The sequence below is a fragment of the Curvivirga aplysinae genome (genome assembly GCF_009711445.1).
Taxonomy (GTDB): domain Bacteria; phylum Pseudomonadota; class Alphaproteobacteria; order UBA8366; family Aestuariispiraceae; genus Curvivirga; species Curvivirga aplysinae.
Map to the genome: position 1 here is coordinate 1 of NZ_SMMC01000211.1, position 57,671 is coordinate 57,671.

Here is a 57,671-nt window from a genome sequence, read left to right on the forward strand (position 1 = left end):
CATCATCAATGATTGGTTGCGTAATTGCCTGTGCCCGTTCTGCACCATCTTTCAAGACGGAATCAATATAGGCTTCATCATTCAACAAGCGTTGCATTTCTTCGCCAATTGGACCCAAGACTTCTACCGCCAGTTCGGTCAGAATTTCCTTGAAATCCTTAAAGGATTTACCACCAACTTCTGCCAATGCCTGTTCAGATGTCATATCTTGAAGGGCCGCATAGATACCCACCAGGTTACGAGCCTCAGCGCGATCTTCCAAGCCATCCATTTCTGTCGGCAATGGTTCTGGATCAGTTTTGGCTTTACGTAATTTCAAGGCAATCGCATCACGATCATCTGTCAAGTTGATACGGCTGTAATCAGATTGATCCGATTTAGACATTTTTTTAGACCCATCACGCAACGACATCACACGTGCAGCTTGACCCAAAATCACAGGTTCCGGTTCCGGGAAGAAATTCGACACATCCCAGTCATTATTAAACTTATTTGCAATATCACGGGTCAGTTCAAGATGCTGTTTCTGATCTTCACCAACCGGCACATGGGTCGCCTTATAAGCCAGGATATCAGCCGCCATCAGATTTGGATAAGAAAACAAACCTGTAGAGGCATTTTCACGGTTCTTGCCTGCTTTTTCCTTAAACTGGGTCATACGGTTCAACCACCCCATACGCGCAACACAGTTAAACACCCACGCCAATTCTGCATGGTTCGGATTGCGGGATTGATTAAACAATGCGGATTTTTTCACATCAATGCCAGATGCAATAAAGCTTGCTGTCACTTCACGGATAGATTTACGCAAAGCCGATGGATCTTGCCATGTGGTTATCGCGTGCATATCAACGACACAGAAAACACATTCGTAATCCTGTTGCATACGCACCCAGTTACGAATAGCCCCTAGATAGTTTCCTAAATGCAGGTTACCTGTCGGTTGCACACCAGAAAAAATACGGTTTGTTGGTAATTTATCAGAATAATCTTTTGTCATTTATAAAACTGCCGCATTGCTGCAAACAGCCCCACTCAAAGGTTTTGGACGCCCGAAGGGTTTCACAGAAAAAGGAACAGAATGTTCCCGATTAAAATTTGCTTACAAGAAAGCAACGCCCACGGTTATGACGACCTGCCCCCTATCGGTCAAGGGGAATTCCAAATAACTATATTTTCCAACAAATTGTGGTATATATGTAACATTAAAACCGAAATGAATTGGCGAAATAGATGACATGGTTACAGCTTAAATTCCCGCCTCCATTGGTGGCTTTGGTCTTTCTGATACATCTGGGACTAGTCGCCTATATGTATCCAGACACTATTTTTAGCTTTCCTTATCAATCCTATATTGCCGTGATTATTGGTTTAATTGGATTAGCCTTGGGAATTACGGCTTCTATCGAATTTCGTAAAATCAAAACTGCTGTAAATCCAAGGAAGCCGGAACTGGCACAAAGCCTAGTCACAAATGGTGTTTTTAAATATAGCCGAAACCCCATGTATCTTGGATTGGTGATTATTATCTGTGCGGCTGTGATTTTTGCCGGGAATTTTATTACCTTAATGCATCCAATCCTGCTTGTAATGTATTTACATTTTTTCCAAATACGGCCTGAAGAGCGTATTTTACTAGATAAATTCGGGGAAGATTATCTTGTTTACATGACACATACGCGTCGTTGGATTTAAAACAGAAAAGGGCCGCTAGAACGCGACCCTTTTCAAATTCGTAAGCTTCAAAAGCTAAACACAATCATATGCGATGCATATTATTTGTTAGAGTTAATCCACTCTTCCAATTGTGTTTTTGGCAATGCGCCAACTTTTGTAGCAACAACTTCACCGTCTTTGAACATCATCAATGTTGGAATACCACGCACACCGAATTTGGATGGTGTATCTGGGTTTTCATCAATGTTGATCTTTGCAATCTTAACTTCGCCTTTCATGTCAGAAGCAATTTCTTCCAAAGCCGGGCCAATCATCTTACAAGGGCCACACCATTCAGCCCAGTAATCAACTACAACTGGTTGGTCAGCATCAAGAACAGCACTTTCGAATTCGTCGTCTGTTACATTTACAGTGGACATTTCTTTGCTCCTTAAAATGTCTTCAATCATCCGACATGTAGACGGATTATGGTTTCTACTTTTTCCTAATGTAGGGAGTGGGTGAAAACAGGTCAAGTTGTCCTTTGTCCAATTCCATAATTCTTGGCCCATCTGTCCATAAAAGTGCACATCGAATATCATGGTCTGGATAGATTTTATCCAACACCGCACGATAACTAGCCATTTGTTTTAAATAGGCTTCTGGCACATCTGCTGGGTCCATCGGACTTGGTCGCAGGGTTTTGTAATCTACGATAAAAACTTCTGTGCCTGAAACGATCAAACGGTCAATCTGGCCCGAAACCAGTTGTGTTTTATCCCCTTCAATCAATCCCACCACAGGGACTTCCGCACGACTATCAGGCCCGAAAAGAGAGGCGAATTCAGGCTTTTCCATCACCGCCATTACCTCATCTGCCAGCTCAATTTGATAGGCCTCATCAATGCCATGGGCAGGTTGAGCCAAGAATTTCAACGTAGCATCCCGCCGTTTTGCCAAAGGTAAATCCGGCACGCTTTGAAGCAGGCGATGCACCAATCGACCACGTTTATAATATTTCTGCGCCTTCACTTGTCGCGGTGAACGCACAGGCGGATTTGCAACTTCCACAGTTGCCGCAGATGGAATCAAAGGACGCGGAGGCATAGGTTCTGCCCCCGGTGCCACACGCATCCAAAACGGCATTTCTTCTTGCACCGTTTCGGCAACGATCTCTTCTTCTTTTTGAATGATTTCAGCAGTATGCGCTTCCTCATATATCCAGGCTTTCCCAGTCCAGCTATCCATACTGTCAATAGGGGCAGCAAAATCTACCTCTGTTCCAATCTTTCTCAGGCCCTGTTCAATCAATTCATGCCAACAATCCGCCGATGCCCCATTGGTCCCAGCCGATCCACAAACCAACAATCGATCTTCCGCACGGGTCAAAGCCACATAAAGCAATCGACGATATTCCTGATTTTGGGCTTTCTTTAAATCTGCCTTTGCCTTTTCCCCAACGGCTTCCTGATAATGCCCGCTTGGGGTCCAGATAGGGAATTGTTTATCCCCCTCTTTTACCCAGTACATTTTATCACGCATCATAGGAACAGAGGTTGTATCCGGCATAATCACGATCGGCGCCTGAAGACCTTTTGATCCATGCACCGTCATAATTTTTACTTCATCTCGAACACCTGCTTCCAAGTCACGTTTCACTTCGGATTGACCTGCATGGAACCAGTGTAAAAAGCCTTGTAAGGACGGCGCATTGCCTTGTTCGTAACTCAAAGCCATGGCAAGAAATTCTTCTAGCGGATCTTCGACTTCCCGACCTAATCTCGCCACCATCGCTTCACGTCCAGTTAAACTACGATCTTCTTTTTTATCCAATGCAGGACAAGAACGGGCCAGAATACTTGAGAATAACTCAAAAGGACGAATAAAATCCGTGCGGGCCAATAAATCAGAAAGCCAATTTACCACAGGCCCGAAACGTGGATGATCTCGTCCGGTTTCCCGTAAATTAAACCACAAGGATCGACTTCCTCGTTTATGGGCCAATTTAAACAAATCATCATCATTAAGACCCAAAAGAGGTGTCTTTAACAAAGTTGCAAGCGATAAATCATCATCCGGCATAATCAGGAATTGCGCCAATACCATCAAATCCATCACCACAATCTGTTCTGACAGGATCATCCGGTCCACACCCGCCACGGGGATATTTTTACGTTTTAGGGCACGCACCAATAAATCCACAAAGGCATCACGGCGACGCACCAAAACCATAATATCCCCAGCGCGCACTTTTCGAGCCTTGGCTGGTAAATCTTCTTGTCCAATCCAATTCGCCACTTGATTTGCCAATGCATCCGCCAATCTTTGTTTTGGACTGGCATCGCGTTCGGTTTCCGTTGGTAGCAACCACGGATCAGGATCAACTGTACGATCTGCTTGCACCACCGGCCATATTTCCACACGCCCCCCATGTCCTTGACGGAAGGCATTGTGATGGATTTCACGTTCTAACGGCACCACCCCATCTCGTGCGACCGGATTTTCAAAGATAGCATCCACCGTTTTTAGAACCGCATTGGTGGATCGGAAACTGGTATCCATCGGAACCATATCCCAATCCTGCCCAACCTCTTTTACAAGATCAGCAAACACGCCTTGCATACGATTAAATTCACGTGGATCAGCCCGCTGGAAACTAAAAATGGATTGTTTCTCATCCCCAACGGCAAAGATGGTTCTAAATACATCACGCTCAAATTTTTCAGGACGGGTATTATATTGTCCTTCGCCTGTAAAAAATTCACGGGTTAAGGTTTCCACCACTTGCCATTGTTCCGGGTTGGTATCTTGCGCCTCATCAATCAAGACATGATCAAGACCGCCATCCAGTTTGAACATGACCCAAGCAGCTGCCCCATCTTCTTTAGTCAGCAGGTTTACAGATTTCAAAATCAGATCGTCAAAATCCAGAAGATCACGTGCCTGTTTTTCTGTCTCATAAGCCCGTAGCATAGCTTCGCCCAAACGCAACACACCCGCCGACGCCGTTGCCGTTACTTGGCGTGCGATGCGATCTTGCACACGAATGATACGATCTTGCTCATTTAACATCACATCTAAAAGGTCAGGACGATCTTCACCCCGTTTCTTAGTCATGACATTCGCTTTAGGATCAAGCTTCTGAGTCAAAAAGACGGATCGATAAGTTTCATATCCAACCACACGTCCAGCTTCGTCAGTCTCAAGCCACGATGCCAATTTTTCTGCGGAAGACTGATCCGTTTTTGTGCCCCCTTGCAGATGTATCATGGCATCACGTAATGCATTGCGATCAAAGGCCCCTTCTTTACTAGCCTCCTTAATTACGTCTTCTTCACTCACCCCACGCACGGCATCTAGCAAATTAAAAAGCTCACCTTCAACTCTATTCAGGCAATCTAGGGGACTTTCATCAGGACGTTGATCTAATAACCGTTTGAGGCGCCCCCGTTCATAGATCAAGCCACGCATCAATTGGGCAAAGCTCTCTTCATTACTATGGCGGGTAACAACTTTGAGCGCAGATTGTAAAACACCGGCCTGGTCCGCCGCCCGCAAGATGGTATCTTGGGCGCGCATCAACATTTCATTGGCAGACCGATCATCCAGAATTTGGAAATTAGGTGATACACCCGCTTCTAAGGGGAAGCGTCCAAGCAAAGACTGGCAGAAACTATGGACCGTTAATATCTTGAGGCCCCCCGGTGTATCCAAAACACGGGCGAATAGCTGTCGGGCAAGCTGCATATCATCCTGATTGGGCGCAATCCCCATCAGTTGATGCAATTCCTGAAACAGCTTCTCTTCTTCCATCGTCGCCCATTCACCAAGTTTTTCATTCACTCGGTTGGACATCTCCGCCGCCGCGGCCTTGGTAAAGGTGATACATAGGATTTTTTCAGGCCAAGCGCGCATTAACAACAAAGACAATACACGATCTGTAAGAACCTTGGTTTTACCACTTCCCGCACTTGCCGACACCCAAACCGAATTAAACGGATTAGACGCACGACGTTGCAAAATATTTGGATCAATGGGGGTGTGAGATACAGTATCAGACATGATTTAATCTTCCCCCTCTTCTGCAATACGCCATTCACCTTCCCGCGCCAGATGTTCGAAATCATTATAGCGGCTGGCATAGCGCATCTTTGGGGTGGCTAGATAAGGTGTCTTTTCATCAGCAAATTTATGCACAAGTTTCTGCACACCTTCTTCGGCTTCTTCTACTAATTCAGCTAAAGATTTATCTTTGATACGAACTGGATGTTCTTTACCTGCCGGATCACCACCGGATAACTTCCAGAAAGAAAGTTCCGCCACATCAAGATCTTCTCCATTTGGTATTTCTTTAAAACCTGCCTTGGCGGCAATGACTGCTTCCAATGGCAATTGAGGCGCATAACCAGCGGCCACCATCTTACTACTTGGCGGAGAACCTGTTTTATAGTCCACAATAGACAAAGCCGATTGGTCTCTTGTTTTATCCAATCGATCTGCCTTAGCTGTGAGTATGAATTCGCCCGCAGGGGAATTAAATGTCCAAGCACCTTGAATCTCACTCAAACTATTAAGCATGACTTTGCGACGATCTTTTTCCTTTTCGACAAACCATGCGGCAATACGTTCAAATCGTGGCCACCAAAACGCCCTCACAGCAGGGTGCGCCATATGTTGTTGGAAATGTTTCTCCCCAAATTCTAACAATTTATCCAAGGCTGTTTCGGGCAAATTTTGGTTATAGGGAAAAGCTTCCATAAAATCTTCTAGGGCAGCATGGATAAAGTTACCCCGATCAGCCGCTCCTGGTTCTTGTTCCAAGGGGTCGAGCGGACGAAGGCCTAAAATCTTTTCCGCATAAATACCATAAGGATTACGCATCCATGCCTCAATCCGGGTGACGGATAGCTTGTTTGGGCGCGCGTCAATTGGCGGTGTTGGTGCGGGAGGATTAATGGTTTCACCCTCTGCTTGTCCCAATTCAATGGCCCAATCCAACCAAGGTCGGTCCGCTTTCATCAGTTGGGTCATTTCTAGTTTGTCCAAAACCACATCTAAACGACTTAACCAACGACTTGGCACCGTTGGTGATCCATCGGTCTTTTCCGCACGTGTAATCACCACTTCCCCTGCGCAGAAACATTGAGCGAAATCATGGGCACTTAACCCGATCCGTCTTTCTGGCAAAGGGAGGCCAAATTTCTGGCGCATAGGCCGAGACATCCAAGGGTCTGACTGACTTTCCGGCGGCCATATGCCTTCATTTAATCCCCCAAGGATCACAAGATCGGTATGCTGCAGACGGGCTTCCATAGGCCCCCAAATAAAGGCGCGAGGATGTCGACCATGGGCGGCACGCACGGCTTGCCCCACCAACAAAGATTCAAACAAACTAGGATATTCTCTTGGCGGCATGGCTTTTACCAAGCTGGCATCTTCCCCCAAATCCGCAAGGAAATTCGCCAAAGTCTCGCCTGCATCCCCCGCCCAAAGACGGTCCGATCCGCTTTCTTCGTAAGACGCAGCCAAAGCCTCTGCAGCTTCCATATGGGCTTCCAAAATTACAGGTAAATCGACAGTTTCTTGATCAATCACTTCCAAAAGAGGCTTAAGGGCTGCTTCCAATCGATCCAGAAACGCAGTAAGACGCGTTACATTTTCATCACGTTTTTCTGGTTTTCGATGATCTGCCTTGGCGTAATCCTCCACTAAAGCGCGCAATCCCTTCATACCCGGTGCAGGTTTTGGTCCACGCAAACATTCAGTTTCCAATAATCGAACATCACGGCGAAATTGTGCAATATGATCGCCACAAGCCGACATTGGATGTTTTAACAAGGATAACAAAGAAACAGGTGATAGGGATAAGGAAACCGCATCTGCCAAAAGACGCATATAGGTTGCAGGTGCTGTAGTTGAAAGTGGTTGCCCCGCTGAATCATCCACCTGAATGCCCCAACGTTGTAATTCACTTGCCACACGACGCGCCAACATTCGATCTGGCGATACCAGCGCGACAGTCTGTTCCGGTTCTTGTAACCTTGCCCGCATTAAAAGGGCAATGGTTGCCGCTTCCGTCCCTGATGTAGGACAATCAATCTGGCAAATACCATCCAGCGCTTTTTCAGGCCAATCACTTAAGCCCCGCCATTTATCTGTGGTGCGGGCAGATCGCAACGTTTCTGTCATCAATTCTACGCGCGAAATATCACTTGCTTGATGATCTTCAATGCCGTTAAAAGTCCAAGGCTTCACATCTTCACGTGTTATGCCCATATCCTTTAACACATGGGCAAAACCATATTGCGGATGGGTTTCATCTTCTTCGACTGCAGCCCAATCTTCATCTGACAAAGACAAATCCACACCCGGCAAGATCACTTGCCCTTCGGGCAGATGAGCGATGACCCGCAATAAATTCGCCGCCGCCGGAATACTACCCGTCATCCCTGCTGCCAGAATACGTTGAGTTGGTGGTGAGGCTTCCCATGCCATAGCCTGTGCATTCAAAATGCGATTTCGGCGATCCGCCGGATCAAGCGCCCCATTTTCTTCTAAAATTGCAGGCCAGAATTTCCGCAAAATATCTAGAAATTCAATAATCTCTCGCCAGTGATCAGAAAACTCATGAGACCCTTCAATCAGGTTTTCCAAACCATCCAATGTTAATTGTTCCGTTTGCACCTGATCTAAAAGACGGGCAAGTTCTTGCGCCAAACGCGCGGCCTGTTCCACAGAGGGCGTATGATCCCCAATAGGACGCATACGGATTAAACTGGTCAGCAATAATTGGCGATGCAGATTGGAAATCGCTGGCGGCAGTTCAATTTCTTCCATCAGGCCCAGATCGGTATGCCCTTCTGCACCCAATAAAAGCTCATCCTCATCCACATCTCCGATCGGACGCATCACAGGTAACAAGATAGGCTTGCCTTTGCCCAATCGTAAAAAAGCATCTCGTAAGGCACGACAAGCACGACGGGTTGGCAATAAAATCACCATATCGCTGATCGCAAGAGGATCTTCTTCGATATCCTTTAAAAGCTTTGCCGCCAGTGCATCTACAAAGGTTATATTCGGAGCGATGGTATAAACGCTTACCTCGCCCGCAACTACCGGTACCGGATGGATCGGTTGGGGCGCTTCATCAAAGGCTGTAAAAAGATCGGCTTGTTCAATAGTCATCAAATGATCTTACCATCAACCAAACGTGAACCATAATGAGATTCAGCTTCTTCCAAAGATTTCACAGATGAAATGTCTAACCATTCTCCATCATGCACGACCCCAAATAAACGACCCGCAGCTTGTGCTTTATCAAAACTGTCACGTAAAGAGAATGCCCCTTCCGGCGTATCGTCTAACAAGCGGGGGTGCATAATTCGATAACTGGAAAAGATATATGGTGCACTATCTTCGTCGATCCGGCGTGTCAAACCACCCATATCATCCATAAAATAATCACCTGCGCCTCCGTGACCGAATGCTTCTTCTTTGGGGATTAATAGCATCAGACAATCCATCTTTTCATCATCCCAATGGTTTATAAGATTATGAAGAGATTTTTCTGCATCCCCAATCAAGACCACATCCGCATTAGCCACAAACACGGCATCCTGTCCTAACAACGGCAATGCCTTTTTCATACCGCCACCCGTTTCAAGAATTTCGTCTTCATGAGAAAGTTGAACAGAGGGGTCATTTTCAAAATGTGAATGAATTTTTGCCGCTAAATAATGACTATTCACCACAAAATCCTTGGTCCCAACAGATCGCAGTAGATCCATACACCAGTCAATTAAAGGTTTACCGAGAAAAGGAACTAATGGTTTAGGAACAGTATTAGTCAAAGGGCGCATACGGGTGCCAAACCCCGCTGCCATCACCATTGCTTTTGTGATTTTTGCCACTTTAAAATCCCTTCACCCATATCGAAAATGCGAATTGATAATGTGCAGGGATTTGTCTTTTCCCGCAAGAGGTGAAGGTCAGGAAGAAATACCTAGAAACTTTTAATCAGTAAGACCAACAAGCTTATCCGCCCAGCGGGCATGAGTCGTGTGAATTTCAATTTGTCGAACATCCCCCCCTTGTTCTGCATGATTAAGTAATATGTCCAAGCGATCCCATGGCAGATAACTACCAAGTCGGTCCGGCCATTCAATCAAGGAAATACCTTCGCTAAAAGCTTCATCAATGCCCAATTCCAGAACTTCGTTTTCATCTTCTAAACGATAAAGGTCATAATGATAAATATCTTCACGATCTGTTTCATACGTTTGCACTAAAGTAAACGTTGGGCTTGGTGCCTGTCCTGCCTGTTTTTGGCGCGATTGAATTAAAGCCCGGGCAAAGGTGGATTTTCCGGCACCCAAATCACCCCACAAACAAACGACGTCCCCGGCAACCAAAACATTACCAAGGCGTTCTGCGATATGTTTTGTCGCAGCCTCATCTTCCAAGGTCAGGCTGTATAATGGACGTGTAGCATCATCAAGATTTTCATTCATCTTTCAGGGCTTTCTTTATTCAATCTATGAAAACTTATATTGGCGCTGTATGTGCGACTTTTCTAGACCTTTTTCAAGACTATTGTCACCGCAAACCCTTTTTCAGAAGTGACATCCAATTGAATCTCACCCCCATGAAGTTCGACCATATTTCGCGCAATTGATAGGTTTAATCCAACACCGGACCGCAAGGCTTGTGGATCATTTCCCATAAATCTGTTTTGGATATAATTTTGGTCTTCCTTATGATCCAACACCCAATCCGTTTGATATCGAATACATAAATGATCCGGAAAATCGGAAAGTTGAATATCAACATGATCCCCATCTGAAAGCTTAAGGATGCTTCCCAATAAGTTGGATAAAGCACGCTCCAAACGCACTTCATCGCATTTATATCGATATACACCAGGCTCACAGAAACAGGTAAGCTGCTGCTTTTCGTCTATCACAAGTGATTGATTGTCTTCGATTGACTTATCAATAAGCTGTTTGATATCACTTTCTTCCAACTCAAGTTCCATCAAATCCGCCTGGATAATCGCAAGATCAAGGATATCTTTTACCAATTGGGTTAATGTTTCTCCAGCATCTAAAATATTCTGCACATGGTTGATTTGACGTTCATTTAAAGTACCGAAATATTCTTCTTTCAAAATGGACGCAAACCCTTGAATGGCATTAATTGGCGTACGAAGTTCATAAGATACATTGGATAGAAATTGTGTTTTTAATAAATCAGCACGCTCAAAAGCCACATTTCGTTCTTCCAAAGCCCGCTCTACCCTTTTGGTATCTGTCACATCTGAGTGGATCACTAAAACCTGTGCATCCGGCAATGGTACTAAAGCAACCTCAATAACACGGTCATCGACAAGCGCAAGGGTATAACTTTTCGCAACCCGTTCCGTAATTTGTAAAACCATATCAGATTTTGATTTCTTAATCGTGATGTCATCTTCTTTTGGCAACCATTTTTCATGATAAAAATCTACAATCTCAGTGATATGCGGGTTAGTATCCAAAAGTTCTTTTGGAAATTGCCAGAATTCCTCGAACATGCGGTTCCAAATATTTAACTTACCATCACTGCCCCAAACCGATACGGCATCAAATAGATTATTTAATGTCTCCTGCTGTACCTCGATCTGCGTATTATAGTTACTTTCCAAAGATAAAAGATCTGTCACATCTTCCAACATCCACATTAGTCCACCCAAGGGATGTGGAATGATCAATTGATGCAATGTTCGCCCATCGGGCAAATGAAGCATTTCTTCCTTCTTTTCCAAAAGACGAGAAAATAACGCTTCTTGTTCACGTTTATACTTGGGAAAATCAATTACTTCGGGAAGTTTTCTTTTTTGTCGAAGTTTCTCCAGAACCTCGCCATATCCAAGACCGGCTGCAACGTCAGAGGAATGCAAGTCAAATAAGCGCATAAAAGATTGATTGAAGTAAGTTAATCTTTTATCCGGTCCAAAGATAACAATAGCTGACAGCATCTCATCCAAAACCGTATCGTGGGCTGCCAAATGAGTCACTAATTGGGCTTGCACATCATCCAAGGCGGTCATATCCAAAGCGTAACCAGTTAGTAAATGTGGGAGATTAGAATGTCGTTGTTCCGTAAATTCAAGTAATCGCCTTTTACCCTGCAAGGCGACCGAATGGCTTTCCGTTTGAATACTACTAGAACGTGCCGCACGGCGGGCCAAAGATCGGCCAGCAGCAGAAATACTACCGACACCTAATTCATGCTGATCAGAAATGACAACATCTTTGTCTTTTTCCAGATACGCCGCATAGGCTTTATTACAATCAAGCAGTGTCAAATCTTCTGCTGATCGCCACCAAATTGGATAAGGTAAACTATCAAGAATTGCCGACTGAACGCGACTTTCTTGTTCCATTTTGGCATAATTATCTGCAAGCAACGAAAGTTCACTGATATCTTGAAACCACAAAATAAGAACATATCGGCGAAGTATTCTTTTTTTCTCCCCTTTTATTGAAACTACCCGACCAGATAGTAGATCGAAACTCCCTTCAAATCCTTTGCCATCCTTCATCAAAGCGTCAAGATGCGTTAAAAATCTGGATTGCTGGTTTTCATCTATCAATTCAGCAATATGTCCCATGGTCTGAATTTGCGAGAATCTAAGTAATTCAGCAGCTTTTTGGGACCAAAATAACATTTCTGATCCTTGCACAATCAATATCTGTGATGACTGATCAACAAATTGATATATTCGACGTTTCAAGAAATTTGAAAACCATAGATAAAAAATAGCTGAACAGGTGATGATTACAAATAATGCGATCAACAAACTCAACCAAATCTGTGATGCTGTTACTTCCACCCTAATTTCCTGTTCACATTACATAATTATCTAAAAATTCGATTTTATATCCAAACACGGTTCGAAACTTTTTTCCACCCGTGTTTGAAGCTTTACTTGATCCTTCGTCAAAGCTGCGATAGAGAAAAATCATAAAGAAAATATTTATTATAATTTTCACGAACACGGGAATTAATTTTTTATGTCTGAAGAATCCAAAGCAACTGGTTTCATGAATTCTAAATTTGAAGAGGGAAAAATTCTATTCCCCGGTGTGATTATTACAGTGATTGTAGCCATCGCAGCTTCGTTTCTATCAGAGCATCATGGCGGCCCCGTCATGCTTTATGCTTTATTGTTAGGTACCGCTTTCCATTTTTTATCCAAAGATGAAAAAACAGCCGATGGCATCCAATTTTCTGCAAAGACAGTCTTACGCGTCGGTGTTGCTTTATTAGGCGCGCGCATCACTATTGATCAAGTTGCTGAATTAGGCTTATGGCCTTTATTAGTCGTCGTGGCCTCTATTGGTGCGACAATCCTTTTTGGCTTGATTACAGCTAAATTATTAAAACAGGATAAATGGTTCGGTGTTTTAACCGGCGGATCCGTTGCGATTTGCGGCGCATCAGCGGCAGCAGCCCTTTCCGCCGTTTTACCTAAATCGAAAGAAGCAGAAACGAATACAATTTTTGCAGTTGTCGGGGTAACAACATTAAGCACACTTGCGATGGTATTCTATCCTTTGATCGCTCAATGGTCAGATATGTCAGATGTGGGAAATGGCTTCTTTCTCGGCGCCACCATTCATGATGTCGCTCAGGTCGTTGGTGCGGGTTATTCCGTATCAGAAACGGCTGGTGATACCGCAACCGTGGTAAAACTTTTTCGCGTGGCTATGTTGGTGCCCGTGGTTCTTGTTGTCTCTATTGCCGTTAGCATGGCCGCAAAAGATATCAAAGGTGGAAAGAAAGCGGTTGGTGTTCCGGGCTTCTTAATTGGTTTTGTTATCCTCGTTCTACTTAAAAGCTTTGGTTTTTTACCTGATCAAATTGCCGACTTTCTAAAAGAAGCTTCACGTTGGTGCTTAATCACAGCGATTGCAGCAATCGGTATTCGAACATCATTAGGAGATTTTCGATCTCTTGGTTTTGCACCTGTTGTGATGATCCTCAGTGAAACCGCATTTCTTGCTGTTATTGGATTTGTAGTTGCCTGTATCGGGTATTAATCTTGATACATTCTCTAAGCGATTTTTAAATTTCTACTTTCAAGATCCATCCTTTCCTTGATAAGTGGTACAATCTTCAATTTTCGATCAATTTGAAAAGCAAAAGAATATGTTTGATATACCATGGCTTTTATTTATTGCAGCTTCGCTTGCAGTGATTATATCTCCAGGACAAGATTTGATTATGGTTATGTCACGTGGTTTAGGCCAAGGATCCAAAGAAGGCGTTATTGCCGCTTTAGGGATTTCAATTGGATTGATGGGGCATACCGTTCTTGCAGCCCTTGGTTTGGGCGCAATCCTTACAACATCGGAACTCGCTTTTACTATTCTAAAATATATCGGTGCGGCCTATCTATTTTATATTGGTATTAAACTTATTCTTTCTGGTGGTCGCCATTTTGAAACCGAAGACAACAACGATAAATCTATCAAACGCGTTTTTATTGAAGGTACCCTTTGCAATATCACTAATCCAAAAGTGACCTTGTTTTTCTTCGCCTTTTTGCCGCAATTTATTCCTGCAAATAGTGAAAATCCGACTATTGGTATTTTTGCCATGGGTCTTTGTTATGCGTTTCTAACCTTTATTTTAAAAACACCCGTTGGTTTTTTTGCAGGTCGTTTATCGAACTGGTTTAAGCAAAATCCAAATTTCCTAAATTGGATTTTCAAATTCAGTGGCCTTACCTTGCTTGGACTTGGTTTACGGTTGGCGCTAGAAGAACGCCATTAAATAAACTTATATAGCCACATATGCCTCAATATTCTTTAATAAATATTCCTTAAACATCTGAACCGCAGGTGACTGACCATGACGCGAAGGAGAAAGCAAACTTAACTGCGCGCGTCCCGTCACCCAATCCGGCAAAACATGCACTAAAGAGCCATCTTCAAGTTCCTCCCGACATGTATAAGAAGGTAAATTTACAACACCAAGTCCTTTTACAGCCACTTTCTTCAAACTGCTCATGTCATCACTGGAATAGACGTTGCCATGGACAACTTTCTTTTCCATCCCTTGCTCATTTCGTAACACCCAATGAGATGCACTTGGTTGCCACCCAACATTGAGGCTTTTTACATTTTCAAGCTCATCTGGATCATCCGGCATGCCTAGCTCCATAACATATTCAGGGCTTGCGAATAATTGCCAAGAAACAGTTGTAAGATAACGTTGGACAACCGATGAATCGGGCAAAGGTTCTGTATGCCCCCGAATAGCTAAATCAATACCGGAAGTTACTAAGTCAACAGGTTGATTTGTCACTTGTTGGATGAGTTCAATTTTTGGGTTTTCGCATAAAAATTTAACCACCAATTCTTGAATAGCAAATTGAGAAACCCCGACAGAGCAACTCATAATGATACGGCCACTGATTGTGTCTTTTTTGCTGGATATGGCAGCTTCTGCCATTGCCATTTCATCCATCATCGCCTTGGCATGATTATAAAATAGCTGCCCATATTCCGTGATCTTAAATTGTCTTGAGGTACGTTGAATAAGCTTTACATCCAACCTTGCTTCCAGATTAGACACATGACGGCTCAGTCTTGATTTAGGAATACCTAAAACTCTTGCGGCTGCAGAAAAACCTTCTTTCTCCACCACATGCACAAAATAAAAATAGTCATTCAAATCAATCATCAGAATATTCTCATCTATCGTTCTATATTTAGAACATATATTTCTTTTATTGCCTATTTTGATCTTTATCGTTCCATTTTATATTACATCTAGTTTACAAATTTAAACAAGGTGTTCTTCTGATGAATAAGTTACATAGCCCAAATATAGTTACACAAAACCCAGAAACAGTTAAAATTTCAGACAAGATAGCAAGTAAGCCTCTCAATATCGGGACAGGATTTACGGCAAAGACTTTTCGCGAAAAAGACTTTGATCAGCAAATGGATCCACTCGCCATGGTCGACCATTATGTCATGACCACCCCGACATTTGGCGCCCATCCACATGCAGGACTATCCGCTGTTTCCGTCATTTTTGAAGACAGTTCAGGCAAATTCCACAATCGGGATTCCCTTGGGAATGACTTTGATATCTTACCGGGGGACCTATATTGGCTAAAAGCAGGTTCAGGTGCTGTTCATGATGAGGCGCCTCGCCCCAATGCCCGTATCCATGGCTTACAAGTCTTCGTAAACCTTCCAGCAAAACATAAAAAAGATGCGCCGGCATCCAAACATGTCTCCGCCAAGGATATGCCGATTATTGAGAAAAACGGGATGAAAGTTCGGATTGTCGCCGGGGAAAGTAATCATATTGCTGGACCAACTTCCCCAGCTTTACCGATGACCATTTTGGATGGGAAAATCCAACAAGACGCAAGTTTTCAACATGACTTAAACGCAAAAGAAAATGCGTGGATCTACGCGGTTGAGAATGACATCACCGTAAAGACTGCAGATCAAGTCATCATACTTTCAGCAGGTGAAGCCGTCGCAATATCCAATTTAAATTCAAATGCACCACAAGATATCCAGTTTTCCAGCGCATCTATGGAAGAAGCGCATTTTGCCCTTTTTGCCGCCCAGCCTGTGGAAGAAGAATTCGTCCAAAAGGGCCCCTTCATCTTGAGCAATGAAAAAGACATTCAACAAGCAGAAGCAGATTATGCCGCGGGCTTGTTTGGGTCTTTGAATTAATACAAATCTGGATTTAAGGATAAAAAAATGAAAATCGTTACTTTTGCCGCAAGCAACAGCAGTAAATCTATCAATAAAGAATTGATAAGATATGCAGCCACATTCCTGACAGGCCATGATATTGAAATGATTGATATCAATGATTTCAAACTACCAATCTACAGTGCCGATTTGGAAGAAAAACATGGTGTCCCGGATGCTGCATCCGACTTTTTAAATCATATCGAACAAGCCGATGCCTTGCTTATTTCCTATGCGGAGCATAACGGCAACTACACAGCTGCCTATAAAAACCTGTTTGATTGGGCCAGTCGGAAGAAGCTGGATGTTTATCATAAGAAGCCAATTATTATGTTATCCACTTCACCCGGTCCAAATGGGGCAAATACCGTGCTAAGCATGGCGAAAAATACCGCCCATTTTTATGATGGTACTGTCATCGCTTCTCTGTCCATTCCAAGTTTTTATGATAATTACGATCAGGAAAATATGGAACTAAAAGATGAATCCTTAAAAACAGAATTCGTGAATGTCTTAAACACATTTAACAACGTTAAGATATAGGGAGATATAAACATGATCCCTAACAAATATCGCTTTTATGTATTTTCCTTTATCATGTCCCTGTTGATGTCTGGGGCTATGTCATTCGCTTTTTTGGTGATGGAAAATATAAGCTGGACAGTCATTATGGAGAAATGGCCATTCTCTTGGTTTGTTTCCATGCTCATTGCCTTTCCCATGAGCCTGTTTATTGTCCCTCTCACAGACAAACTGGTATCTAGGCTAATGATGCAGGATGCATAGAAATTCAGCCGATATTCTTCTTTTTCTCCTGACGGCGCCGCACCACTTCACGATGCAAAATATAAAGGCCACTGGCCACAATTAACAAACTGCCCATCACTGTTGTTGAAGTTGGGATGGCGCCCCAGAAGAGCCACCCCCAAAGCACTGCAAAAGGAAGCGAGCTATATTCAAAAGGCGCCACTGCATTGGCACGCCCCAAACGGTAAGCCTGACTGATACAGAAGAAACCAGCCGCTGAAATAAAGCCCAGCGCAATGATCAACCCTATCTGCGTTAAGGTCGGCACAGACCAGGCACGCAACAAATATTGCGCACTAGGATGGGAAATTTCATCCATCCAACCGCTACCCAAAGTCAATCCGACAACCCCACTTAAAGTAATAAAGGCCAGTTGCGAATAGAACGTCATGCCCAAAGCAGATTCTGTTGATCCCAATTTACGAGCAAGCAGGCTTTGCGCGCTATAAGCCACAGCAGATAAAAGCGCGAGGATCATCGCGGGCTCAATACCACTGGATCCGGGTTGTGCGACCAATATCACCCCACCAAACCCGACAAAGATCGCCAACCAGCTTCGGATACCTACTTTTTCGCCAAGGAATGGGATGGATAATGCCACCACAAAAAGTGGACTTGTATAATAAAGCGGCATGGCATCCGCCAACGGTAAAACCGCCAATGCCATAGAAAATAAGGAAAAACACAGAAAACCTGCAAGCCCACGTAAAAACGCCCAGACCGGCTGTTTTGATATAAAAGCATTTCTACCCTGTAGATAAAACATAATCGGGGAAATGATCATCAATGTGACCACACCGCGCAGGAAGATCACTTCTTGTAAAGCGATCTGATCACTAAAGAATTTCATAATCACATCTTGGACAGAAAATACCATCAACCCTAAAACCAGATATAAAATACCTTGTGAAGTTGTATCATCCACACTCTGTTTTAACGCTGTATCTGACATTTATTTTCTGTCCAATCCTGAAATCTTATTAGAACTGATGTTGCGCTTGATCATAATTTAAGACCTGAATATTTACGACAGGATACTTCCTCTTCGCGCCGCACCTTCAAATTTCTCCCTAACCCATTCATTGCATATGCAGGACAGATTTTATGAGGGGGATATTCTATGGTTGCCCATATCCGAACCGTGGCTTTTCAAGGCATTGAGACAGTTGATGTAGATGTTCAAGTACAATTATCATCGGGTCTTCCGGCTTTTTCTATTGTTGGATTAGCCGATAAAGCCGTATCCGAGGCGAGAGAACGTGTACGTTCAGCGCTGACGGCATTGGGTTTATCCCTGCCTGCCAAAAGGATCACTGTGAATTTATCCCCTGCCGATCTGCAAAAAGAGGGCAGCCATTATGATCTGCCCATCGCGTTGGGTTTATTGGCCTCTATGGAAATCATGCCCTTGGAAGAATTAGACCAATATATTGTGATGGGAGAATTGGGGCTAGATGGGGGATTGGCTGCCGTATCAGGTGTGTTGCCCACAGCGATTTCCGCCAATGCGGCTGAGAAAGGTTTAATTTGCCCTGCTGCTAATGGCGGTGAAGCCGCCTGGGCAGGCGATATGGAAATCTTGGCGCCTCGCCATTTGATGGAACTTATCAATCATTTCAAATCCGGACAATTACTCACCCGCCCGAAAGCCGTCCAAAATCACGAAACAACCACATTACCCGATCTCATAGATATCAAAGGCCAAGAAACCGCCAAACGGGCGTTGGAAATTGCGGCTGCAGGAGGACATAATATGTTAATGATCGGGCCACCCGGTGCAGGTAAATCCATGCTTGCGTCTCGATTACCAAGTATCTTACCACCGCTGGACAGTCGGGAAGCTTTGGAATTATCCATGATACGATCAGTGGCAGGTCAAATTGCCCAAAACGATAATGACACAGGTTTTATGAGTTTAACCCGCCCTTTTCGCGACCCACATCATTCAACATCGGTGCCTGCCTTGGTTGGCGGCGGACAAAAAGCAAAGCCCGGTGAAATCAGTCTCGCCCATAATGGTGTGCTCTTTCTGGATGAATTACCGGAATTCGCCCGTGGTGCCTTAGAAGCGTTGCGCCAACCCCTTGAAAGCAGCCGTGCCGTGGTTGCCCGTGTTAATGCGCATATCACTTATCCTGCCCGTGTTCAATTGATTGCGGCAATGAACCCTTGTCGATGCGGTCATCTGGCGGATATCGATATGGCCTGCAGCCGTGCCCCAAAATGCGGCGGAGATTACCAAGCCAAAATATCCGGCCCGCTTTTCGACCGCATTGACATTCATATCGACGTCCCCGCGGTGAGTGCTGCGGATCTGGTGTTACCTCCCCCCAAAGAAAGTAGTGTTGATGTTGCAACACGTGTCTTGGCAGCGCGCATAATACAAATCAAACGCCTTGAAAGACTGGCTCCGGATCAAAACTGGCGCTGCAATGCTGAAATCGACGGACAAATATTAGAAGAAATCGCAGCGCCTGATGAAACAGGTCGCAAATTATTGGCCGAAGCTGCCAATCAAATGAAATTATCGGCCCGCGGGTATCATCGTATCTTACGTGTGGCACGCACCTTAGCCGATCTTCAAGCTGAAGATCATGTGCAAAAACATCATATCGCCGAAGCCATCGGATATCGCCGCCATCAACTAAGACAGTAACAAGCCGGATCATTCTTCAACAAAATTGAATTTTTACATATGGCTTTTTCCATGGTGGCATTGTAGTTTTCCGTTATGACGGAAAATACAGATACGACATTAACGCGTTTGCCGGCCCGATTGAAGGAAGCAAGACGTGACAAGGGGCTTTCACTGGAAGCTGTTGCGAATTTAAGTGGGGTTTCACGTTCCATGCTCAGTCAGATTGAGCGCGGGGAAAGTAGCCCTACCATCTCAACATTGTGGAATTTGACCCAGGCTTTACAAATTGATTTTGCGGGCTTACTGGCCGAAAACAAACAATCCGACAGCATCGAAGTTTTAAAGAATTCCGAAACCCCCAGCATTGATAATATGGGTAATTCCTGTCGCATTCGAATTTTATCTCCACCCGAAGCCGCCGGGGGCCACGAGGTCTATGATATCCGGTTTGAAGCTGAAGGCAGTCTTGAAAGTCATCCCCATGTGCAAGGGGCAAAAGAACATCTGACCGTCTTAGAAGGATCCATTCGGGTTACATCCGGTTCTGCCACTTCAGAATTAAGTCAAGGTGACACCGCCAGATATGCAGGTGATTTGGCCCATTCAATATCTGCGATTAATGGTCCGGCGCGGATTTTCCTGATCGTGAAAGATGCTGGCACTTAAAATTCCACCAAACAAGAATTTTATCCGTTATATTGTATTTCTTTTATTGCGGATTTTTATCCGCTATGTTAGATGTTGATTTCGAGATGGGAGATCAGCATGACAAACACGTTCTATACACATATTGAAGACACACTTATTCAGATCGAAAAAGACGGGCTTTATAAAACCGAAAGACAGATAACATCGTCCCAATCCGGTCAAATTACAGTAGGCGACAAACAGGTTATTAACTTATGTGCCAATAACTATCTGGGCTTGGCAAATCATCCTGATCTGATCAAAGCTGCAAAAGATGCGATGGACCCAAAGGGTTTTGGTATGGCGTCAGTGCGATTTATTTGTGGCACACAGGATATCCATCGTGAATTAGAACAAAAGCTTGCAAATTTCTTGAACCAAGATGACTCCATCCTTTTCGCTGCATGTTTTGACGCAAATGGCGGTTTATTTGAACCCTTACTTGGACCGGAAGATGCAATTGTCTCAGATTCTTTAAATCATGCCTCCATCATCGATGGTATCCGATTATGTAAAGCCAAAAGATATCGTTATGCCAATAATGATATGGTCGATCTGGAAGATAAATTAAAACAAGCACGCCAAGAGGGTGCACGTCATATTATGATCGCAACCGATGGCGTTTTCTCCATGGATGGCTATCTTGCAAACTTGCCTGCCATCAGAAAACTCGCAGATCAATATGAAGCTGTTTTGATGGTCGATGATTGTCATTCCACAGGTTTTATGGGACCGCGCGGTGCTGGAACCGCAGATCATTTCGGCGTGAATGTTGATATTGTGACAGGCACCTTGGGTAAAGCTTTAGGCGGCGGTATTGGTGGATATATTGCAGGCCCACAACCTGTTATCGATCTATTGAGACAACGGGCGCGACCTTATTTATTTTCAAATTCCCTACCCCCATCAATCGTGGCTGCGGGATTGGAAGCGATCAAATTAATTGAAAATGGATCGGACCTTCGTCAGCGACTATTTGACAACACATCTTATTGGCGACAAGGGTTAACCGAACTTGGTTTTGAATTGCTTGATGGGGATCATCCGATCGTCCCCGTGATGTTGGGTGATGCAAAATTGTCCCAACAAATGGCGAATAAATTGTTTGATGAAGGCGTTTATGTAACCGGCTTCTTCTTTCCAGTGGTGCCACATGGCAAAGCACGGATCAGAACACAGATGAATGCCGCCCTAACAAAAGATGATCTGGATACTGCCCTAACCGCTTTTAGTAAGGTTGGTAAAGAATTGGGGATTATATCATGAGCCATAGAATGAAAGCTCTTGAAAAATCCAAACCGGAAGAAGGCTTATGGATGATTGAGGCACCAATACCAATCATTGAACCCCATGAAGTTTTAATTCGTATCCATAAAACCGCGATTTGCGGCACAGATATTCATATCTGGAACTGGGATTCTTGGGCCGCAGATACCGTCCCCTATCCGATGATTACCGGACATGAATTTGCGGGTGAGATCGTGGAATTGGGATCAGATGTAACAGGTTTGGAAATCGGACAAAGATGTTCCGGCGAAGGTCATCTGATTGGTACAGACAGCCGTCAAAGCCGTTCCGGTAAATTCCACCTTGATCCCGGCACACGTGGGATCGGCGTGAATGAACAAGGTGCCTTTGCAGAATATCTAAAAATCCCTGCCTTTAATGTTATTCCTCTGCCGGATGATATTCCTGATGATATTGGCGCCATCCTTGATCCACTGGGGAATGCGGTACATACAGCTTTAAGCTTTGATTTGCTTGGGGAAGATGTATTGATTACTGGTGCAGGCCCTATTGGCATTATGGCCGCGGCCGTGGCACGGCATGCCGGTGCCAGAAATGTTGCCATCACAGATATCAATCCACATCGACTGGAACTGGCGCAACATGTTGTCCCATCTGTAAGGACTGTCAATGTGGCGGAAGAAGAATTGAAAGATGTGATGACAGAACTTGGCCTGAAAGAAGGTTTTGATGTGGGCCTTGAAATGTCAGGCAATCAAAAGGCGCTTGATCAGATGGTGGATGTGTTAGTGATGGGTGGCAAAATTGCCCTTTTAGGTATCCCCCCTGGGGAATCTCCGGTTGACTGGTCACGTATTGTATTTAAGGCCATCACCATCAAAGGCGTTTATGGTCGTGAGATGTTTGAAACCTGGTATAAAATGATTGCCATGTTGCAAAATGGCCTGGATGTCAGCCATGTTATCACCCATCGTTTAAATGTGAATGATTTCAAAGAAGGTTTCACCACGATGAAATCCGGACATTCAGGCAAAGTCATTCTTGACTGGACGTAGACATAAAAGAAGGCAGAAGCATCATTCTTGAATATATATTCGAGATAGTGCTTCTGCCTTAATATACTCTGATGCTAGACAATTTTCAGAGTGAATATGTAAAGGGCAATTATTTCATATCTTCTGCTTTAACCCAGATTAAAGCCCCTTTTTCGATGACATAATCTTTGCCATCTTCAGCTTTCAATGTTTCGCCATCTTCGATCAATGCCGCAAATCCCCACCAGCCAGACTTTGGCATGTTATAGGAAAATACTCCATTGGCATCTGCTTTGATCACCTGAGTGATAAAGCTGTCATTTGGTGCTTTAACATTGTCTTCGTTTTTATGTTCTACTTCGATTTCCGCAAAAGGCACAGGCTTGCCATCTTGTAAGACAATGCCACGGAACGCATTATTGGTCCAAAGGCCGTAAGGGCGACTTAAGGGTTGAATTTCAACAGGCAATCCAACCAATTCATCCCAAGCATCACCGCCACCATTTGTCACGACTGTCTTTGTATAATGGACGATAAATTTACTTTCAGCAGGCTCAAAATAAGGGACTGGCTCCACATAAAAAGTGTAGTCACCCATACGCTTTAACTTTTGGCTTGCATGCCATTTCAAATTCTCAAAACCAGATACCTGATCAAGTTCTGATAAAAGGTCTGTTTTCTGGCCTTTATGCATTACCCCAAAAGATTTTGGGCGTTCCATCTTCATCAAAGGCCCATTTTCAAATGGATGTGTGAAGGTCATTTCAAGGGACACTTCTTTTCCATTGTCACCACCAAGAACATTTTTATCCGCTGTAATCTCCACAAAATGCGCAGATGCAGAATAACTCACAAGGGAAAAAGCCAAACCAAATGCAATTGACGCGATATTCTTCATAATATTAAATCCTAAAGTTCATACTTTTTTCGTAAAAATCATACTCGTTTATACTTGTCAATCCAGTTGTATGATAATTATATGAAAATTATGAAAAAATTACGGTGATCGGGAGAGAAGAAAAATGGAAAGAATTACGATATCGTTGGATGATGACCTGTTGGAGAAGTTCGATCTCTATATTCAGGATAAGGGTTACACCAATCGATCCGAAGGTTTCCGGGATGCAATCCGACATCTCTTATCTCATTCCGATGAATTGGAACCCCAAGACGAAGAATGCATTGGCTGCGTCAGTTATGTGTATGATCATAAAGAACGTATGCTGTCGTCTAAACTGGTTGAAACACAGCATCACCACCATGGCATCCAGACAGCAACATTGCATCTTCATGTAGATGAAAGTAATTGCTTTGAAGCCACCGTATTACGAGGCAAAACATCCGAAGTTAAGGCAATGGCGGATCAAGTTACGTCCCAGACAGGTGTCAAAAATGGGCACCTGCATTTGGTGCCCATTAAACCAATTTGATTTTCAGCCTGCTTTATTGTGGTGGCGTCAGGATTTGTACAGTCCAGTCACCTGACCCAACACGTAAGGCATGAATAGATTGCAGGTCAGGATCTTGCCGCCAGTTTCTGGCATCTTCCAAAGTTGGAAATTCAAGAATAACTGAGGCCTCATATGTTTCAGGTTGGCCTTCCAGCACTTCTACCTTTGGTGTGGAGACTAATAATTTTCCATGATGCTTTTTTAATGGAATAGGGGCTTTTTCCCGATATTTAGCCAAAGCTTCCTGATCCAGATTACGGCCAAAGGCCAGACAATAAATAGACATTCAATTTCCTTTCTTTGATGAATTCCTTGCAAAGATAGGTATGATTAATCCGTGCGAAAATTATTGATATTTGCAAATCTAATGTGCAAAAATGTCAATATGAAAGATTGGGATGATTTAAAATTTATATTGGCTATTTATCGCAGTGGTGGGTTAAGCGCCGCAGCACGCGATCTTGGCGTCAACCATGCCACGGTTTCCCGTCGCCTAACGGCTTTTGAAGCGCGAAAATCTTTACGTCTGTTTGACCGTTTTTCAGATGGTATGAAACCAACCTCAACAGGTTTGAAAGTGATTGAAGCCGCCCAACAGATGGAACAACATTATCATGCCATTGATTTGGAATTAACAGCGCAAACAGATGATCTATCCGGCCCCTTGAAACTGGCCGTACCCCAACTGATCCTCAAATTTTCATTGCTGGATATTCTTACTGAATTCAAAGAGAAATACCCGCAAATAGACCTTCAAATCATTGCCACAAATGAAGCCAATATTCACAGAAGAGAAGCCGATGTAACCATCTGCGGAACAGATAAGCCGGAAAACAGTCTATGGGGACGCAAATTGCTCAGCCAGAAGCGAGGTTTCTATGGATCATCAGATTATCTGAAAAACCGAAATCCCGAAGCCCCTTTAAAGCTGGTGAATTTTATCTGGTATGGGGATAAAGTATTGCCCCAAATTAAAACCCATTACCCCAATGCAGAAATCATTGCCAAATTCGATGATATGGTGGCCGCCTTAAGTGCCATTGAAAATGGCATGGGTGTCGGGCGCATCCCCTGTATTATTGGGGAAAACGCCCCAAACCTGATCCGATTATCCAAAACAGATTTGGAAGATTACTCTGATCTATGGTTGTTAACCCATCCGGATTTACGCAAAACACCTAAAATCAAAACCTTTATGGATTTCGTTGGCCCTGCATTAATCAAGAAAAAGAATATATTTATGGGAATGATCTAGAACGCATTTATTCTATCTCTTTTAAATGACGCTTCACCCAAGCCATCTCAAAAAGATCGCCTTTCCAACGATACATAAATATCGGCGCAAGAATAGCTGCAACAAAAGGCTGCGCAGAAATTGGAATGAATCTTTTAACCTCGTTTATATCTGTTAGAGCAACAAACCCAACCAAAACACTATAGGAAACAGCATATGTAATAGATATAATTAACAACGCATTTTTTAGATGATAAGAATTACGTTTCGCATATCTCATCCTCAAAAAAAAGACTGATGGGAATTTGTAGGAATAATATTCGGGTGAGGAAAAAAGGTATTAATAATAAAGCAACGACTGGATAATCGCTGAATTTACCAGGTAAACCGACAAGCAGTACAGCCGAGCTAAACATCAGAATATAAAGTAAAACAAACTCGATACCCCATTCCAGAAACAGTAGTTTCAAATATCTTGGTAATACCAATTTACGCATCTTTTCCCCCTAACTTACGAGACTTAGCCCAAGTCACCTCAAAAAGTTCTCCCTTTAGTTTATAGGTAATATAAGGAGTAAGCATGGCACCTAAAAATTGACTTATATTCACAATAAAGTCACTTTCTAAATATCTGAGCAAACTAATACCGTCCCACTTCATTCCAGCTAAAAAGATAAAATAAGATGCACAGTAAATAGATATTATAATCTTATAGGCATTTTTAAGCGTATAATCCCGACTTTTGGCTGCCCTGATACGCAAATATAGGCTTAGAGGAATCTGAAGATAAACTAAGCGGGTGATCATACCTACTATTGCAATGAACATTGCCGCCCCTAAACCCCAGTTACTGTCATAAAATACATTTTGTATAATCATGAAAGATGCCCCAAATATTGAGCATAAACAAAATTCAAAAAGCAGCTCATAAGCAATTTGATATCCTAGCTTTGTCGGTTGCATTTCTTCCTCCCAAAACCTTACTTATCTTTCTTGACTTTTATAAAGTTGATCCACCATTGTCTTCCCTAATTTAATTCGATCACGAAGATTGCTCATATCATAATCATCTTGCGGAAAAACGCTCCTATGTGCCTCAGCAACTGCCTGATTTACAAAGGAATTATGAAGATAATTTTCCCAAAAATTATTTAAATTACTTAACCTTGCATATATTTTATCTTCATCAACTTCAGGGTTATTTTTAAAATATAAATCACTTAACTCCTCTACCTTGCGTTGCTCTAATTCCACAAGGGCATAATCCAGTTCTTTACCTCTTAATCCTTCCAATCCTTTAATTTCTTGGCCATGATAGAGGGATTGAAAAGTTTGGTAATTCATTTTGGCCAGTTCATGATGTACAAATTGCAGATAATCTTCTTCGTCATCATTAACCATCCCATAGTTCCATTTATCTTCTGCAGCATAACCAAGTGCATTTTCAGAGGTAACTTCGGCAGCTGCTTTAAACCATTTGGATTTTATCGCCCCTTCCTTATTATTAAGCGCTATATGCATTTTCCCATAATTTTCACTATTCTCCAAAATTGTCTCGCCTGGTTCGATCGGGATTTCTAAAAGTTTTTTCTGTCCCTTTTCTTTATATGAAAGGATCAAAGGCTTTTTTTCACGCTTTTGGGTATCGTAAGGAATTTGAGATATGTTTGGCCCTTCCAGATCATATCGAACCTTTGAATCTGCATTTTTTTTCAACACATCCGCATATTTTTGCAGGATAGGCCCTGTAATACCGCTTAATTTGTGGGCAATTTCCGGATCGGCCCGATAAACTCTTTTATTCAAATCATTTAAAACGACTTCTCCCCCATTGGGATCATCCTGCATCATCCGATGAAATAAGTCTGGCAACCCGTTCGTTTCCGATGACTTCGTGACCAAGGTATTTTTCAGACTTTCATTTTCCTGCTTTGCCGCCTCACTAATTTGTGGGGGAAACTGGCTTGCCGTTGGCTTTGACATAGGACCTGTCTGGCCTTGATGAACTTCTTTGGTCAGCTGCGTAGGCGCAAATTTCGCAACAGGTCGTTTTATGGGTGCCTTTTTGAAGGATTGTGGACGTTCTTGAAATTCAGCCCTATCAAGAGTTGGCTTGGCTTTTGGTGCCTTAAACAAAGAATCCCCATCTATGGCTTCATCTTTCAACTCAACCATATTTGATCTCTTTTTGTTCTCTTCATTATTTACAGAAAGAGCTGTATTGAGCAAGGGTTTTTGATCCATATCCAAAGGGGCAAAAGTATCTACACTTTCATCATATCCATCTATCTCTGTGTCTTGTGACACATCATCGTCAAAATTGTTTTCTAACAAATTTGTAGGCTTAAGGGTCTGTATACCACCCATACCACCTGATTTTTTATCCATTTGTGACGATTGTGCATCCGTACCATCTGAGATACCGCCCATATTTTGCTCCTTAATAAAATTACAGAAATCCGAATTTAAAACGAGATCAATATAGGAACAAAACTTCAATTGTCAATAAAAAAGAACATAAAGTGATCATTTCTGTATATTATGAGTTATTGAATCAAAAAAAGGACGCCTGATAAGGCGCCCTTTCTTTATCTGATTTTAAGCGTAAAACTTATTCAGCAGGTTCCCAATAGGTCATCGCATCCAGTTTCTTTTGACGACGCTCTTCAACTGGGAGTTTCCAGTTATGGTCAAAAGTCGCAGATTCCCAAGTTCCATACATTGGATTAGCAAACATAAACCATTTCGTCCCCCACATATGTGCGAATTTTTCCATAGCCGCTTCACGATCTGCCATAGACCCTTTTGCTGCATCTGTGAAATCACCAAAGTTATCGCCAAAATTCATAATCACACGATAATTATCCGCCACATATGCACGACGTGGACTTTTCTTGGAAGATTTCCATTCTTCCTTTTCGCCACGCAAGATCACTGTGTCTTCGCTTTCATCAATCGGATATCCCAACGCTTTTAGATTATTGCGTGTTGCTTCTTCCAAAGGTGCCTTACGGTTTGACACATAGAAGATTTTCACCCCACGGGATTCTGCCAGTTTGATAAAATCCAAAGACCCTGGAATAGCGCCGGAAATTTCCGCATTTACAAAAGGCGCCCATGTTTTGGAACTGTAACTTTTACCTGCTTTGATCAACCATGCTTGATAGGCGGAATTGTCCATCACAGTTTCATCTAAATCCAAAATAACCGCAGGTGGTTTGGAACTGAAATCACCTGTTTGTTCTTCTGGGACCGCGGTCCAGCTTTTATCTGCGATCGCCACATCCAGCATCAAGGATGCAAGTTTATAAGTGCCAATAGCATTTGCCTTATATTCAACAGATGTTTGCGTCCAAACTGTCGCATCCAGTAAATCATTTTGTCCATGATCATCCGCCATCGCAGGTGAAAGTAATGTTGTGGATACCGCCAAAGTCGCCAATAACTTTTTCATAATAGAACCCCGTTTTTTATAAACTTTTTGAAAAGAAACAATTATGTTACACTTTTATGACAATATGCCTAGTGAAAAATACTTCCCCGATAATAACCACTAAAAAACAACATTCATTGCTATTAAAAATTAATAGAACCCCCTATAGTCACTTTCGACGAATAATCGGAGTAAATCTATGCCTTCTAATAACACAAGATTAAAAGTGCTTTTCGCAGGCATTTGTAGCCTTGTGTTACTCATGGCCATAGCCCGATTTTCATACACCTCCCTCCTTCCTGTTATGCTGGAACAAACCAGCCTTGACCATGCTTGGGGCGGATGGCTCGCAACTTTGAATTATATCGGCTATATGGCAGGTGCGCTGATCGCAGCCTCGATCAGTAATTTACGTCTCAAAGACACTCTCTATCGTTGGGGTCTCATTTTGGCAATTTTAACCACCGCCGGTATGGGGTTGGCAGATAATATATGGCTTTGGACTGCATTACGCGTTATTTCCGGCCTTACCAGCGCGGCAGGATTACTACTAGCCTCTGGCTTGATCTTGAACTGGCTTTTACGTCATGGATTTCGCGGGGAGTTGGGCATCCATTTTAGTGGCATTGGCATCGGGATCGCCCTTCTGTCAATCGTTGCAGAAATTTATCTATTACCTCTTGCTTGGCAGGATCAATGGTATTGGCTGGGTGCAGCTGGCCTTATCCTGATCATCCCTGCTTGGCTTTGGATGCCAAGACCACCCAAAGTTATGCCTTTAGATCACCAAAAGAAATTACGTGATAATCCACCCGGCAAACAATTCATTCAAATCCTGACGGTTGCTTATTTCTGTGCCGGGATTGGTTATGTAGTTAGTGCCACATTTATTGTTTCCATCATCAATGATTTACCGGGACTGGAAGGACAAGGGGCATGGGCCTTTGCCTTAATCGGTTTAGGGGCAGCGCCTGCCTGTATCCTTTGGGATTATATTTCCAGAAGCATTGGCCATGTGGGCGCAATGCTCATCGCTTATCTAATACAAGTGCCATCTATCATCCTGCCAGCCCTTATTGTGACTGTGCCCAGCGCCCTGATTTCCGCATTTCTATTCGGATTTTCGTTCTTGGGGATTGTATGTATCGTCCTGACTATGGGTGGGCTTTATTATCCATCTAAACCTGCCAAGATGATGGGGAAAATGACCCTATCTTATGGCTTGGCGCAGATAATCGGGCCTGCAATTATAGGCTATTTTGCAACCAGCTATGGCAGTTACGACTTTGGCCTCTACATAGCAGCAGGGGCGATGATCTTTGGTAGTATATTGATTATCTGGCTAAAACTAATCGAAAAGAAAAATTTCAAAGCCGTTTTAGCAGAATTATAGAAGAACGGGTTCCCCATGAGGCGTATCTATATACGCTTGTCGCCATTGTTCTTTACGCAACTGCATATCCCCCAAAGACACCATCTTCTTGGCGGCCACCATTTCTTCCAGACAATTGATCCAGTGAAGATAATAAGTATCACCTAAGTCAGGGTCCCCTGCCGCTTGGGCTTTTTTAATTTGCTGGCTGAATTCTTCAACCCATTCCTGCCATGTGAAATAGCCGTCCTCGCAAAGCTTAACTGCCATAGCAAAGGCCTGTGCCTGCCAGGGTTCTGAAAAAACTGGCCCCTCTTCATCCTTTGGTAAAAGCGGCATATTCAGACAGATATTTTGTTGTGCTTCGCTCATCACATTTTCTCCAAATAAGGCCGCCAAAGATCCACATGTATCTCCACATCCCCGTCGGGACCCCAGATATCCTTGCCATCAAATTTCACATTATAAAGATGATCGGCCACCTTATTGCCCTTAGAATTTTCATCAGGATAGATAAAGGAACCGAAATATTCGACAATCTCTCCCACATGACCGCGTACATATCGTGGGGCACGCGTGTGACCCGTCGGGTTCATCATCTTAACTCTAACCCTATCGCCAATTTGGAAGGTTTGAGATTGATCGGTGGGGAAGTCACAAGGGCCACCCTTATCCAATATGGCTGCGACTTGATCAGGTCCAACACGTTTATCCTGAATATCTTGAGGCACAGGTTGTTGCATCTTACCAGTCTCTATTTCTTCCTGTGTCGCAAGACCTGTTTCGACCAGTAACTTTTCCACGCCTGCCATCCAGTTTTCGTAATAGCTATTGGACAGGTAATCTATTGGATGTTGTCTTTCTCTGGCATGACGGGAAATATCAATATTCCATTGCCCTAAAAAGCCGGTCGTTAAAGTAAGACCTAATGCGCGCTTTTCCCATTCTGCATGGAATAGCGGCTCTTCCTTTTCGGCTTCGGGATTGATGGGGCCAAGCCCATGCATTCCACCTAAATCATGTGGGCCATTCATCTTATACTTCCCCCGGATTTAAAGCTTCTTCCACACCGATCATGCTATTACGGGAAACCAGTTCTTCTAATTGCTCCTCGGTCCAACCATCTGTTCCTTCTGGACGTTGAGGCATTACCAGAAAACGCATCTCGGATGTGGAATCCCAAACCTTGATTTTCTTACCTGCAGGTAATTCTGTACCAAATTCTGCCAAGACAGATTTCGGATCAGACACCACACGCGCCCGATATGGGGCCGATTTATACCAAACAGGTGGCAAACCAAGCACAGTCCAAGGGTAACAGGAACATAAAGTACAAACGACGACATTATGTATATCATCTGTATTCTCTACGATTTTCATATGTTCACCCTGACGACCTGTATAACCAAGTGACGCAATCGCAGCTGTGGCATCATCCAATAGCCAGTCTTTAAATTCAGCATCAGTCCAAGCCTTGGCAATCACCTTAGCCCCATTTCGCGGCCCCACTTTTGTTTCATAAATTTCAACAATCTCATCAATGGCCGCCGGATCAACCAAACCTTTTTCAACCAAAAGGCTTTCTAATGCTTTGACCCTAAGTGCTGGGTCTTTTGGTGGTTCCGTATGGTCATGTCCATGATGATGTTTATGTTCTTTTTGCCCCATGCCCGCTCACCTTATGTTAAATTTTTCATTATAATTAAGATAATTACGTTTTTTTTGTTTCTTAATTTAAACATCTATCCAATAATATAGGAATAAAATAAACAGGATCAATTTGAACAAGTCATATGACGGAACAGCAAGAGATAAAAAAACCAATCAAATTCAAGATCAGTATTCTGATCGCCGTCATGCTTTTGATTGTTACTTCTATCTCAGCAGTGAGTTCCTATATTTTTTTCTGGGAAGAATTTCAAAAACTTGAAAAGCAAGATGCAGACCTGAACCGGGATCGCATCCGTATTGGTTTCTTTGATAAACTGGAAACCCTTCACCTATCCGCGCTTCATTTATCTTCCGCAAATGACACTTATAGCTTTGTGAAAGGCATGTTTGATTGGCAACATGACTCCTACATTAAGTCTTATCTGACCAAGGCCACCTTCTGGAACAATAATATCGATGTCATGATCTTTATGAATTTGGAAGAAGAAGCCGTTTGGGCCAAAGAATTTAACTCAGATACGGGTATGACACATCCTGTGAATGAAGATATTCTTTCCTTCTATAAAAGTTTCAAACCTTTTAGTAAGGCCGGCAAATATGGCTTATACGTAAAGGAAAGTCGTGTTTTCATGGCCTCAACACGTCCCATATTCAAAAGTAATAGTTCAGGGGAACGTATCGGTTATTTGACAGTAATGCGCGCCGTCGATACAGAATTTATAAATGCTTTCAACGTGGAATTTGGATCAAAAGTCACCGTGAAGGTTATTCCAAAAAATGTGCCCACCCTAAAAAATTTGCACCCAAAAGATGGTTGGGGACAATTTACTGAAACAGATGAACGCGTGAGTTTCTTTAATATCAGCAGTCTTAATAGTGACTATATCGTCAATATTAATGTCTATTCCGAAAGAGATATAACACGCAAAGCACAATTAGCGGTTCTATGGAATGCGGCTGTAATCCTTGCTGGCATGGCACTGGTTTTCTTTGGTCTATTAAAAAGTCTGGATTTTATAGTTGTGACAAGATTGAAAGCCATGGCAAAAACCATACTGAATATCGGGCAGGACGAAAATCATAGAATTAGATTAAATGATGATGGTCAAGACGAAGTCAGTCTAATTGCCCATGAAGTGAACAAGATGCAAGATCGTATCCTTGAGCTCGCTTTAAATGACCACCTGACAAACTTGCCAAATCGCCGCCTATTTGAGGATCGCATGGCTTCTGCCTTGGAACGCGGGCGTCGGGAAAACACACATATCGCCCTTCTTTTTCTTGATCTGAATGGTTTTAAAACTGTGAATGACACTATGGGGCATCAAGCGGGGGATGAACTACTGGTTCGTGTGGCAAGACGATTGAAATCTATCACTCGTGCAACAGATAGTCTGGCCCGCCTTGGCGGCGATGAGTTTGGTTTAATTATGGAACTAAGTCCAGATGAAGATTTACAGGCCGTTGATGCTGTTTGTGAAAAAATCGTCACTACGCTTGAACGTCCCTTCCTCATTCAAGACAAGCCGATAAATATCTCAACGTCGATTGGCATTTCCATTTATCCAGATCATGCCGAAGATGCGACCACCATGATCCGATATGCAGATATTGCCATGTATGCCTCAAAAGCCCTGAAAAACACTAAAGATCCAGATAAAAAGCCTTGGTGCTATTTTACGTCGGAAATGGAAATGAAAGACTAAATTATCTATCAAGATTACGATCTTACGTTTAGCTATATCAATCCGGTTGGTTGATTTTCCAAAAACTCTAGAGGCTGAAATACTGGAAAATCTCGTATTTGAGATAAAAAACTTCAAAAAATTGGCGGTTTTTGGCCTTCAAATACTTGCATGAACCGATTTTCCTTCCTATATACCCATCGAACAAAAACATACATGTACAACAAGGGACTTCCGAGTTGGGTGCCGATGGTTCGGGCCTGTATGTGAAGTCTGCTGCAAAGTGAGGATTACATGAGCAAAGTAATTGGTATCGACTTAGGTACAACAAACTCCTGTCTGTCTGTAATGGACGGCGGTTCTGCAAAAGTTATCGAAAATGCTGAAGGTGCACGCACAACACCATCCATGATCGCATTCGCCGAAGATGGCGAGCGTCTTGTTGGTCACGCTGCGAAACGTCAGGCAGTAACAAACCCGGATAACACATTATATGCTATTAAGCGTTTAGTTGGTCGTCGCTTCGAAGATCCAGAAGTAGAAAAAGATCGCAAAAATGCTCCTTTCAAAATCATTAAAGCTGACAATGGCGATGCATGGGTAGAAGCACGCGGCGACAAATACGCCCCTTCTCAAATTTCCGCTATGGTTCTGCAAAAAATGAAAGAGACAGCAGAATCTTATTTGGGTGAAGAAGTTTCACAAGCAGTGATCACAGTTCCTGCTTATTTTAATGACAGCCAACGCCAAGCAACAAAAGATGCTGGTAAAATCGCTGGTCTTGAAGTTCTGCGTATCATCAACGAACCAACAGCTGCGGCTTTGGCTTACGGCCTAGAGAAAAAAGGTTCCGGCATCATTGCAGTTTATGACTTGGGTGGTGGTACATTTGACGTATCCATCCTTGAAATCGGCGATGGCGTATTTGAAGTAAAAGCAACCAATGGTGACACATTCCTTGGTGGTGAAGATTTCGACCAAGCAATCATCGATTACTTGGCAGATGAATTCAAAAAAGAAAACGGTGTTGATCTTCGTGAAGACCGCATGGCATTACAACGTTTGAAAGAAGCAGCTGAGAAAGCAAAGATTGAACTTTCTTCTGCAACACAAACAGATGTGAATCTTCCATTCATCACAGCTGATGCTTCTGGTCCAAAACATTTAAACATCAAGATGACACGCGCGAAGCTTGAGTCTCTTGTTGCTGATCTTGTGAAACGCACAATCGAACCATGTAAAGCAGCCTTGAAAGACGCTGGCCTGAAGGCTTCTGAAGTTGATGAAGTGATCATGGTTGGTGGTATGACACGTATGCCAAAAGTTGGTGAAATTGTTGAAGAATTCTTCGGCAAAGAAGCACATCGTGGCGTTAACCCTGACGAAGTAGTTGCAATTGGTGCTGCTATTCAGGGCGGTGTGTTACAAGGCGACGTAAAAGACGTATTGTTGTTGGATGTCACACCATTATCTTTGGGTATCGAAACATTAGGCGGCGTATTCACACGCTTGATCGATCGCAACACAACAATCCCGACCAAGAAATCCCAAGTCTTCTCTACAGCTGAAGACAACCAATCCGCTGTTACAATCCGCGTCTTCCAAGGTGAACGTGAAATGGCAGCTGACAACAAAATCTTGGGTCAATTCGACTTGGTTGGATTACCACCTGCACCACGCGGTGTGCCACAAATTGAAGTAACATTCGATATTGATGCCAACGGTATCGTGCATGTATCTGCGAAAGATAAAGGCACAGGCAAAGAACAACAAATTAAGATCCAGGCTTCTGGTGGTTTGAACGATGATGAAATCGATCAAATGGTTAAAGACGCTGAAGCAAATGCGGATAGCGATAAGAAGCTTAAAGAAGTTGTCGAAGCACGTAACCAAGCTGACGGTCTTGTTCACAGCACAGAAAACGCGCTAAAAGAACATGGCGACGCTGTTTCTGAAGAAGAGAAATCTGCGATTGAAGCTGATATTGCTAAATTGAAAGAAGCAATGGAAGGTGATGAGCCAGAAGCAATTAAAACAGCAACAGAAACCCTGATGCAATCTTCCATGAAACTTGGCGAAGCAATGTATAAAGCATCCCAAGGGGAAGCTGGTGCTGAAGGCGGTGCAGAGGCAGGCGCTTCTGACGATGCAGCGGCTGATGAAAATGTTGTTGATGCTGACTTCGAAGAAGTTGACGACAACAAAAAAGACAAATCCTAAGCCTCACGCTTTATGGATCTAGGATGACGGATATGGGCCGGATGCAGGATAACTCTAATTTCCAGCACCCGGCCTTTCCGCATCGACGTTCGAATTAAATTTAGATTCTGGAATTTAAGCCATGAGCAAGCAGGATTATTATGAAACACTTGGTGTTGACCGCGGCGCAGACGCGGCCTCACTGAAATCTGCCTATCGTAAAATGGCGATGAAATATCATCCAGACCGCAATCCGGATGACAAAGAAGCCGAAGCAAAGTTCAAAGAAGTGAACGAAGCTTATGAAATCCTGAAGGATGATCAAAAACGTTCTGCCTATGATCAATATGGTCATGCTGCTTTTGAACAAGGTGGCGGTTTTGGTGGTGGCGGCTTCGGTGGTGGCGCCGGCTTTGGTGGCTTCACTGATATCTTCGAAGAAATGTTTGGTGATTTCATGGGTGGTGGTGGCCGTCGTGGCGGCGGACAACAAAACTTCCGTGGGTCCGACTTACGCTACAATCTTGAAATCAGTTTAGAAGATGCCTATCACGGCCGTACGATTGAGATTAACGTACCAACATCAGTGGAATGTGAAAGCTGTGACGGAAGCGGTGGTGAAGATGGGGCACAACCTAAAACCTGTGGCACATGTCATGGTCATGGTAAAGTACGTGCGCAACAAGGTTTCTTCACAGTAGAGCGCACTTGTCCCACCTGTAATGGTCAAGGCAGCGTTATCGACAAACCTTGTAAAGTCTGCCATGGAAGTGGTCGCCAACAGAAAGAGAAAAACCTTTCTGTGAATATCCCTCAAGGGGTGGATGAAGGCACACGCATTCGTTTAAGTGGTGAAGGTGAAGCAGGGCTTCGTGGCGCACCATCTGGGGATTTGTATATCTTCTTAAACATCGCCCCGCATCGTATCTTCCAACGTGAAGATGCGCATATCTTCTGTGAAGTACCAATTTCAATGGCAGATGCGACTTTAGGTGCCGAAATTGAAGTGCCGACCATTGATGGCGGTCGTGCCAAAGTGAAAATTCCGGCTGGCACGCAAACAGGTCAACAATTCCGTTTACGTGGTAAAGGGATGAGTATTCTTCGCTCCCAAAATCGTGGTGATATGTATATCGAAGCGAAAGTTGAAACCCCACAAAACCTGACCAAGCGTCAGAAAGAATTGCTAGAAGAATTCCGTAAGGAAAGTGGCGGTTCTAACAAACAGCATCAACCTGAAACGGATGGTTTCTTCTCTAAAGTAAAAGAATTCTGGGACGATTTAACAGAATAATCCTAGATTTTAATTACAAAAAAAGCGTTTGCTGTGATGGTGAGCGCTTTTTTTTTGATCTATGTCTGTTAATCAAGAGCTAGCTTTCATCAAAGAGAGATGAATTTTAATGCTAGAATTAATGACACAGATAGGTCTTCAAAGCCTAGAAACAATCTGGATAGCATTTTCCAGTATGTTCTGGCCTGCATGTTTTTTCTTTTTGCTAGCGCTAATCCTGAAACAGGGGAAATTACTCTCTGACATTCAAAAAGCAGCGAAAGAAACGTCCCTTAATCTGCAATTAATTTTATTCAATGCGGTCATAGTTGCACCAATCATCGCCTTTTCATTAGAAGGTTTTGAATTTTTCTTCAGACATCAACAATATGCTATTCTTACTCGTGACCATTGGATGAACCTACCGATACCCATCATCATATTTTTTACGATCTTCATAGGCGATTTTGTTGGATATTGGCGTCATCGTCTTGAACATACCATTCCTTTATGGCCCTCCCATGCCGTTCATCATTCTGACACCCAAATGACATGGTTAACATTGGAACGATTTCACCCTATAAATCGACTAACGACCTTTTTAATTGATACTGGTATATTGTTATTTTTAGGCATTCCACCTTTCGCCATCATCATAAATAATATGGTTCGCCATTATTATGGTTATTTTATCCATGCGGATTTACCTTGGACTTATGGCAATATATTGGGAAAAATATTCGTTTCACCTACCATGCACCGTTGGCACCATTCGGCCGATCCTAAATATTTCCAATGTAATTTTGCAACAATCTTCGCCATTTTTGATTGGGCATTTGGAACTTACAAACTACCAGGACCATGCAACAGCCCACTAGGAATAGCAGATAAAATTCCAACAAGGTTAAGTAACCAAATTTTATATGCTTTTAAACCTTCCTCTTATTCTAAACTTATTCGATACCGATTTAAAAAATTGCAAAGCCCCAAATTTTAAGTGCTACTTATTGAAGCCCACGCAAATCATGTTAGTCTCCGACAGTTTAACAAGATATCGGTTGATCTATGATAGTTTTTCCAAATGAACGTGAATCCTTTTTAGAACTTATTCCCAAGGAAGGCATTGGTTGTGAAATTGGTGTTGCTGAATGTGTTTTCTCCCAACATCTATTAGAGAAAACACACCCCAGAAAACTTCACCTTATTGATCCTTGGGTGTATCAAGAAAGAGAGGACTATCAAGCTGATCTCAACAATGTCAGCAATGATGAAGGCGAAAAGCGATATCAAGCCGCTTGCAGCCAGTTTAAACATCAAGTGGATACAGGACAGATCGAAATCCATCGTAAATTTTCTTATGATGCTGTCTCACAATTTCCAGATAACTATTTCGACTGGATCTATGTGGATGCAGTACACTCCTATGAAGGGGCAAAGAAAGATCTTGAGGATTATCTACCAAAACTCAAAGATGACGGTATTTTGATGGGGCATGATTATGCAAATCATATTGCAGCTCAAGAAATGGGGTTTGGTGTCGTAGAAGCCGTTGATGATTTTTGTCTTGAAAATAATATGAATTTTGTTGTTTTAACTTATGATGCCTTTCCGAGCTTCGTGTTAACGAAATCCGACAACAAAAAAGTCACAGAATATTTAACACTTTTGACGAAGTTTAATTTTCCAGAAGCCATTGAAATTGTGGATTATCCAAAACATAACAAACTGCAAATGGACATATTGGATTTTAAGACCGAGAAACGATTATCCTATAAATTCTTACATCGTGAATAGAACAGCATTACATCTTAGAAATAAATACTGTTTTCCTTCGCCTCTTAGTAAGATAGAAAGAGCCCAGTTTTAAATTTCCTCTTATGAAGGTTTCAAATGTCCGATCTTAGAAAAGTTGCAATTGTTGGATGCGCGGGGCGCATGGGTCAAATGTTGGTCACCGAAGTTATCAACAATCCTAAATGCGAATTATCTGGCGCCACAGATCGGGCTGGCAGTTCAGCAATTGGCCGTGATGCGGCTGCTATCGCCGGACTAGAACCATGCGGTGTCATCGTCGAAGATGATGCGGCGCGTGTCATTATGGAAGCAGACGTAGTTATTGATTTCACTGCCCCTGCTGCAACTGTTGATCATCTGCGCCTGTGTGCACAGGCAAGCACAGCCATCGTAATCGGTACAACGGGCCTTACCAAAGAAGATGAAGCCAATATTGATCTAGCAGCACGCCATGTACCTGTTGTTTATGCGGCAAATTATAGTGTTGGCGTTACCTTATTAAACGAGCTGACCCGTAAAACAGCGGAAATTCTGGATGATGATTATGATATTGATGTGTTGGAAATGCATCATAAGCACAAAGTTGATGCCCCATCAGGCACCGCTTTGATGTTAGGTAAAGCGGCTGCGGCAGGTCGTGGTGTCGATCATGACGAAGTTAAACAAGCTGTACGTGATGGTCAAACAGGCGCGCGTCCGCGTGGTGAAATTGGATATGCGACCCTTCGCGGTGGTGATGTTGTTGGTGAACATAGCGTTTATTTTGCCGCAGATGGTGAACGTTTAATCCTGACCCATAAAGCCTCATCCCGTCAGGTCTTTTCCAAAGGTGCCGTGCGCGCAGCCATCTGGGCAACTGATGCTGAACGCGGTGTTTACGATATGACAGATGTCTTGGGCTTAAAACAGCCTATCGGCTAAGACTTTATTAAAGGGATTGTCGATTTATCTATCTTTTCCGACTGACGGCAATCCCACTCAAGATCAATCCAAGCCCAATAAAGGCTGTTGATTGTGGCTCTTCACCCAAGAACAACATCCCCCAAAGCAAACCAAATAACGGCACCATATAGTTATTAAGGGATAAGAAAGCCGCCCCACGCACTTTTACAATACGAAGTAAAATAATCTGCGCCAAAGCAGTTGAGAGCACCCCCAGAGCGACGATAGACCCAATGGCTTGAACAGTTGGATTTAACATCCATGGCTGATCAATCATCAAACTTGCCGGAATAGCAAAGACGCAAGAGGCAATCATGATCGTTGCGGCGGTCGCACGACGGTCCGGTTTATGGGACAATTTTTTATTCACAATTGAAGAAATACCATAGCATATCGCCCCTGTCGCCACGGCCAATTGATATAAAACGCCTTCACCCAGATTTTGTAACGCATCTGCCCCAATCAGGAAAACAACCCCTGTGAAACCAACAATAATACCAATCACCCGACGTAAAGAAAGTTTCTCATCATCTGTCGTGAAATGCACCATGATCAGAGTGCAGATTGGCACAATTGCCATCAAAATCGAGGCCAACCCACTATCTATTCCCTTTTCACCCCATCCAATCAACGTGAATGGTACAGCATTTCCGATCACCGCGATGACAAAAGCCCAAAACCAAGTATCCTTATCCTTTGGTAAATTCTGACCTGCCATGCGCGCGGTGATATAAAGGAAAATAGCAGCAATCGCCAGACGTCCGGCCGTGATAGTAATCGGTGGCACGGTATCCACCGCCACCTTAATAAACATAAAAGAACCACCCCAGATCGCGGCTAAAATGACCAACATGCCGTAATCCAGCACAGATTGGTCTTGTGTTGTCATCGTCTGTGTTGTCATTCCCCGCAACCCCATTGAAATTATTATATGAATTTATTTTATTTCTTAGATTTAAAAGACTTTAGGCGCGTTGTTTTTTAAGGACAAGCCTTATTCAGGCACAACACTGTGTTAAATTGAACAAGCTAAGATTTTTGAGGTTTTTCAAGCAGATGTCCATATCAAAGCACCCCCGACCCGATATTCATCCACCGCTTGCTGGATATCATCAGCTAGTTTCTTACATGCTTTTGGCCCTAGAAAACTGCCTACAAATATATCTTTCCCATGGCTCCGCAATCGAACAGCGGAGGATTTCCCACGCCTTTTGATCGCTGCAACCTGTAACCAATTAGGTTCAATTGAAGTTACTTTTTCTTCGCCTTTTGGAGAAACACGGCGAATTTCCAACCCTTGGGATGTCAGGCGAATATGTTCCAAACGCCGAGCTTCGTTCATATTCACCTTAAAAGCATAATACAGCAGGATAAAATCCAACCCCGCAAAGCCCAAAATAGGCCATGCCCCGATTAGAAAGAAAGCAAAACTGATAAAAAACAAGATGATAGCGATAAATAAAAGCAAGTTGCGAAAGCCGCGTGGCGACAAGCTTCGATGAGGTCGAAGCTTCACATCCAGATATACTTCTACATCTTTCGTCATGTGATCCACCAGTTAAACAAGCTGTCTTATTTCTGCCTTATTAGGAGTGTAGCAAAATCACGTGGGTAAAACTATGTCAAATTCACGTGAAACCTGCCCTTTCTCCCTAGACAAAACAGGGCGAAACATATCACATTACGGATCAAATCGCTGGGTTGATCACAAAATTCATATTTTAACCAAATTCAATAGATGGAGAATGCTGCGTGTTTCATTATTTCTACAAGTCAAAAGAATGGGCATTTTGGGCCTATGGTGGCGGCGCAGTTCTTATTTTCTCTCTCTGGCTTCAAGTTGAGCTAACCGTTGCCATCAATGGATGGTATGGTGATTTTTACAACTTATTACAAACTGCAGGTGAATATACGGATAAATCCGATGAAGGGATTATGTTATTCTTCCAAAAGTTAATCGGATTAGATTATCTAACTGGTACCGCAGAAGTTGAGCATCCTTCCTTCCTTGTTCTTGCTTTTCCATATGTCTTCTTAGCCTTATTCACCAACTGGTTTACGCGTATTTATGGTTTGCGTTGGCGTCAAGCAATGACCTTTGGCTTCATCCCACGCTGGCGTACGGTTGAAGAAGAAATCGAAGGCTCATCACAGCGTATTCAGGAGGATTGCAACCGATTTGCACGCATTGTTGAGTCATTAGGTTTACAAGTTGTTCGCGCCGTAATGACATTAATCGCCTTTATTCCAATTCTATGGGAGTTAAGTGATAAGGTAGATGTTCCCGTTCTTCGCGATATTGAAGGATCCCTTGTTTGGGGTGCATTGATTGTGTCACTCGGAGGGTTATTAATCTCTTGGATTGTCGGTGCGAAACTGCCAGGACTTGAATATAACAACCAAAAAGTCGAAGCTGCCTTTCGTAAAGACCTCGTCTTAGCAGAAGACAATAAGAAAGATTACGCACGCCCTGAAACATTATTTGAATTGTTCACTGGTATTCGTTTCAACTATCAACGCCTGTATCTACATTATGGATATTTTGACCTATGGGTAACATCTTATGATCAGTTCATGGTTATTGTGCCTTACTTGGTAATGGGTCCGGGCTTATTCACAGGCGCAATTACGCTTGGAGTTATGGTACAGGTTTCAAACGCATTCCAGAAAGTACACGGCGGATTTGCTTTATTCTTACATAACTGGACAACGATTACGGAATTACGTTCAATTTATAAACGCTTGCATGAATTTGAGGATAACTTACAAAAATACGAAAAACCTCAATTCAAACCAGCTGATTAATTAAAACAAAAACTCGATCAGGATCGAAAAAATGAAACGTGAATTGGTAGAGGAATTTTTCCAATGCCTGCACGATAAAGACCCGGACCCACAGGGGGAGTTGAATTATACCAACCCCTATACCCTGTTGGTGGCGGTGGCCTTGTCGGCGCAAGCAACTGATGTCGGGGTGAACAAGGCGACTGAAAAACTTTTTCAGATCGTCTCAACCCCCGAAGATATGATGGAATTAGGCGAAGCCGGCCTGAAAAACCATATTAAAACCATTGGCTTGTTTAATTCCAAAGCCAAGAATGTCATGAAAATGGCAGAGCTTTTGATCCGTGATTATAATAGTGAGGTGCCAGAGGACCGTGCAGAACTTGAAAAACTTCCCGGTGTAGGTCGAAAAACCGCCAATGTGGTCTTGAATATCGCATTCGGGCACCCTACTATTGCGGTAGATACTCATCTTTTCAGGGTCAGCAATCGAACTGGATTGGCACCAGGTAAAACACCATTAGAAGTCGAAAAAAAGCTGGATCGCAAAATTCCCAAACATTGGAAATTGCATGCGCATCACTGGCTTATTCTTCATGGTCGTTATGTCTGTAAAGCAAGAAAACCGGACTGTCCGTCCTGTGTGATCAAGCATATATGCCGATTTAAGGGGAAAACTGTTTAACCCAAACCTGAACAGACTACCGATATATACCTTTTGCTAATTTTGAGTGTGACCATGCCTGACATCACCCTACCTGAAAATGATCAACCATATGTTTTATACCAAGCATCTGAAACAGATAATCTATCTGAACTGGATGTAGAGAAAGTAAAAGCACTTTACAAAGAACATGGGGCGATCCTTTTTCGCGGTTTTGAATGGGATGTCCCAGATTTTAAAGACCTGACATCCAAGTTTTGTTCCCATGGTGCCCATAACAGCAGTATTGGCCGTGATATTGTGGATCGCGAACATATCATCCAATCCGTTAATCTAGGCAATGAAGCCTTTCCCTTACATCCTGAAATGTCCGCTCAACCATGGAAGCCGGATGTATGCTGGTTTGCTTGTCAGAAACCAACAATCTCAGGCGGGGAGACAACAATTTGTGATGGTGTTGAAATCATAAAAGCCCTACCGAATGAAATGGTGGAAGAACTGAAATCCAAAAAAATCAAATATGTTCTACCAACAGAAATGGATGAGATTAAATATTGGTTAAACACCAACAATGTCACCCGTGAAGCGCTTGATAATATGCCAGAAGATTGTCCTTTTGAATTCTTCAAAATGGAAAATGCGCTTTATAAGTCTTATGTAACTGATTTCTTCCACGAAACCATGTTCCAATCCAAACTGGCTTTTGGGAATTTCATCTTATTTGCCCGTTATTTAAACAATCGCATGAATTATCCGCTTTATGAAGATAACAGCATTATTCCAGAAGAAATTTCGGCTAAAATCAAAGAGGTTTCTGACCCGTTAACAGCCCCGATCAATTGGGAAAAGCACGATATTATCATGATCGATAACAGTCGCTTCCTTCATGGTCGCAACGAAGTGATGCCAATGGATGACCGTTATATCCTGACCTATTTCGGTTATCTCAATTTTGCAGAACTTTCACCAAGAGACCAAAAGCAACGTTGGCGTAAACCGGGCTTCTTCCGCTTTTAGATATCAAGGTTAACTTGTTTGTGGATTGCTGTGACGCATATGATCGCGCAGCATTTCCGCAAAGCAGGCCCGTTGCTCATCTTCGGTCAAGAACTGACTACGCAGGTCTGTAAATTTTACTTTGATATCCGTCCCGATCGTCGTTGACACCGGATAAAGGAACAAGTCCAGATGACAGACCCCTTCTTTCCATTCACGGCGATATTGCCAAACTTCGATCTGCCCATCACGACGGGCAAAAATCGGGGCACCGATTGTCTCATTCACCATAGATAGGCTGGCGCCTAAAAACTGATCCGGATTGTCATCCACTTCGATCACACGAAGAACAACTTCTTCCTCTTCAAGTTTTACTTTAGGCTTTGGTTCCACAACCACCTCTTCAATCACTTCGACTTCCGGCACAACTTCCGGTGTAGATGTCGTTACAGGCGCAGGTTTATCCGGTTGCCCCCCGCAAGCCGCCAATAAAAAAGTTAATCCGGTAAAAAGAAAAAAACGCGTTATCATTGATTTTCAATCAAATCCTTACGGCCTGTCATTTCAATTACAGACGCACCCTCTTCAAAACCGCCTTCTTTTTCTGCCATCTTCATAAATAAATGGCTCATCATCGCAGTGGCAACCAAAGGCGTTAGCAAGTTCAAAAATGGGATAGTCATCATGAAAGCGCAAATAAATCCAAGCAACATCACTGTCCCTCTATGCTTTTTACGCATTTTTCTCGCTTGGTTCGGTAACATCCGGCGATGGGCAACCTGTTCGAAATATTCACGTCCCATCAAATAGCCATTGATTAAATAATAGAGAACCAGACCAAGGCCTAAAATCCAGAATGTCATCACATAAAATGGTAAGGCGATTATATTAACCGCTACAACAATACCCAAGAATTTCAGCGCATTGATAATTGCTTCGACCGTTGAAGTATCACGGGCTTTGCCCAAAAGCGGATAATGTTTTTCTTCAACGGCTTCACAGACATCATCCAGAAAAATCCCCATACTGGCCGTCATCACCGCGGGGAACAAGAAATAGGTCAGAAAGATGGATATAAAAATACCACCGGATACAGCCAGAAAATCAAATGTATCGCCCATCCATGTAATAACATCACCGATGAAAAACGGCAGTTCTGTCCAAGTAACTGCCCCTAACGCAGACCAAATAACCATCCATGTAAGGATGAAAATACCGATCGCAGTGAGCAAGGATTTAATTAACACGGACATAAAACGTGGGTCCGTCATTTGACCCAATGTTTTGGAAAAAGCAGAGAACATATCAACCCTATTTCTGTTCAGAAAAATCTTTATCTCTAATTATGTAAGGATAACCGTGAAAAGGCGCAAGCTTTCAGACCCTATTTAATTAAAATCCGCCCTATTTCCGCCTTATTTTCTGTCTACCTTAATTCTAGCCTTGAAGTGGCAAATCCGATAAGTTGCCGTTTGGGGTTAATCCAAAGCCAAATCAAGGTTAGGATTTTCGGGTTTAAAAGTGATTTAGGAATTCCATTGATATGAATTTGATGCGCGCCGTTGCCACCATCGGAGGCTGGACCATGATCAGCCGAATTCTTGGCTTTACCCGCGATATGTTGATCGCCAATGTGGTGGGTGCAGGCATGGTTGCGGACGCCTTTTTCATTGCCTTTAAATTCCCCAATCTATTTCGCCGCCTCTTTGGTGAAGGCGCGATGAATGCGGCTTTCGTCCCGCTTTATGCCAGAAAACTGGAAGAAGACGGACAAGACGCCGCGCGTAAATTTGGCTCGGAAGTGGCCGCTGTTTTATTAACCGCTATGCTATTCCTGACCATATTAGCCTTTATCTTTATGCCTTATGTGATGTCGGTTGTGGCCCCCGGATTTAAAGATGATCCGGCAAAATTCCTGCTCACCATTTCTTTGGCACAAATCACTATCCCTTATCTGTTATTCATGACGTTATGTGCACAATTTTCAGGTATGTTAAACAGTGTGGGTCGATTTGCCGCGGCGGCGGCTGCACCCGTTTTATTAAATGTGGTGATGATCATCGTTTTGGTTTTGGTGAATAACCATATTTTAGACGCACCGGGTCATGCCATGGCATGGGGTGTTGCCATTGCAGGTTTGATCCAATTCCTGTTTTTAGGCATTGCCTGTCATAAGGCAGGTATTCTTCCCTCTTTCACAATGCCGCGCTTAACACCGGATGTAAAAAGGCTTCTGATCTTAATGGCGCCCGGGGTTTTAGGTGCGGGTGTTGTACAGATCAATGTGATGGTCGGCGATATTTTGGCAAGTTTCCTGCCGGAAGGAGCCGTCTCCCTTCTTTATTACGCAGATCGTATCAATCAATTACCACTTGGGGTGATTGGGGTTGCGGTTGGTGTGGCCCTTTTGCCCTTGATGACCCGTCAATTACGCGCCGGCGAAGAAGATGCCGCGATGCATAGTATGAACCGTGCTTTGGAAATTTCTTTGCTATTAACTGTCCCCGCTGCCGTCGCCCTTGCTATGATACCTTGGCCAATTATTGCGGTTTTATTTGAGCGCGGCGCCTTTAGTACAGAAATCAGTTATGCCACCTCCCGTGCCCTACAAGCTTTTGCAATTGGGTTGCCTGCCTTTGTATTAATCAAAGCTTTAAGCCCCGGCTTCTTTGCCCGTGAAGACACAAAGACCCCTGTAAAAATTGCCATCTTCAACGTGACCCTCAACATCATTCTGGCCTATATCCTGATGCAATATATGAGCTATGTTGGGATTGCCCTTGCCACCAGTATCACCAGTTGGATCAATGTTTTTGCCCTCGCCATTATCCTGTATAGAAGAGGTCATTTAAAACTGGATCGCCGCCTTCTGCAGGCGGGTTGGAAGATAGTTTTATCTGCGACCTTAATGGGAACAGCCCTGATCTTTACCTTCCATCAATTCTCATTCACTTTTCTTACCAGCGGCTTCTTAACCCGCTTTGGTATCTTGGTCGGCCTGATCACCCTAGGTCTAGCAAGTTATGGCCTCATGATCCATTTCACAGGTGCTGCAAAGATTTCTGATGTGAAAGCGATGTTACGTCGCCGTAAGACTTAAAATTATGCTAACCCTTACATAACTGAGTAATCATTAAACGGGAGAAGATGATGCGCCTCAAATTCTGTGCTTTGTTGTTACTATATCTTGGCTTGACCTCTCCTGCCTTTGCAGGATTTGAAGAAGGCAAAGCCGCCTATGACGCAGGTGATTTCGAGACAGCAAAACAAGAATGGCTTCCCCTCGCCAAAGCAGGAGATGCAGAAGCACAGTTCTGGATGGGGAAATTATATCATCCATCCAAAAAGGAATTTATCGATATTGATCAGGCAATCTATTGGTATTCCCTCGCCGCAGAACAGAATTACAAAAAAGCGCAGAAGCATCTTTCCGCCGCATATGTTTTCAAAAGACCCGCTTCAAAATACATTTATGATGTTATTAAGTGGGCGATTATCGTCTATAGACAGCATAATGATCCAGACCTAAAAAATGCACTAAATGCACTTAAAGAATCTATACCCATAGAAATATATAACGATGGCGTAAAAATGGGGGAAGAGTGGCTAGACAGCCACTCTAACAAATAAAACTAAATTATAAGTTTAGTTGATCTAAGAATTTCTGTCCTCCCTTCTCCAACACACCCTCCGTTGCTTTATTGCCGCCTATTTTCTCATTTCCTTTTTTGGCCGCTTTACCAATCATAAAGCCTCTCGCATAATTGCCAATCAAGGCTTGAGAAAAGGCGCGGCCTGCGTTGAGGCTGAGGGTCGGGTTTTTCTCTAGGAAAGTGCGGATGGCAACGGGATTGGTGAGATCAACGCCTGCCTCTCGATAGAGCTGGGTCATGCTTTGTTGTTGGGCTTGTTGGCCGGCAGCAAAGGCATCGGTGACAGATTTCACTTTACCTGCCCCCTTCGCTGTCTTCACCATCATGGAAGGTACACGTGCCACTGGTGCCCATGACACAAGTTCAAACCCTGCTTCCAACGCCTGTTTTACCTTCCCTTTTTCCAAGGCTTTCTGAATTTCTACGCCACGTGGATCATAGTCTGGATTTGGAATACCGGGATACTGAGCCAGATGCTGATAGGATTTTGCCAAGGCCTCTGCCCCATCCTCAATGACTTTGTTCAATTCATCTGGATTTGAACCATCAGGGAGACCTCGTTCCCGCATGATTTTTCGTTGTCGTGTCAGTTTATGAGCAAGGTTAGTTTTCTCTGCCAGCATAAGTTCACGTTGAGCCAAAGCTTCACGCGGATGAATATTCTCATTATCCATAATGGGAATTGAAAGTTGTATATCAATCTCTTTCAATCGCGCCATACGATGCCTTAACAAGACATAATCCGTTAACTCTGTAGATTTTGCATGAAAATCATCAATGGCGTCACTGCGTTCTTCGAAATAAGTTGCTTCGTCACCTTCTTTCACATTGGCCCAATAACGGCGATTTTCTTCTACCTTATCGACAACTTTCGGGTCCTCTAAATCTTCATCACTTAAAACCCGGGTAATATAGCGATATTTATTCGGATCCACCCGATGAAGCAAACTGGCCCGGATCAAGTTATCATCAGGATATTGTTCCAGAATCTGTTTTTCCAAAACTGCCTTTTTGTCATCATGATAAGGATCATTAAATAACCCACCTTTCCACTCCGAAATCTGATTATTCAGTTGAACCGCGGGATGCACTTCCTCGGCTTTTAAGAATTTAGGTATACCCGATCTGCTATAGGCCAAAGACACGACCTGAGAAAGTCTTGCCGCAGTTTGTGGATCTTCCTTATCCACTTTGGTCACAAGATCCTCAATCACGGCACGCCCTGCCACAGGATCATCTTTCAACATGGTTTCAAAAACACCCTGAAAACCGTTCACCTCACCAGATTTAGTCACCAACAAATTTGCAAGGCGAGTATTTTCAGTGCGGGCTTCTTCACTTATCAATGGTTCAGATGTAGCCTGTTGCTCTTTGGCTTTTGGAACCTTTTGTTGCGGCAAAAGTTGTTTCGCAGGCGCTTGTTGCCCCAGTGTTTGCTTCTGCTGTGCTAAATTGACTTCAGCTGTCTTGGCAGACGGTTTTTTTATGAATGGTGTTTTTGCCATAGGAACTTTTGGGGCAGCAGATTTCACATGCGGCATTTTAACCAAAGAGGAAGCTTGCATAGATACAGACTCTGCTTCCTTTTCTGCTGCCTCATTTCGTTGATCCATCAATTTATATTCTTGCTGACGAGCCTTTTCTTGAAACGCCTTTTGGTCTGCTGCCATCTTGGATTTGATTTTGCGGCCTTCTTGTTGTTGCTGTTGGAAAATCTCTACCTGATCGGGTTCTTCTACCTCAACATCCAACATATCCGGATCATCCAATATGGGTTGAGAAACAGAATTTATTTTTGTTGTTGATTTGTTCTTATAATTATTTAAAGTAAAATCAGATGAATTATCAGAGAAAGTAGATTTTGTAAAAGAAGAGCTATCCGTTTCTTCTTCCATCCCACCAGAAAAATCGAAAGAAGAAAGATTTTGTCCACGCGTTAAGAGCCCACCTTTTTCTTCACTTCCTTGCTTCATATAGTCATTTGAATAATTGCTATTCTTGTTATTTGTTTCTGTGGCCATCCCACCCATAGAGTTACCTCCTAATGAAATTATTTTGTATTCTTTTTGTTCTTTATTATATTGAGAACAAAAAGTCAATATTTCAAATAATTCAGAGAAGAATTAGTAAAAAACCTGATCTAGCTGTTCCAGCATTTCCGCATCTTGGACGAATTTATTCATGTCAATGACGCGGCCTTTTTCGAGCCAGCCAGCACTATGCAAGATCAAATCGGCCTTGGACCAGAGAGATGATTGCATCAATTGGATGCCATCATAACCCGATTGGGCATCATGGATTTTGGAACAGGTAAGCATACCATCCCCACGCCCCGGGATGCCGAGACGATCCATTAATTGCGCGCCACCCATCTGAACAAACTGGGTTTCTGCACAACCAAAATTCGGCAACATGGATTGCATGGAAAATGGGACGCCATAGATACCGCCCATCACCGCCACGCCCGGTTGGTAATATTGGCTTAACGCCACCCCCATCATGACTTCAGCTAGACCTTGGGCCAAAGTTTCCTGCACCGTGACCATACTGGTACAGCCCATCATCATATAGGAAGACACCATGGAAGCCTGCCCCAAAACACTTGCTTCGCGCAGGCATTTTAACGGGTTAGATTGCGCGACCAAAGGTGGTGTTGTGTTGATCATATGAAGAAGTTTGGTTTCCCCTGCCACAAATGTGGTTGCATCCGCCTCTTCCGCCACGGCCTTTAGTGCTATTTCATTGATCACACAGCCCATCATAGGTTTGGTGGAATGTTTGAGATGGGCGTCGGCCATATCCAGATGTTTGGTTTTATCGGTGCGATCATGGATAATGCATAATAAATAACCACTGGTCCCAATCTTTGGGAATTCCTCACATAGCTTTACCAAATCCACATAATCATCATAGGTACCAAATTGCGTATAACCATCCCAGCGCCGCACATTCGGCGCCCCAAACATAGGGGCAAAGATCGGTGTATTTTGACCGTCCACCTTACCTACGGTTAGGGATTTATCGTCACTTACCCCGCGCCAAATAAAAGATGTGGGTGCCTTATTGATATAGCTTTTCAGGATATCAAAAGAAATGCGCACCCGTTCCCCTTGAACGGATGCGCCCATTTCTTTTAAAGCTGTCAGGGATTGTAGATCATCCCGTAAGTCCATGCCGACCTCTTCGAGGATCTGTGCGGTTAGTCCCTCGATATAATCCAGTTTTTCATCACTAAAGCAGGGAAAAGCCGGTAGGTCTTGCATCTTCGTCTTTTGCTTTCGACGTTACGCTTTTAGCGCTGCTTCAATCGCGGCTTGATCAAGGCCATGTTGACCAATCACCACCAATTGGGTTTGACGTGTTTCCCCATCATTCCAGGCACGATCGAAATAACGGTTAAAGCGTGGCCCAACCCCTTGGATCACTTCACGGCGTTCAACGCCCGGACGGTGAATAAAGCCTTTCACACGCAATACGTCATGTTCTTTCACAATATCAATGATTTTTGCTTGGAAGGCATCCGCATCATCCACATCACCTAGTTGAACCGTGAAGCTTTCAAATTCATCATGATTATGGTCGTGGTGATGGTCATGATCGTGATCATCATCGTCGTGATCGTGGTCATGATGGGAATGACGTGCATCCAAATCATCTTCAGCGGCTGCATTCATACCAAGCAAGACTGTTGGATCAACTTTCTTTTCGCTAGAGGAATGCACAAAACGCACACCATCACGTAAGGTTTTCTTCAATTCTGTTTCGATCGTGGACATTTCATCATTGTCCAACAAATCAGCTTTGTTCAAAACAACCATATCCGCGCATAATAATTGATCTTCGAACACTTCTTCCAACGGATTGTCATGATCCAAATTCTCATCCGCTTCGCGCATTTTTTGAACTGCATCTTCATCATCCGCAAAACGGCCTTCTTTGACCGCTTTTGAATCAACAACGGTGATCACGCCATCCACGGTAACTTGCGCGCGGATTTCAGGCCAGTTAAAGGCTTTTACCAATGGTTTTGGCAAGGCAAGACCAGATGTTTCAATCAAGATATGGTCCGGCTTATCGTCACGATCCAATAAAGCTTCCATGCTTGGCAGGAAATCATCCGCCACGGTGCAGCAAATGCAACCATTGGCCAATTCAATCACGTCTTCGTCACTGCAACCTTCAATGCCACAGCCAACCAACATTTCCTTATCAATGCCAAGATCACCAAATTCGTTTATCAAGAAAGCCAGTTTCTTACCATTTGCATTTTCCACCATATGACGGATCAAGCTGGTTTTACCTGCCCCCAGAAAACCTGTGATCACAGTAGCTGGAATTTTTTGAGCCATGATTAAATCCTTAAATCAAATTATTGTTGCTTGTTTCTTTGTTTCTGACCTCTAGATAGTCAGGTCCGACCCAAGCTTCAAGCCATAAACTTTTACCCCAAATTTAGCGGCTATCTTTCATCACCAAGGGTAGGCCGGCTGCAACAAAAGTGACGATATCTGATACAGATGCGACTTGTTGATTCATCCAACCGCTTTCATCCCTGAACTGACGTCCCAATTTGTTGTCTGGCACAATGGAAAGCCCCACTTCGTTTGACACAAAAACCAGATGCCCTTTGGCATCTTGAATGGCTTCTATCAGATCGTTGCGCTTCACTTCCAGATCATGCTCCGCCAACAGATGATTGCTGAGCCATAGGGTCAGACAATCCACCAATAAAATTCGGTCTGCCTGTGCATGCATGCGAATGATGGTTGAAAGTTCCAGCGGAGCTTCCAAGGTCATCCAGGTTTCATCGCGTTCATCTTGATGACGTTTGACCCGATCTTGCATTTCCGGGTCAAATATTTGCGCGGTCGCCAGATAGAATTTTTGTAAATCTTCTTGTTCGGCAATCTTATCCACAAGGCCCAAAGCATGGGATGTTTTACCGGAACGTGCCCCACCTAATACCAGTTGAACTGTCATCTATTTTATCCTTATGCCTCATCACGATTGCGACGTGGCAACCAGTTTATAAAGCCCAACCGCCAATGGGTGGTATCTTCCCCTTGAATATGGTCCAGACGGGTCACAGACACATTTTCAACGGAATAGGCCAAGGCAGCTTCGGCCCCACAATTGGTTGCAATGCCCAACGCAGAACGGATCGTCCCGCCATGGGTCACCGCAATAATATCTTTACCTTCAAAGGCATTGCTATGTTTAGTAATGGCAGGTCCGACACGGGCCATCAAGTCCACAAAGCTTTCCCCTGCAGGGGGACGTTCAATAGCAGGTGCCAACCAATATCGATGGGCAATACCATCTCTTAAAGTATCGAAATCTGCATAGGTAACGCCTTGCCAGTCGCCAAAGCTTTGTTCCCGAAAATCTGCTTCTTCAATACGTGCGGAGAACTTCAAACCGCCCGCTTCCAGCGCATCTGCCGTTTGATGTGTGCGTTGTAAGTTGCTGGTGATACAGATCGCATCTTGCGGCAACATATCAGCCACATGTTTAAACATATTTTCATCGGAACAATCACAAGGCAAATCTTGTTGGCCGTAGATGCGACCTTCATTGCTTATTACAGGTGCATGACGCACCCACCACCAACGTGTTACTGCTGTCATAATCTTCCCATCCTATTTGATAAGCCAATCGCTTAAGGAAAAGCCCAAAGTATTTCCAACCGCCATCACGGTTAGGTAAGTTGTAATTTCCACCACCTGACAAAGGGCCCCCAGACTGTCTCCGTTGGTACCGCCTAGTTTGGCTTTCATAATTTGCATAAAACCAACGCCCGCCACTAATGGCACGGCTGCAATAAACACAGCTGCTTGCACCGGAATAAATGCAGAAAATGGAAGAAGGCCCAAGACTAATGCGATCAACGCGATAGGCATGGCCGTTTTTCCTGCCGTCGCAGCCATGCCTGTTTTTCCAGCTGGTGCCTGCAATGCCATCACCATGGACATCGACGCCCGTCCCAAACCATGGGCCGATACCATCACTACCAAAATCAGGATCGGATTATAGAAACTCGCCAAGGCCCCCGCCCGCAAGGCAATATTCAACACCAATGCCAGTGCACCATAGGCCCCAACACTGCTATCACGCATAATAGACAGACGTTTCTCAACGCTATGTCCGCCCCAATAGCCATCAGCCACATCGCTAAAACCATCCTCATGCAAGGCGCCAGTCACAAATACCGTCGCAACAATTGCCAAAACAGCCGCCAGCCATCCGGTTAAGCCAAGGAAAGTCGCCAAGATAAAGACACCTGCCCCAATTGCCCCGACAAGCCAACCCACAATAGGGAAAGCCCAAGCCGCCACACTGATCTGGCGTCCATAGTAAGGCATTGGAATACGGGAAAGAAATAGAAAGGCCGTGGCGATATCTGCCCAGATTGGCAGGCCACGTGGCGTTTCATTTTCTGGCCCCTTTCGGCCTTCAGGCAAATCCTTGCCGCTTTTTTCTCTTTCTTCATTCATAACTAAAGGATATACCGCTAACAGGTATTAGAAATCCAGCCGAAAACAATGCTGGGCCAAATAATTTTAATTTGATGGTAGCGACAATGTCTGACACACCCATAGAAGCCAATTTTGATGAAATCCGCGACATTATCCGTGGTTTTCACGGTCCCAATGAAAAAGCGCAGAAAATTGCGCAAGATCGTGAAGGTCAATTGACCAAGCCACCGGGGGCTTTGGGTCGTTTGGAAGAAATCAGTGAATGGTTCGCCACATGGCAAGCAAAAGACAGCCCTTCTATTGAACGTCCACGTGTTGCTGTTTTTGCCGGTAATCATGGTGTGGCAAAACAAGGCGTTTCTGCTTTCCCACAAGAAGTCACCGTGCAGATGGTTGCCAATTTCAAAAATGGCGGCGCGGCAGTGAACCAGCTTTGTCGTACCCATGATGCAGAATTACGTGTCTATGAAATGGCGCTGGATCAACCAACCCATGATTTCACCGAACAACCTGCGATGAGCGAAGAAGAATGCGCAACCGCCATTGCCTATGGCATGATGGCCGTAGAAGAAGGCGTTGATGTGCTTTGCATTGGGGAAATGGGCATTGCCAATTCAACAAGCGGGGCGGCATTGGCCTATGCCTTGTTTAACGGCGAAGCTGCTGATTGGGTCGGTCCGGGCACAGGTGTTGAAGGCGATGCCTATGACAACAAAATCCGCGTAGTACAGGAAGCCGTTGGTAAATATTTCCATCAACGTCATGATCCACTTGAAATCTTACGTTGTCTTGGTGGTTATGAAATTGCCGCAATGGTTGGTGCTATTATTGCCGCTCGTATGGGGCGTGTACCCGTGATTTTGGATGGATATACAACATGTGCGGCGGCGGCTGTGTTATACCAGATGGACCCTGCGGCCTTAGACCATTGCATTGTCGGTCACCTATCTGCAGAACCTTCCCATATCCAGCTATTGGAAGAAATCGATAAAGAACCGTTATTGAATTATGGTATGCGTTTGGGCGAAGCCTCCGGTGCCGCCCTTGCCCTTGGTATCGTTAAATCCGCAATTGCTTGCCATACAGGCATGGCAACTTTTGCGGAAGCTGGTGTTTCGGATAAAGATTAAAGACCTGTCTTAAAATAAGAAGTGAAAAGGCACAGGATTTGGTTCTGTGCCTTTTATTTTATCACCCTTTAATTTGTTTTAAGGCTTTTAGCCAATCTTCGATATGGTAAGAATTTACAATCTTGCCATTTTCAACGGTGTGAATATCGATCGACATGATCTCAAACGCATTGCCTGTTGCTGGTGCACCAAATAATGGCTTTACAGGTGTACCTGTTGCCTTGCCACGTACCACATAACGATTACCGTCTTGCAATATATCAACCACTTCCCATTCCAAATCCGGGATGATGGATCCGAAATAAGCCACAGTTTTTGCAAAACCGGCATGACCGGTTGGTTTTTCATTTGTTGTCCAGTCATCAGACAGGATTTTCTTTGTGCGATCCGCCATATCACTGGCCGTCGTATCACTTAACAATTCTGAATAAAAAGATTTCACCAAATCAATGTCATTTGCCATTGCTGTTGATGCTGTCATCCAGATAAATCCACCTAAAACAAGGGAAAGTAATTTTTTCATTTTTATCTCCAAAAATCTCTAACAGAGGCTCAAAAATGCGATAGATCGAAAGCTACATCGCTTTTTTTATTTTAGGGAGAGACTAATTTAAGTACATTATGTTCACTATTTACGAACATAAGAGAGATTAATGCATACCCATCACTTCAGATTATTGGCCTATTACACTGAAATTGTTGAATGTGGGTCCATTCGTAGCGCCAGCCGAAAATTAAATATTTCCCCTGCCGTCTTAAGCAAGGCCCTGTCGGATTTAGAAGAGTATCTGGGCATGACCTTGTTAAAACGTGGGAAACGAAAGGTCGAAATCACCCCGGATGGTCAAGAAATTTATAACCATGCCCTGACCATGGTGGACGCCGCAGCCACCGCAGTTGATCTAGGTAAAAAAGAAAATGAAGACATATCCGGTGAGCTTAACATCACCTTACCAAGTGATTTATGCATATGTTGGTTGCCGGAAATTCTAGATGGGTTTAAGGCGAAATATCCAAAAATCAAAACCTTCTTCGCGGCCCAGGACCAAACCATTGATCTTGGCACATCTAATTTCGATATAGCGGTCCGATCAAAACATAATATGAAGGAAAGTCAGGCGGCTGATGTCTTTTTAAACCTACCTGTTACCTTGACCTGTCATCCGGATCTGATCCCAAATTCTAAAGCTGACTTAGCAGAAATTCTCGCGAATGTGCCCTATATCGGATTTTCACATGGTATTGTTGAAACGCAGGTTAAAGGCCTCAATAAACGCACACAGCGCATTGAAACTTTCTCTGTTTCCCCGGAATTTTCAGTAAATGTGGGATATCTAACCAAGGAACTAGCGCGCGCAAAATTCGGAATTGCGCTCATCGTTGAAGCCACAATAAAACAAGATGAACTCAATGGCGATCTTATTAAAGTTTCTCAAGATCATGACTTCGGCTATTTAGCCATTCGATTGGTCACAAGAGATCGTCTGCATTCCCCAACCGTTCGAGCCTTTCTCAAGTACGCAAAAGATCAATATGGAAAATAAGTGGAAGGAGCGAAAGGATAATCCTTTCTTATTTATGCTTACAGATTGACATTTGAATGGTCCTGAATTAGATAACCCGTATCTAAACAGCAGGCCTGCCCTGCGCTATTAATGAGTTTTTATGTTAGAGAATGTATCAAAGTAACCTCGCTTCTGGTTCGTGAAAGAAGCAATTAACGCAACGGATGCTATCGGCTGTGCTGTTTTTGTGCGTCTGACCGTTGCTAAGTTACTTTCAGCATAAAGACTAAACTCAATGAATATTTCAAAAGCTGAACAACGCGCTTTGCACGCGTTGGCGCAAGGCGGTTGCATTCGTTTTGAACGTGGCTCAAACGGTCATGTCACCGAAGTCACCTGCTTTAACCGTGATGGCTATGCCTTGGTCGGATTTTCCATAGAGGTTTTTAAAAAACTAAAAAAGAAAAAGCTGATCCGATCAAAAAAAGGGCAAGCCTACCAAATTTCACATGAAGGGCGTTTAAACGTGAATGCCCAACTCGACAATCGATAAATCACATGTTGGCTC

56 protein-coding genes are annotated in these 57,671 nt (G+C 43.5%); 27 read left to right on the top strand and 29 right to left on the bottom strand.

Features of this window, described 5'->3' with window-relative positions; genetic code table 11:
- The coding region (gene trpS / locus E1160_RS15090; RefSeq protein ID WP_155156671.1) for a tryptophan--tRNA ligase at positions 1-1,000 on the bottom strand (1,000 nt) is incomplete at its 3' end.
- A gap of 233 nt (positions 1,001-1,233) precedes the next feature.
- Between trpS and E1160_RS15095 the strand changes: the two genes are divergently transcribed.
- Positions 1,234-1,695, top strand: coding sequence for a methyltransferase family protein (locus E1160_RS15095; protein ID WP_155156673.1), 462 nt, complete (start codon positions 1,234-1,236; stop codon positions 1,693-1,695).
- 80 nt (positions 1,696-1,775) lie between these two features.
- Here E1160_RS15095 and trxA read toward each other — a convergent pair whose 3' ends face one another.
- The 6 genes from trxA to E1160_RS15125 all read right to left on the bottom strand — a co-directional run bounded on the left by trxA (position 1,776) and on the right by E1160_RS15125 (position 12,364).
- Complete coding sequence (gene trxA / locus E1160_RS15100) at positions 1,776-2,096, bottom strand: thioredoxin TrxA (RefSeq protein WP_155156675.1); 321 nt, start codon at positions 2,094-2,096, stop codon at positions 1,776-1,778.
- A gap of 55 nt (positions 2,097-2,151) precedes the next feature.
- A complete protein-coding gene (gene addA / locus E1160_RS15105; protein ID WP_155156677.1) occupies positions 2,152-5,718 on the bottom strand; it encodes a double-strand break repair helicase AddA in 3,567 nt (1,188 codons plus the stop codon).
- A gap of 3 nt (positions 5,719-5,721) precedes the next feature.
- A complete protein-coding gene (addB, locus tag E1160_RS15110) occupies positions 5,722-8,841 on the bottom strand; it encodes a double-strand break repair protein AddB (protein WP_155156679.1) in 3,120 nt (1,039 codons plus the stop codon).
- A complete protein-coding gene (locus tag E1160_RS15115; protein ID WP_155156681.1) occupies positions 8,841-9,566 on the bottom strand; it encodes a nucleotidyltransferase family protein in 726 nt (241 codons plus the stop codon). Before E1160_RS15115 ends, addB begins: the two co-directional genes overlap by 1 nt.
- 102 nt (positions 9,567-9,668) lie before the next feature.
- Complete coding sequence (tsaE, locus tag E1160_RS15120; protein WP_155156683.1) at positions 9,669-10,166, bottom strand: tRNA (adenosine(37)-N6)-threonylcarbamoyltransferase complex ATPase subunit type 1 TsaE; 498 nt, start codon at positions 10,164-10,166, stop codon at positions 9,669-9,671.
- 62 nt (positions 10,167-10,228) lie between these two features.
- Positions 10,229-12,364 (bottom strand): sensor histidine kinase, encoded by a 2,136-nt coding sequence (locus E1160_RS15125; RefSeq protein WP_218048937.1) that lies wholly within the window; start codon positions 12,362-12,364, stop codon positions 10,229-10,231.
- Between the two features lie 346 nt (positions 12,365-12,710).
- Here E1160_RS15125 and E1160_RS15130 point away from each other — a divergent pair, with 346 nt between their 5' ends.
- The gene (locus tag E1160_RS15130) at positions 12,711-13,739 is read left to right on the top strand and encodes a YeiH family protein (RefSeq protein ID WP_218048938.1); all 1,029 of its coding nucleotides are present in this window, start codon (positions 12,711-12,713) and stop codon (positions 13,737-13,739) included.
- 109 nt (positions 13,740-13,848) lie between these two features.
- Positions 13,849-14,475 (top strand): LysE family translocator, encoded by a 627-nt coding sequence (locus E1160_RS15135; protein WP_155156687.1) that lies wholly within the window; start codon positions 13,849-13,851, stop codon positions 14,473-14,475.
- 6 nt (positions 14,476-14,481) lie between these two features.
- Here E1160_RS15135 and E1160_RS15140 read toward each other — a convergent pair whose 3' ends face one another.
- Complete coding sequence (locus E1160_RS15140) at positions 14,482-15,387, bottom strand: LysR substrate-binding domain-containing protein (protein ID WP_155156689.1); 906 nt, start codon at positions 15,385-15,387, stop codon at positions 14,482-14,484.
- Between the two features lie 122 nt (positions 15,388-15,509).
- On the opposite strand from E1160_RS15140, the gene E1160_RS15145 reads away from it, so the two are divergent.
- From E1160_RS15145 to E1160_RS15155, 3 genes are read left to right on the top strand one after another with little or no spacing between them, the layout of a single operon-like run.
- Positions 15,510-16,406: a pirin family protein gene (locus tag E1160_RS15145; RefSeq protein WP_155156691.1), complete on the top strand. Its 897-nt coding sequence runs from the start codon at positions 15,510-15,512 to the stop codon at positions 16,404-16,406.
- Between the two features lie 27 nt (positions 16,407-16,433).
- Positions 16,434-16,970 (top strand): NADPH-dependent FMN reductase, encoded by a 537-nt coding sequence (locus E1160_RS15150; protein WP_155156693.1) that lies wholly within the window; start codon positions 16,434-16,436, stop codon positions 16,968-16,970.
- Between the two features lie 12 nt (positions 16,971-16,982).
- Positions 16,983-17,213, top strand: coding sequence for a DUF2798 domain-containing protein (locus E1160_RS15155; RefSeq protein ID WP_155156695.1), 231 nt, complete (start codon positions 16,983-16,985; stop codon positions 17,211-17,213).
- A gap of 4 nt (positions 17,214-17,217) precedes the next feature.
- Here the strand turns inward: E1160_RS15155 and E1160_RS15160 are convergent, their stop codons facing one another.
- Positions 17,218-18,186: a DMT family transporter gene (locus E1160_RS15160; protein WP_155156697.1), complete on the bottom strand. Its 969-nt coding sequence runs from the start codon at positions 18,184-18,186 to the stop codon at positions 17,218-17,220.
- 168 nt (positions 18,187-18,354) lie between these two features.
- Between E1160_RS15160 and E1160_RS15165 the strand changes: the two genes are divergently transcribed.
- The 4 genes from E1160_RS15165 (at position 18,355) to tdh (ending at position 22,862) form a co-directional block, all read left to right on the top strand.
- On the top strand, positions 18,355-19,890 hold the full coding sequence (locus tag E1160_RS15165; protein ID WP_155156699.1) for a YifB family Mg chelatase-like AAA ATPase: 1,536 nt from the start codon (positions 18,355-18,357) through the stop codon (positions 19,888-19,890).
- Between the two features lie 75 nt (positions 19,891-19,965).
- Positions 19,966-20,538, top strand: coding sequence for a helix-turn-helix domain-containing protein (locus E1160_RS15170; protein WP_155156701.1), 573 nt, complete (start codon positions 19,966-19,968; stop codon positions 20,536-20,538).
- Positions 20,539-20,637: 99 nt separating this feature from the next.
- Positions 20,638-21,825 (top strand): glycine C-acetyltransferase, encoded by a 1,188-nt coding sequence (locus E1160_RS15175; protein ID WP_155156703.1) that lies wholly within the window; start codon positions 20,638-20,640, stop codon positions 21,823-21,825.
- Positions 21,822-22,862 carry an L-threonine 3-dehydrogenase gene (gene tdh / locus E1160_RS15180; protein ID WP_218048939.1) on the top strand — a complete coding sequence of 347 codons (1,041 nt, stop codon included), beginning with the start codon at positions 21,822-21,824 and terminating at the stop codon, positions 22,860-22,862. The genes E1160_RS15175 and tdh overlap by 4 nt, the downstream gene beginning before the upstream one ends.
- 109 nt (positions 22,863-22,971) lie before the next feature.
- On the opposite strand, the gene E1160_RS15185 is transcribed toward tdh, so the two are convergent.
- The gene (locus E1160_RS15185) at positions 22,972-23,739 is read right to left on the bottom strand and encodes a DUF4198 domain-containing protein (protein ID WP_155156705.1); all 768 of its coding nucleotides are present in this window, start codon (positions 23,737-23,739) and stop codon (positions 22,972-22,974) included.
- 124 nt (positions 23,740-23,863) lie between these two features.
- Between E1160_RS15185 and nikR the strand changes: the two genes are divergently transcribed.
- Positions 23,864-24,271: a nickel-responsive transcriptional regulator NikR gene (gene nikR / locus E1160_RS15190; RefSeq protein ID WP_155156707.1), complete on the top strand. Its 408-nt coding sequence runs from the start codon at positions 23,864-23,866 to the stop codon at positions 24,269-24,271.
- A gap of 13 nt (positions 24,272-24,284) precedes the next feature.
- Here the strand turns inward: nikR and E1160_RS15195 are convergent, their stop codons facing one another.
- Entirely contained in the window at positions 24,285-24,578 is a 294-nt protein-coding gene (locus E1160_RS15195; protein ID WP_155156709.1) for a DUF1330 domain-containing protein, read from the bottom strand.
- A 99-nt stretch (positions 24,579-24,677) separates the two neighbouring features.
- On the opposite strand from E1160_RS15195, the gene E1160_RS15200 reads away from it, so the two are divergent.
- A complete protein-coding gene (locus tag E1160_RS15200) occupies positions 24,678-25,547 on the top strand; it encodes a LysR family transcriptional regulator (RefSeq protein WP_218048940.1) in 870 nt (289 codons plus the stop codon).
- 239 nt (positions 25,548-25,786) lie between these two features.
- On the opposite strand, the gene E1160_RS15205 is transcribed toward E1160_RS15200, so the two are convergent.
- The 4 genes from E1160_RS15205 to E1160_RS15220 form a co-directional block, all read right to left on the bottom strand.
- On the bottom strand, positions 25,787-26,023 hold the full coding sequence (locus E1160_RS15205) for a hypothetical protein (protein ID WP_155156713.1): 237 nt from the start codon (positions 26,021-26,023) through the stop codon (positions 25,787-25,789).
- A complete protein-coding gene (locus E1160_RS15210; protein ID WP_155156715.1) occupies positions 26,016-26,489 on the bottom strand; it encodes a hypothetical protein in 474 nt (157 codons plus the stop codon). Before E1160_RS15210 ends, E1160_RS15205 begins: the two co-directional genes overlap by 8 nt.
- 21 nt (positions 26,490-26,510) lie before the next feature.
- The gene (locus E1160_RS15215) at positions 26,511-27,956 is read right to left on the bottom strand and encodes a hypothetical protein (RefSeq protein ID WP_155156717.1); all 1,446 of its coding nucleotides are present in this window, start codon (positions 27,954-27,956) and stop codon (positions 26,511-26,513) included.
- Between the two features lie 181 nt (positions 27,957-28,137).
- A complete protein-coding gene (locus tag E1160_RS15220) occupies positions 28,138-28,980 on the bottom strand; it encodes a 5'-nucleotidase, lipoprotein e(P4) family (RefSeq protein WP_155156719.1) in 843 nt (280 codons plus the stop codon).
- Positions 28,981-29,158: 178 nt separating this feature from the next.
- On the opposite strand from E1160_RS15220, the gene E1160_RS15225 reads away from it, so the two are divergent.
- Positions 29,159-30,352: a YbfB/YjiJ family MFS transporter gene (locus E1160_RS15225; protein ID WP_155156721.1), complete on the top strand. Its 1,194-nt coding sequence runs from the start codon at positions 29,159-29,161 to the stop codon at positions 30,350-30,352.
- On the opposite strand, the gene E1160_RS15230 is transcribed toward E1160_RS15225, so the two are convergent.
- Genes E1160_RS15230 through nthA form a run of 3 tightly spaced genes read right to left on the bottom strand, consistent with a single transcriptional unit; the run spans position 30,347 to position 31,999 of the window.
- The gene (locus E1160_RS15230; protein ID WP_155156723.1) at positions 30,347-30,703 is read right to left on the bottom strand and encodes a nitrile hydratase accessory protein; all 357 of its coding nucleotides are present in this window, start codon (positions 30,701-30,703) and stop codon (positions 30,347-30,349) included. The genes E1160_RS15225 and E1160_RS15230 overlap by 6 nt on opposite strands.
- Positions 30,703-31,365: a nitrile hydratase subunit beta gene (nthB, locus tag E1160_RS15235; RefSeq protein ID WP_155156725.1), complete on the bottom strand. Its 663-nt coding sequence runs from the start codon at positions 31,363-31,365 to the stop codon at positions 30,703-30,705. Before nthB ends, E1160_RS15230 begins: the two co-directional genes overlap by 1 nt.
- A 1-nt stretch (position 31,366) precedes the next feature.
- Positions 31,367-31,999 (bottom strand): nitrile hydratase subunit alpha, encoded by a 633-nt coding sequence (gene nthA / locus E1160_RS15240; protein ID WP_155156728.1) that lies wholly within the window; start codon positions 31,997-31,999, stop codon positions 31,367-31,369.
- Between the two features lie 125 nt (positions 32,000-32,124).
- Here nthA and E1160_RS15245 point away from each other — a divergent pair, with 125 nt between their 5' ends.
- From E1160_RS15245 to dapB, 6 genes are all read left to right on the top strand, one after another.
- Positions 32,125-33,708 carry a sensor domain-containing diguanylate cyclase gene (locus E1160_RS15245; RefSeq protein WP_155156730.1) on the top strand — a complete coding sequence of 528 codons (1,584 nt, stop codon included), beginning with the start codon at positions 32,125-32,127 and terminating at the stop codon, positions 33,706-33,708.
- Positions 33,709-33,981: 273 nt separating this feature from the next.
- The gene (gene dnaK / locus E1160_RS15250; RefSeq protein ID WP_155156732.1) at positions 33,982-35,907 is read left to right on the top strand and encodes a molecular chaperone DnaK; all 1,926 of its coding nucleotides are present in this window, start codon (positions 33,982-33,984) and stop codon (positions 35,905-35,907) included.
- A gap of 121 nt (positions 35,908-36,028) precedes the next feature.
- Positions 36,029-37,180, top strand: coding sequence for a molecular chaperone DnaJ (gene dnaJ, locus E1160_RS15255; RefSeq protein WP_155156734.1), 1,152 nt, complete (start codon positions 36,029-36,031; stop codon positions 37,178-37,180).
- A 109-nt stretch (positions 37,181-37,289) separates the two neighbouring features.
- On the top strand, positions 37,290-38,156 hold the full coding sequence (locus E1160_RS15260) for a sterol desaturase family protein (RefSeq protein WP_218048941.1): 867 nt from the start codon (positions 37,290-37,292) through the stop codon (positions 38,154-38,156).
- A gap of 68 nt (positions 38,157-38,224) precedes the next feature.
- A complete protein-coding gene (locus E1160_RS15265) occupies positions 38,225-38,953 on the top strand; it encodes a class I SAM-dependent methyltransferase (protein WP_155156736.1) in 729 nt (242 codons plus the stop codon).
- Between the two features lie 96 nt (positions 38,954-39,049).
- The gene (gene dapB, locus E1160_RS15270; protein WP_155156738.1) at positions 39,050-39,874 is read left to right on the top strand and encodes a 4-hydroxy-tetrahydrodipicolinate reductase; all 825 of its coding nucleotides are present in this window, start codon (positions 39,050-39,052) and stop codon (positions 39,872-39,874) included.
- A gap of 28 nt (positions 39,875-39,902) precedes the next feature.
- Here the strand turns inward: dapB and E1160_RS15275 are convergent, their stop codons facing one another.
- Entirely contained in the window at positions 39,903-40,799 is an 897-nt protein-coding gene (locus tag E1160_RS15275; protein WP_218048942.1) for a DMT family transporter, read from the bottom strand.
- A 144-nt stretch (positions 40,800-40,943) separates the two neighbouring features.
- The gene (locus tag E1160_RS15280; protein ID WP_155156742.1) at positions 40,944-41,441 is read right to left on the bottom strand and encodes a DUF2244 domain-containing protein; all 498 of its coding nucleotides are present in this window, start codon (positions 41,439-41,441) and stop codon (positions 40,944-40,946) included.
- A 206-nt stretch (positions 41,442-41,647) separates the two neighbouring features.
- Between E1160_RS15280 and E1160_RS15285 the strand changes: the two genes are divergently transcribed.
- The 3 genes from E1160_RS15285 to E1160_RS15295 are packed head-to-tail and all read left to right on the top strand — an operon-like array spanning position 41,648 to position 44,360.
- Positions 41,648-42,700: a putative transporter gene (locus tag E1160_RS15285; RefSeq protein WP_218048943.1), complete on the top strand. Its 1,053-nt coding sequence runs from the start codon at positions 41,648-41,650 to the stop codon at positions 42,698-42,700.
- A 31-nt stretch (positions 42,701-42,731) separates the two neighbouring features.
- Positions 42,732-43,364, top strand: a complete 633-nt coding sequence (gene nth / locus E1160_RS15290; RefSeq protein WP_155156744.1) for an endonuclease III — start codon at positions 42,732-42,734, stop codon at positions 43,362-43,364.
- A gap of 54 nt (positions 43,365-43,418) precedes the next feature.
- Positions 43,419-44,360: a TauD/TfdA family dioxygenase gene (locus E1160_RS15295; RefSeq protein ID WP_155156746.1), complete on the top strand. Its 942-nt coding sequence runs from the start codon at positions 43,419-43,421 to the stop codon at positions 44,358-44,360.
- 9 nt (positions 44,361-44,369) lie between these two features.
- Here the strand turns inward: E1160_RS15295 and E1160_RS15300 are convergent, their stop codons facing one another.
- Together E1160_RS15300 and E1160_RS15305 are read right to left on the bottom strand one after the other, a co-directional pair.
- Positions 44,370-44,870: a hypothetical protein gene (locus E1160_RS15300; RefSeq protein ID WP_155156748.1), complete on the bottom strand. Its 501-nt coding sequence runs from the start codon at positions 44,868-44,870 to the stop codon at positions 44,370-44,372.
- Positions 44,867-45,643 (bottom strand): EI24 domain-containing protein, encoded by a 777-nt coding sequence (locus E1160_RS15305; RefSeq protein ID WP_155156750.1) that lies wholly within the window; start codon positions 45,641-45,643, stop codon positions 44,867-44,869. The genes E1160_RS15300 and E1160_RS15305 overlap by 4 nt, the downstream gene beginning before the upstream one ends.
- 239 nt (positions 45,644-45,882) lie before the next feature.
- Between E1160_RS15305 and murJ the strand changes: the two genes are divergently transcribed.
- Both murJ and E1160_RS15315 read left to right on the top strand, forming a co-directional pair.
- Positions 45,883-47,439 (top strand): murein biosynthesis integral membrane protein MurJ, encoded by a 1,557-nt coding sequence (murJ, locus tag E1160_RS15310; protein ID WP_155156752.1) that lies wholly within the window; start codon positions 45,883-45,885, stop codon positions 47,437-47,439.
- Between the two features lie 50 nt (positions 47,440-47,489).
- Complete coding sequence (locus tag E1160_RS15315) at positions 47,490-47,969, top strand: SEL1-like repeat protein (RefSeq protein WP_155156754.1); 480 nt, start codon at positions 47,490-47,492, stop codon at positions 47,967-47,969.
- Positions 47,970-47,976: 7 nt separating this feature from the next.
- Here the strand turns inward: E1160_RS15315 and E1160_RS15320 are convergent, their stop codons facing one another.
- The 6 genes from E1160_RS15320 to E1160_RS15345 form a co-directional block, all read right to left on the bottom strand.
- Positions 47,977-50,022: a hypothetical protein gene (locus E1160_RS15320; RefSeq protein WP_155156756.1), complete on the bottom strand. Its 2,046-nt coding sequence runs from the start codon at positions 50,020-50,022 to the stop codon at positions 47,977-47,979.
- Positions 50,023-50,115: 93 nt separating this feature from the next.
- Positions 50,116-51,255, bottom strand: a complete 1,140-nt coding sequence (locus E1160_RS15325; RefSeq protein WP_155156758.1) for a trimethylamine methyltransferase family protein — start codon at positions 51,253-51,255, stop codon at positions 50,116-50,118.
- A gap of 21 nt (positions 51,256-51,276) precedes the next feature.
- Positions 51,277-52,341 carry a cobalamin biosynthesis protein CobW gene (cobW, locus tag E1160_RS15330; protein WP_155156761.1) on the bottom strand — a complete coding sequence of 355 codons (1,065 nt, stop codon included), beginning with the start codon at positions 52,339-52,341 and terminating at the stop codon, positions 51,277-51,279.
- 103 nt (positions 52,342-52,444) lie between these two features.
- Positions 52,445-52,972, bottom strand: a complete 528-nt coding sequence (gene cobU / locus E1160_RS15335) for a bifunctional adenosylcobinamide kinase/adenosylcobinamide-phosphate guanylyltransferase (protein WP_155156763.1) — start codon at positions 52,970-52,972, stop codon at positions 52,445-52,447.
- A gap of 11 nt (positions 52,973-52,983) precedes the next feature.
- Positions 52,984-53,619, bottom strand: a complete 636-nt coding sequence (locus tag E1160_RS15340) for a histidine phosphatase family protein (protein ID WP_155156765.1) — start codon at positions 53,617-53,619, stop codon at positions 52,984-52,986.
- Between the two features lie 12 nt (positions 53,620-53,631).
- Positions 53,632-54,486, bottom strand: a complete 855-nt coding sequence (locus E1160_RS15345; protein ID WP_155156768.1) for an adenosylcobinamide-GDP ribazoletransferase — start codon at positions 54,484-54,486, stop codon at positions 53,632-53,634.
- 86 nt (positions 54,487-54,572) lie between these two features.
- Here E1160_RS15345 and cobT point away from each other — a divergent pair, with 86 nt between their 5' ends.
- Positions 54,573-55,598, top strand: a complete 1,026-nt coding sequence (cobT, locus tag E1160_RS15350; protein ID WP_155156770.1) for a nicotinate-nucleotide--dimethylbenzimidazole phosphoribosyltransferase — start codon at positions 54,573-54,575, stop codon at positions 55,596-55,598.
- Positions 55,599-55,659: 61 nt separating this feature from the next.
- Here the strand turns inward: cobT and E1160_RS15355 are convergent, their stop codons facing one another.
- Positions 55,660-56,121 (bottom strand): ester cyclase, encoded by a 462-nt coding sequence (locus E1160_RS15355; RefSeq protein ID WP_155156772.1) that lies wholly within the window; start codon positions 56,119-56,121, stop codon positions 55,660-55,662.
- 130 nt (positions 56,122-56,251) lie between these two features.
- On the opposite strand from E1160_RS15355, the gene E1160_RS15360 reads away from it, so the two are divergent.
- Together E1160_RS15360 and E1160_RS15365 are read left to right on the top strand one after the other, a co-directional pair.
- Positions 56,252-57,142, top strand: a complete 891-nt coding sequence (locus E1160_RS15360) for a LysR family transcriptional regulator (protein ID WP_155156774.1) — start codon at positions 56,252-56,254, stop codon at positions 57,140-57,142.
- A 256-nt stretch (positions 57,143-57,398) separates the two neighbouring features.
- On the top strand, positions 57,399-57,656 hold the full coding sequence (locus tag E1160_RS15365; RefSeq protein ID WP_155156776.1) for a YjhX family toxin: 258 nt from the start codon (positions 57,399-57,401) through the stop codon (positions 57,654-57,656).
- Positions 57,657-57,671: the final 15 nt, after the last annotated feature.

Excerpts from the sequence above, each read along its gene's own strand:
- E1160_RS15095 (WP_155156673.1), top strand. The coding sequence starts at position 1,234 with ATGACATGGTTACAGCTTAAATTCCCGCCTCCATTGGTGGCTTTGGTC.
- trxA (WP_155156675.1), bottom strand. The coding sequence starts at position 2,096 with ATGTCCACTGTAAATGTAACAGACGACGAATTCGAAAGTGCTGTTCTT.
- addA (WP_155156677.1), bottom strand. The coding sequence starts at position 5,718 with ATGTCTGATACTGTATCTCACACCCCCATTGATCCAAATATTTTGCAA.
- addB (WP_155156679.1), bottom strand. The coding sequence starts at position 8,841 with ATGACTATTGAACAAGCCGATCTTTTTACAGCCTTTGATGAAGCGCCC.
- tsaE (WP_155156683.1), bottom strand. The coding sequence starts at position 10,166 with ATGAATGAAAATCTTGATGATGCTACACGTCCATTATACAGCCTGACC.
- E1160_RS15125 (WP_218048937.1), bottom strand. The coding sequence starts at position 12,364 with ATGTTATTTTGGTCCCAAAAAGCTGCTGAATTACTTAGATTCTCGCAA.
- E1160_RS15130 (WP_218048938.1), top strand. The coding sequence starts at position 12,711 with ATGTCTGAAGAATCCAAAGCAACTGGTTTCATGAATTCTAAATTTGAA.
- E1160_RS15135 (WP_155156687.1), top strand. The coding sequence starts at position 13,849 with ATGTTTGATATACCATGGCTTTTATTTATTGCAGCTTCGCTTGCAGTG.
- E1160_RS15140 (WP_155156689.1), bottom strand. The coding sequence starts at position 15,387 with ATGATTGATTTGAATGACTATTTTTATTTTGTGCATGTGGTGGAGAAA.
- E1160_RS15145 (WP_155156691.1), top strand. The coding sequence starts at position 15,510 with ATGAATAAGTTACATAGCCCAAATATAGTTACACAAAACCCAGAAACA.
- E1160_RS15150 (WP_155156693.1), top strand. The coding sequence starts at position 16,434 with ATGAAAATCGTTACTTTTGCCGCAAGCAACAGCAGTAAATCTATCAAT.
- E1160_RS15155 (WP_155156695.1), top strand. The coding sequence starts at position 16,983 with ATGATCCCTAACAAATATCGCTTTTATGTATTTTCCTTTATCATGTCC.
- E1160_RS15160 (WP_155156697.1), bottom strand. The coding sequence starts at position 18,186 with ATGTCAGATACAGCGTTAAAACAGAGTGTGGATGATACAACTTCACAA.
- E1160_RS15165 (WP_155156699.1), top strand. The coding sequence starts at position 18,355 with ATGGTTGCCCATATCCGAACCGTGGCTTTTCAAGGCATTGAGACAGTT.
- E1160_RS15170 (WP_155156701.1), top strand. The coding sequence starts at position 19,966 with ATGACGGAAAATACAGATACGACATTAACGCGTTTGCCGGCCCGATTG.
- E1160_RS15175 (WP_155156703.1), top strand. The coding sequence starts at position 20,638 with ATGACAAACACGTTCTATACACATATTGAAGACACACTTATTCAGATC.
- tdh (WP_218048939.1), top strand. The coding sequence starts at position 21,822 with ATGAGCCATAGAATGAAAGCTCTTGAAAAATCCAAACCGGAAGAAGGC.
- E1160_RS15185 (WP_155156705.1), bottom strand. The coding sequence starts at position 23,739 with ATGAAGAATATCGCGTCAATTGCATTTGGTTTGGCTTTTTCCCTTGTG.
- nikR (WP_155156707.1), top strand. The coding sequence starts at position 23,864 with ATGGAAAGAATTACGATATCGTTGGATGATGACCTGTTGGAGAAGTTC.
- E1160_RS15195 (WP_155156709.1), bottom strand. The coding sequence starts at position 24,578 with ATGTCTATTTATTGTCTGGCCTTTGGCCGTAATCTGGATCAGGAAGCT.
- E1160_RS15200 (WP_218048940.1), top strand. The coding sequence starts at position 24,678 with ATGAAAGATTGGGATGATTTAAAATTTATATTGGCTATTTATCGCAGT.
- E1160_RS15205 (WP_155156713.1), bottom strand. The coding sequence starts at position 26,023 with ATGCGTAAATTGGTATTACCAAGATATTTGAAACTACTGTTTCTGGAA.
- E1160_RS15210 (WP_155156715.1), bottom strand. The coding sequence starts at position 26,489 with ATGCAACCGACAAAGCTAGGATATCAAATTGCTTATGAGCTGCTTTTT.
- E1160_RS15215 (WP_155156717.1), bottom strand. The coding sequence starts at position 27,956 with ATGGGCGGTATCTCAGATGGTACGGATGCACAATCGTCACAAATGGAT.
- E1160_RS15220 (WP_155156719.1), bottom strand. The coding sequence starts at position 28,980 with ATGAAAAAGTTATTGGCGACTTTGGCGGTATCCACAACATTACTTTCA.
- E1160_RS15225 (WP_155156721.1), top strand. The coding sequence starts at position 29,159 with ATGCCTTCTAATAACACAAGATTAAAAGTGCTTTTCGCAGGCATTTGT.
- E1160_RS15230 (WP_155156723.1), bottom strand. The coding sequence starts at position 30,703 with ATGAGCGAAGCACAACAAAATATCTGTCTGAATATGCCGCTTTTACCA.
- nthB (WP_155156725.1), bottom strand. The coding sequence starts at position 31,365 with ATGAATGGCCCACATGATTTAGGTGGAATGCATGGGCTTGGCCCCATC.
- nthA (WP_155156728.1), bottom strand. The coding sequence starts at position 31,999 with ATGGGGCAAAAAGAACATAAACATCATCATGGACATGACCATACGGAA.
- E1160_RS15245 (WP_155156730.1), top strand. The coding sequence starts at position 32,125 with ATGACGGAACAGCAAGAGATAAAAAAACCAATCAAATTCAAGATCAGT.
- dnaK (WP_155156732.1), top strand. The coding sequence starts at position 33,982 with ATGAGCAAAGTAATTGGTATCGACTTAGGTACAACAAACTCCTGTCTG.
- dnaJ (WP_155156734.1), top strand. The coding sequence starts at position 36,029 with ATGAGCAAGCAGGATTATTATGAAACACTTGGTGTTGACCGCGGCGCA.
- E1160_RS15260 (WP_218048941.1), top strand. The coding sequence starts at position 37,290 with ATGCTAGAATTAATGACACAGATAGGTCTTCAAAGCCTAGAAACAATC.
- E1160_RS15265 (WP_155156736.1), top strand. The coding sequence starts at position 38,225 with ATGATAGTTTTTCCAAATGAACGTGAATCCTTTTTAGAACTTATTCCC.
- dapB (WP_155156738.1), top strand. The coding sequence starts at position 39,050 with ATGTCCGATCTTAGAAAAGTTGCAATTGTTGGATGCGCGGGGCGCATG.
- E1160_RS15275 (WP_218048942.1), bottom strand. The coding sequence starts at position 40,799 with ATGACAACACAGACGATGACAACACAAGACCAATCTGTGCTGGATTAC.
- E1160_RS15280 (WP_155156742.1), bottom strand. The coding sequence starts at position 41,441 with ATGACGAAAGATGTAGAAGTATATCTGGATGTGAAGCTTCGACCTCAT.
- nth (WP_155156744.1), top strand. The coding sequence starts at position 42,732 with ATGAAACGTGAATTGGTAGAGGAATTTTTCCAATGCCTGCACGATAAA.
- E1160_RS15295 (WP_155156746.1), top strand. The coding sequence starts at position 43,419 with ATGCCTGACATCACCCTACCTGAAAATGATCAACCATATGTTTTATAC.
- E1160_RS15300 (WP_155156748.1), bottom strand. The coding sequence starts at position 44,870 with ATGATAACGCGTTTTTTTCTTTTTACCGGATTAACTTTTTTATTGGCG.
- E1160_RS15305 (WP_155156750.1), bottom strand. The coding sequence starts at position 45,643 with ATGTTCTCTGCTTTTTCCAAAACATTGGGTCAAATGACGGACCCACGT.
- murJ (WP_155156752.1), top strand. The coding sequence starts at position 45,883 with ATGAATTTGATGCGCGCCGTTGCCACCATCGGAGGCTGGACCATGATC.
- E1160_RS15315 (WP_155156754.1), top strand. The coding sequence starts at position 47,490 with ATGCGCCTCAAATTCTGTGCTTTGTTGTTACTATATCTTGGCTTGACC.
- E1160_RS15320 (WP_155156756.1), bottom strand. The coding sequence starts at position 50,022 with ATGGGTGGGATGGCCACAGAAACAAATAACAAGAATAGCAATTATTCA.
- E1160_RS15325 (WP_155156758.1), bottom strand. The coding sequence starts at position 51,255 with ATGCAAGACCTACCGGCTTTTCCCTGCTTTAGTGATGAAAAACTGGAT.
- cobW (WP_155156761.1), bottom strand. The coding sequence starts at position 52,341 with ATGGCTCAAAAAATTCCAGCTACTGTGATCACAGGTTTTCTGGGGGCA.
- cobU (WP_155156763.1), bottom strand. The coding sequence starts at position 52,972 with ATGACAGTTCAACTGGTATTAGGTGGGGCACGTTCCGGTAAAACATCC.
- E1160_RS15340 (WP_155156765.1), bottom strand. The coding sequence starts at position 53,619 with ATGACAGCAGTAACACGTTGGTGGTGGGTGCGTCATGCACCTGTAATA.
- E1160_RS15345 (WP_155156768.1), bottom strand. The coding sequence starts at position 54,486 with ATGAATGAAGAAAGAGAAAAAAGCGGCAAGGATTTGCCTGAAGGCCGA.
- cobT (WP_155156770.1), top strand. The coding sequence starts at position 54,573 with ATGTCTGACACACCCATAGAAGCCAATTTTGATGAAATCCGCGACATT.
- E1160_RS15355 (WP_155156772.1), bottom strand. The coding sequence starts at position 56,121 with ATGAAAAAATTACTTTCCCTTGTTTTAGGTGGATTTATCTGGATGACA.
- E1160_RS15360 (WP_155156774.1), top strand. The coding sequence starts at position 56,252 with ATGCATACCCATCACTTCAGATTATTGGCCTATTACACTGAAATTGTT.
- E1160_RS15365 (WP_155156776.1), top strand. The coding sequence starts at position 57,399 with ATGAATATTTCAAAAGCTGAACAACGCGCTTTGCACGCGTTGGCGCAA.